This window comes from Streptomyces sp. NBC_00461 (genome assembly GCF_036013935.1).
GTDB lineage: Bacteria > Actinomycetota > Actinomycetes > Streptomycetales > Streptomycetaceae > Streptomyces.
On record NZ_CP107902.1, the window covers coordinates 1,989,104 to 2,046,774 of the forward strand.

Annotated in this window: 44 protein-coding genes, 1 tRNA gene and 1 pseudogene (2 of these 46 running past the window's edge); 15 read left to right on the forward strand and 31 right to left on the reverse strand. The window is 71.5% G+C overall.

The genetic code is table 11. From position 1 onward, the window contains the following. The 4 genes from OG870_RS09570 to OG870_RS09585 all read left to right on the forward strand — a co-directional run. Positions 1–727 carry the 3' portion of an IclR family transcriptional regulator gene (locus OG870_RS09570; protein ID WP_266511197.1) on the forward strand. The gene continues 38 nt to the left of window position 1, outside the view, so 727 of the gene's 765 nt are visible here — the last part of the coding sequence; its start codon lies off the left edge, out of view; its stop codon occupies positions 725–727. Between the two features lie 365 nt (positions 728–1,092). Then, complete coding sequence (locus OG870_RS09575; protein ID WP_266511200.1) at positions 1,093–1,887, forward strand: MIP/aquaporin family protein; 795 nt, start codon at positions 1,093–1,095, stop codon at positions 1,885–1,887. Between the two features lie 79 nt (positions 1,888–1,966). Further along, positions 1,967–3,508 (forward strand): glycerol kinase GlpK, encoded by a 1,542-nt coding sequence (glpK, locus tag OG870_RS09580; protein WP_266511203.1) that lies wholly within the window; start codon positions 1,967–1,969, stop codon positions 3,506–3,508. Between the two features lie 51 nt (positions 3,509–3,559). Further along, entirely contained in the window at positions 3,560–5,176 is a 1,617-nt protein-coding gene (locus OG870_RS09585; protein WP_266511206.1) for a glycerol-3-phosphate dehydrogenase/oxidase, read from the forward strand. Positions 5,177–5,337: 161 nt separating this feature from the next. Here OG870_RS09585 and OG870_RS09590 read toward each other — a convergent pair. Continuing rightward, positions 5,338–5,499: pseudogene (locus OG870_RS09590) on the reverse strand (S-methyl-5-thioribose kinase); the annotation flags it as partial. A 147-nt stretch (positions 5,500–5,646) separates the two neighbouring features. Between OG870_RS09590 and OG870_RS09595 the strand changes: the two are divergent. The 4 genes from OG870_RS09595 to OG870_RS09610 all read left to right on the forward strand — a co-directional run bounded on the left by OG870_RS09595 (position 5,647) and on the right by OG870_RS09610 (position 10,075). Then, positions 5,647–6,318: a FadR/GntR family transcriptional regulator gene (locus OG870_RS09595; protein ID WP_266511209.1), complete on the forward strand. Its 672-nt coding sequence runs from the start codon at positions 5,647–5,649 to the stop codon at positions 6,316–6,318. Positions 6,319–6,480: 162 nt separating this feature from the next. Next, the gene (locus tag OG870_RS09600) at positions 6,481–7,461 is read left to right on the forward strand and encodes a PAC2 family protein (RefSeq protein WP_266511212.1); all 981 of its coding nucleotides are present in this window, start codon (positions 6,481–6,483) and stop codon (positions 7,459–7,461) included. A 273-nt stretch (positions 7,462–7,734) separates the two neighbouring features. Further along, positions 7,735–9,459, forward strand: coding sequence for a S8 family peptidase (locus tag OG870_RS09605; protein WP_266585849.1), 1,725 nt, complete (start codon positions 7,735–7,737; stop codon positions 9,457–9,459). A gap of 34 nt (positions 9,460–9,493) precedes the next feature. Continuing rightward, positions 9,494–10,075: a hypothetical protein gene (locus OG870_RS09610; RefSeq protein ID WP_266511218.1), complete on the forward strand. Its 582-nt coding sequence runs from the start codon at positions 9,494–9,496 to the stop codon at positions 10,073–10,075. 101 nt (positions 10,076–10,176) lie between these two features. On the opposite strand, the gene mshC is transcribed toward OG870_RS09610, so the two are convergent. The 4 genes from mshC to OG870_RS09630 all read right to left on the reverse strand — a co-directional run bounded on the left by mshC (position 10,177) and on the right by OG870_RS09630 (position 13,677). Next, positions 10,177–11,406 (reverse strand): cysteine--1-D-myo-inosityl 2-amino-2-deoxy-alpha-D-glucopyranoside ligase, encoded by a 1,230-nt coding sequence (mshC, locus tag OG870_RS09615; RefSeq protein WP_266511221.1) that lies wholly within the window; start codon positions 11,404–11,406, stop codon positions 10,177–10,179. 133 nt (positions 11,407–11,539) lie between these two features. Beyond that, complete coding sequence (locus tag OG870_RS09620) at positions 11,540–12,367, reverse strand: SCO1664 family protein (protein WP_266585847.1); 828 nt, start codon at positions 12,365–12,367, stop codon at positions 11,540–11,542. After that, on the reverse strand, positions 12,331–12,921 hold the full coding sequence (locus tag OG870_RS09625) for a DUF3090 domain-containing protein (RefSeq protein ID WP_266511226.1): 591 nt from the start codon (positions 12,919–12,921) through the stop codon (positions 12,331–12,333). Before OG870_RS09625 ends, OG870_RS09620 begins: the two co-directional genes overlap by 37 nt. Positions 12,922–12,990: 69 nt before the next feature. Next, entirely contained in the window at positions 12,991–13,677 is a 687-nt protein-coding gene (locus OG870_RS09630; RefSeq protein WP_266511229.1) for a histidine phosphatase family protein, read from the reverse strand. Between the two features lie 62 nt (positions 13,678–13,739). On the opposite strand from OG870_RS09630, the gene corA reads away from it, so the two are divergent. Continuing rightward, positions 13,740–14,738: a magnesium/cobalt transporter CorA gene (corA, locus tag OG870_RS09635; protein ID WP_266511232.1), complete on the forward strand. Its 999-nt coding sequence runs from the start codon at positions 13,740–13,742 to the stop codon at positions 14,736–14,738. A 1-nt stretch (position 14,739) separates the two neighbouring features. On the opposite strand, the gene OG870_RS09640 is transcribed toward corA, so the two are convergent. Together OG870_RS09640 and OG870_RS09645 are read right to left on the reverse strand one after the other, a co-directional pair. Then, positions 14,740–15,528, reverse strand: a complete 789-nt coding sequence (locus OG870_RS09640; protein WP_266585845.1) for a ferritin-like domain-containing protein — start codon at positions 15,526–15,528, stop codon at positions 14,740–14,742. Between the two features lie 256 nt (positions 15,529–15,784). Then, complete coding sequence (locus OG870_RS09645; protein ID WP_266585843.1) at positions 15,785–16,840, reverse strand: LLM class F420-dependent oxidoreductase; 1,056 nt, start codon at positions 16,838–16,840, stop codon at positions 15,785–15,787. A gap of 112 nt (positions 16,841–16,952) precedes the next feature. Here OG870_RS09645 and OG870_RS09650 point away from each other — a divergent pair, with 112 nt between their 5' ends. Together OG870_RS09650 and OG870_RS09655 are read left to right on the forward strand one after the other, a co-directional pair. Continuing rightward, positions 16,953–17,939, forward strand: a complete 987-nt coding sequence (locus tag OG870_RS09650) for an aldo/keto reductase (RefSeq protein WP_266511238.1) — start codon at positions 16,953–16,955, stop codon at positions 17,937–17,939. Further along, complete coding sequence (locus tag OG870_RS09655; RefSeq protein WP_266585841.1) at positions 17,936–20,134, forward strand: helix-hairpin-helix domain-containing protein; 2,199 nt, start codon at positions 17,936–17,938, stop codon at positions 20,132–20,134. Before OG870_RS09650 ends, OG870_RS09655 begins: the two co-directional genes overlap by 4 nt. Positions 20,135–20,255: 121 nt before the next feature. Here OG870_RS09655 and OG870_RS09660 read toward each other — a convergent pair whose 3' ends face one another. After that, positions 20,256–20,969, reverse strand: a complete 714-nt coding sequence (locus tag OG870_RS09660; RefSeq protein WP_266511244.1) for a hypothetical protein — start codon at positions 20,967–20,969, stop codon at positions 20,256–20,258. Between the two features lie 47 nt (positions 20,970–21,016). Between OG870_RS09660 and OG870_RS09665 the strand changes: the two genes are divergently transcribed. After that, positions 21,017–21,205, forward strand: a complete 189-nt coding sequence (locus OG870_RS09665) for a DUF5703 family protein (RefSeq protein WP_007380901.1) — start codon at positions 21,017–21,019, stop codon at positions 21,203–21,205. A gap of 114 nt (positions 21,206–21,319) precedes the next feature. Here the strand turns inward: OG870_RS09665 and OG870_RS09670 are convergent, their stop codons facing one another. The 3 genes from OG870_RS09670 to OG870_RS09680 all read right to left on the reverse strand — a co-directional run bounded on the left by OG870_RS09670 (position 21,320) and on the right by OG870_RS09680 (position 23,999). Beyond that, complete coding sequence (locus tag OG870_RS09670) at positions 21,320–22,123, reverse strand: chaplin (protein WP_266511247.1); 804 nt, start codon at positions 22,121–22,123, stop codon at positions 21,320–21,322. A 142-nt stretch (positions 22,124–22,265) separates the two neighbouring features. After that, positions 22,266–22,499 (reverse strand): chaplin ChpH, encoded by a 234-nt coding sequence (gene chpH / locus OG870_RS09675; RefSeq protein ID WP_061921333.1) that lies wholly within the window; start codon positions 22,497–22,499, stop codon positions 22,266–22,268. 174 nt (positions 22,500–22,673) lie between these two features. Continuing rightward, positions 22,674–23,999, reverse strand: a complete 1,326-nt coding sequence (locus tag OG870_RS09680) for a M20/M25/M40 family metallo-hydrolase (protein ID WP_266923522.1) — start codon at positions 23,997–23,999, stop codon at positions 22,674–22,676. Between the two features lie 186 nt (positions 24,000–24,185). On the opposite strand from OG870_RS09680, the gene OG870_RS09685 reads away from it, so the two are divergent. From OG870_RS09685 to OG870_RS09695, 3 genes are all read left to right on the forward strand, one after another. Further along, a tRNA-Leu gene (locus OG870_RS09685) sits at positions 24,186–24,273 on the forward strand. A gap of 318 nt (positions 24,274–24,591) precedes the next feature. Next, positions 24,592–28,458: a Pls/PosA family non-ribosomal peptide synthetase gene (locus OG870_RS09690; protein WP_266841316.1), complete on the forward strand. Its 3,867-nt coding sequence runs from the start codon at positions 24,592–24,594 to the stop codon at positions 28,456–28,458. 77 nt (positions 28,459–28,535) lie between these two features. After that, the gene (locus tag OG870_RS09695; protein ID WP_266511258.1) at positions 28,536–29,906 is read left to right on the forward strand and encodes a M1 family metallopeptidase; all 1,371 of its coding nucleotides are present in this window, start codon (positions 28,536–28,538) and stop codon (positions 29,904–29,906) included. 21 nt (positions 29,907–29,927) lie between these two features. On the opposite strand, the gene OG870_RS09700 is transcribed toward OG870_RS09695, so the two are convergent. The 20 genes in view from OG870_RS09700 to OG870_RS09795 are tightly spaced (at most 56 nt apart) and all read right to left on the reverse strand, a layout consistent with a single transcriptional unit that may run on beyond the window. Next, on the reverse strand, positions 29,928–30,821 hold the full coding sequence (locus tag OG870_RS09700; protein ID WP_266511261.1) for a peptidoglycan-binding protein: 894 nt from the start codon (positions 30,819–30,821) through the stop codon (positions 29,928–29,930). After that, the gene (locus tag OG870_RS09705; protein WP_266585835.1) at positions 30,821–32,374 is read right to left on the reverse strand and encodes a DUF6519 domain-containing protein; all 1,554 of its coding nucleotides are present in this window, start codon (positions 32,372–32,374) and stop codon (positions 30,821–30,823) included. The genes OG870_RS09700 and OG870_RS09705 overlap by 1 nt, the downstream gene beginning before the upstream one ends. A gap of 56 nt (positions 32,375–32,430) precedes the next feature. Next, positions 32,431–34,593 carry a hypothetical protein gene (locus OG870_RS09710; RefSeq protein ID WP_266585833.1) on the reverse strand — a complete coding sequence of 721 codons (2,163 nt, stop codon included), beginning with the start codon at positions 34,591–34,593 and terminating at the stop codon, positions 32,431–32,433. Then, positions 34,593–38,459: a putative baseplate assembly protein gene (locus tag OG870_RS09715; RefSeq protein WP_266585832.1), complete on the reverse strand. Its 3,867-nt coding sequence runs from the start codon at positions 38,457–38,459 to the stop codon at positions 34,593–34,595. The genes OG870_RS09710 and OG870_RS09715 overlap by 1 nt, the downstream gene beginning before the upstream one ends. Then, positions 38,456–41,569: a putative baseplate assembly protein gene (locus OG870_RS09720; RefSeq protein ID WP_266585830.1), complete on the reverse strand. Its 3,114-nt coding sequence runs from the start codon at positions 41,567–41,569 to the stop codon at positions 38,456–38,458. Before OG870_RS09720 ends, OG870_RS09715 begins: the two co-directional genes overlap by 4 nt. Continuing rightward, positions 41,566–41,955: a GPW/gp25 family protein gene (locus tag OG870_RS09725; RefSeq protein ID WP_266585828.1), complete on the reverse strand. Its 390-nt coding sequence runs from the start codon at positions 41,953–41,955 to the stop codon at positions 41,566–41,568. Before OG870_RS09725 ends, OG870_RS09720 begins: the two co-directional genes overlap by 4 nt. Then, a complete protein-coding gene (locus OG870_RS09730; protein WP_266585826.1) occupies positions 41,952–42,287 on the reverse strand; it encodes a hypothetical protein in 336 nt (111 codons plus the stop codon). Before OG870_RS09730 ends, OG870_RS09725 begins: the two co-directional genes overlap by 4 nt. A 20-nt stretch (positions 42,288–42,307) precedes the next feature. Beyond that, positions 42,308–42,847, reverse strand: a complete 540-nt coding sequence (locus OG870_RS09735) for a phage baseplate assembly protein V (RefSeq protein WP_266511280.1) — start codon at positions 42,845–42,847, stop codon at positions 42,308–42,310. A 44-nt stretch (positions 42,848–42,891) separates the two neighbouring features. Further along, a complete protein-coding gene (locus OG870_RS09740) occupies positions 42,892–44,031 on the reverse strand; it encodes a hypothetical protein (RefSeq protein WP_266511283.1) in 1,140 nt (379 codons plus the stop codon). Beyond that, a complete protein-coding gene (locus OG870_RS09745) occupies positions 44,024–44,377 on the reverse strand; it encodes a hypothetical protein (protein WP_266585824.1) in 354 nt (117 codons plus the stop codon). The genes OG870_RS09740 and OG870_RS09745 overlap by 8 nt, the downstream gene beginning before the upstream one ends. Before the next feature lie 10 nt (positions 44,378–44,387). Continuing rightward, a complete protein-coding gene (locus tag OG870_RS09750) occupies positions 44,388–45,074 on the reverse strand; it encodes a hypothetical protein (RefSeq protein WP_266585822.1) in 687 nt (228 codons plus the stop codon). Further along, positions 45,071–45,670, reverse strand: a complete 600-nt coding sequence (locus tag OG870_RS09755) for a hypothetical protein (RefSeq protein ID WP_266585820.1) — start codon at positions 45,668–45,670, stop codon at positions 45,071–45,073. The genes OG870_RS09750 and OG870_RS09755 overlap by 4 nt, the downstream gene beginning before the upstream one ends. 45 nt (positions 45,671–45,715) lie before the next feature. Continuing rightward, positions 45,716–52,393 carry an eCIS core domain-containing protein gene (locus OG870_RS09760; protein WP_327690814.1) on the reverse strand — a complete coding sequence of 2,226 codons (6,678 nt, stop codon included), beginning with the start codon at positions 52,391–52,393 and terminating at the stop codon, positions 45,716–45,718. Then, positions 52,390–52,686 carry a hypothetical protein gene (locus OG870_RS09765; RefSeq protein WP_266585816.1) on the reverse strand — a complete coding sequence of 99 codons (297 nt, stop codon included), beginning with the start codon at positions 52,684–52,686 and terminating at the stop codon, positions 52,390–52,392. The genes OG870_RS09760 and OG870_RS09765 overlap by 4 nt, the downstream gene beginning before the upstream one ends. Continuing rightward, a complete protein-coding gene (locus OG870_RS09770) occupies positions 52,677–54,629 on the reverse strand; it encodes an ATP-binding protein (protein WP_266588506.1) in 1,953 nt (650 codons plus the stop codon). Before OG870_RS09770 ends, OG870_RS09765 begins: the two co-directional genes overlap by 10 nt. Positions 54,630–54,662: 33 nt before the next feature. Then, positions 54,663–55,547 carry a DUF4255 domain-containing protein gene (locus tag OG870_RS09775; protein WP_266585814.1) on the reverse strand — a complete coding sequence of 295 codons (885 nt, stop codon included), beginning with the start codon at positions 55,545–55,547 and terminating at the stop codon, positions 54,663–54,665. 46 nt (positions 55,548–55,593) lie between these two features. Continuing rightward, positions 55,594–56,325 (reverse strand): hypothetical protein, encoded by a 732-nt coding sequence (locus OG870_RS09780; protein WP_266923532.1) that lies wholly within the window; start codon positions 56,323–56,325, stop codon positions 55,594–55,596. Next, the gene (locus OG870_RS09785; RefSeq protein WP_266511316.1) at positions 56,318–57,046 is read right to left on the reverse strand and encodes a T4 family baseplate hub assembly chaperone; all 729 of its coding nucleotides are present in this window, start codon (positions 57,044–57,046) and stop codon (positions 56,318–56,320) included. The genes OG870_RS09780 and OG870_RS09785 overlap by 8 nt, the downstream gene beginning before the upstream one ends. Before the next feature lie 32 nt (positions 57,047–57,078). Beyond that, complete coding sequence (locus OG870_RS09790) at positions 57,079–57,603, reverse strand: phage tail protein (RefSeq protein WP_004003113.1); 525 nt, start codon at positions 57,601–57,603, stop codon at positions 57,079–57,081. 33 nt (positions 57,604–57,636) lie between these two features. After that, positions 57,637–57,671: the final stretch of a phage tail sheath subtilisin-like domain-containing protein gene (locus tag OG870_RS09795; RefSeq protein ID WP_266511349.1), read on the reverse strand. Its footprint extends 1,831 nt past the window's final position; the window shows 35 of its 1,866 coding nt (coding positions 1,832–1,866); its start codon lies off the right edge, out of view — the gene reads right to left on this strand; the stop codon is at positions 57,637–57,639.

Sequence of the window (57,671 nt, forward strand, 5' to 3'; positions counted from 1 at the left end):
GATGCTGCGGCTGCTCGCGGGCGGCGAGCGACGGCTCGGCCTCTCGGACATCGCCTCGTCACTGGGCCTCGCCAAGGGCACCGCCCACGGGATCCTGCGCACCCTCCAGCAGGAGGGGTTCGTCGAGCAGGACGACGCCTCCGGGCGCTATCAGCTGGGCGCCGAACTGCTGCGCCTGGGCACCACCTACCTCGACGTGCACGAGCTGCGGGCGCGGGCCCTGGTATGGACGGACGACCTGGCCAGGTCGAGCGGGGAGAGCGTGTATCTCGGCGTCCTGCACCAGCAGGGTGTGCTGATCGTGCACCACGTCTTCCGGCCCGACGACAGCCGTCAGGTGCTGGAGATCGGGGCCATGCAGCCCCTGCACTCCACGGCCCTGGGCAAGGTCCTGTCGGCCTACGACCCGGTCGCGCACAGCGAGGCCGTCGAGGCCGACCGCAAGCCCTTCACCGACAGGACCGTGTGCGGGCTGGAGGACTTCGAGCACATCCTCGACATGTCGCGCGCGCGTGGTTACGCGGCCGACGTCGAGGAGACCTGGGAGGGCGTCGCGTCCGTCGCCGCGCCCATCCACGACCGGCGGCGGATGCCGGTGGGCGCGGTGGGCATCACCGGCGCCGTGGAGCGGCTGTGCCGGGACGGCGAGCTGCAGCCCGAGCTGATCGCCGCGGTGCGGGACTGTGCCCGTGCGGTGTCGCGGGATCTGGGTGCCGGGCGGTTCTGAGAGGCGTGGACGGAGGCCGGAACGCCGAACGGCGTTCCGGCCTCCGTCGTACCTGGACGCAGCACGGCGAACCGTCCAGTTGGTACGCACCGTGCTTGTTACGCCGCCGTACGCAGCTGACCTGCAAGATCGACAGCTCACGGCTTTCAGTAACGATCGCGCTTTCGACTACAGGGCTCTTGACTCGCATGCGAAGCCGGAGCAAGACTCCCGTCCATCGGTCGGCATTGTCGAACACCTACCGGCAATACGCGCTAGAGTGTGACAACGCCAAGGGCCGGCATCGCTCTCACCCCCGAGGGCAGCTCGAACTCCCGGAGGGACCCGGGGTTCGGTCCCCTGGACGAAGGACAAAGGAGTCGCGGGTGTCCAGCTCCGACATCTTCATCGGCGAGACCATCGGTACCGCCATACTCATCCTGCTCGGCGGCGGCGTCTGCGCCGCCGTGACGCTGAAGGCCTCCAAGGCCCGTAACGCCGGCTGGCTGGCCATCACCTTCGGGTGGGGCTTCGCGGTACTGACGGCGGTCTACACGTCGGCGCCGCTCTCCGGCGCCCACCTGAACCCGGCCGTGACGCTCGCACTCGCGATCAAGAACGGCGACTGGAGCAACGTCCCGGTGTACTGGGCCGGACAGCTCCTCGGCGCCGCGATCGGCGCGAGCCTGGTCTGGGTCGCCTACTACGGGCAGTTCCACGCGCACCTCACCGACAAGGAGATCGTCGGCGGTCCGGGTGCGCAGGCCACGAAGGTCAAGGCCGTCGAGGCCCAGGAGGCGGGCGCAGGCCCGGTGCTGGGCATCTTCTCCACCGGCCCGGAGATCCGTGTCGTGTGGCAGAACCTCGCCACGGAGATCATCGGCACCATCGTGCTGGTGCTCGCCGTCCTCACGCAGGGCCTGAACGACAGCGGCAAGGGCCTCGGCACGCTGGGTGCCCTGATCACCGCACTCGTGGTCGTCTCGATCGGTCTGTCCCTCGGCGGCCCGACCGGCTACGCGATCAACCCGGCCCGTGACCTCGGCCCGCGCATCGTGCACGCCCTGCTCCCCCTGCCCAACAAGGGCAGGTCCGACTGGAGCTACGCCTGGATCCCGGTGGTCGGTCCGCTGATCGGCGGCGCCATCGCTGCAGGCATCTACAACGTCGCTTTTGCTTAAGAGCACTGGGCTTCACCGCACTTAACCAGCACCGCGCCGTACAGACAGCCCCACATCCACGGAACTCCAGGAGCACACAGTGACCGACGCGCACACCGCCGGCCCCTTCATCGCCGCTATCGACCAGGGCACCACCTCCAGCCGCTGCATCGTCTTCGACCGGGACGGCCGTATCGTCTCCGTCGACCAGAAGGAGCACGAGCAGATCTTCCCGAAGCCGGGCTGGGTCGAGCACAACGCCAACGAGATCTGGACGAACGTCCAGGAGGTCGTCGCCGGAGCCGTCCAGAAGGCCGGCATCACCCGTGACGACATCAAGGCCATCGGCATCACCAACCAGCGTGAGACCACGCTGCTGTGGGACAAGAACACCGGTGAGCCCGTCCACAACGCCATCGTCTGGCAGGACACCCGCACCGACGCCCTGTGCAAGGAACTCGGCCGCAACGTCGGCCAGGACCGCTTCCGCCGCGAGACCGGCCTCCCGCTGGCCTCGTACTTCGCGGGCCCCAAGGCCCGCTGGCTGCTCGACAACGTCGAGGGGCTGCGCGAGCGCGCCGAGGCGGGCGACATCCTCTTCGGCACCATGGACAGCTGGGTCATCTGGAACCTGACGGGCGGTGTCAACGGCGGCCGGCACGTCACCGACGTCACCAACGCCTCCCGCACCATGCTGATGAACCTGCACACCATGGAGTGGGACGACAAGATCGCCGAGTCCATCGGCGTCCCGCTCGCGATGCTCCCGGAGATCCGCTCCTCCGCCGAGGTGTACGGCGAGATCACCGGCGGCAAGCTGGGCGACCTGCTCGGCGGCATCCCCGTCGCCTCCGCGCTCGGCGACCAGCAGGCGGCCCTGTTCGGCCAGACCTGTTTCGCGGAGGGCGAGGCCAAGTCGACGTACGGCACCGGCACCTTCCTGCTGATGAACACCGGCGAGAAGCCCGTCAACTCCTACAACGGCCTGCTGACCACGGTCGGCTACCGCATCGGTGACGAGAAGGCGGTCTACGCCCTGGAGGGCTCGATCGCCGTCACCGGTTCGCTGGTGCAGTGGATGCGCGACCAGATGGGCCTGATCTCCACCGCCGCCGAGATCGAGACCCTCGCGCTCACGGTCGAGGACAACGGCGGCGCCTACTTCGTGCCGGCCTTCTCCGGTCTGTTCGCCCCGTACTGGCGCTCCGACGCCCGCGGTGTGATCGCCGGCCTCACCCGGTACGTCACCAAGGCGCACCTCGCGCGCGCCGTCCTGGAGGCCACGGCCTGGCAGACCCGTGAGATCACCGACGCCATGACGAAGGACTCCGGCGTCGAGCTCGCGGCGATCAAGGTCGACGGCGGTATGACCTCCAACAACCTGCTGATGCAGACGCTCTCGGACTTCGTCGACGCACCCGTGGTGCGCCCGATGGTCGCCGAGACCACCTGCCTCGGTGCCGCTTACGCCGCCGGTCTCGCCGTCGGCTTCTGGACCAGCACCGACGACCTGCGTGCCAACTGGCGCCGGGCCGCCGAGTGGACCCCCAACATGGCCGCGGAGAAGCGCGACCGTGAGTACAAGAGCTGGCTCAAGGCCGTCGAGCGGACCATGGGCTGGCTCGAGGACGACGAGAGCTGACGAGAGCTCCTGACGGCTCTCGCACGCTCTGATGAGGAGTAAGAACCCGAAATGACCAGTCAGTCCACCCTGCAGTCCGTGCCTGCCCTGGGTACGCACCCGGCCTCCGCCTCGAACCCGAGCCGAGCCGAGACCCGGGAACAGCTCTCCAAGGCGTCGTTCGACCTTCTCGTGATCGGCGGCGGCATCCTGGGCATCTCCACCGCCTGGCACGCCGCGCAGTCCGGCCTCAGGGTGGCTCTGGTCGACGCCGGCGACTTCGCCGGCGCCACCTCTTCCGCCTCCTCCAAGCTGCTCCACGGCGGTCTGCGCTACCTGCAGACCGGCGCGGTGAAGCTGGTGGCGGAGAACCACTTCGAGCGCCGTGCGGTGTCTCGTCAGGTGGCCCCCCACCTGGCGAACCCGCTCACGTTCTACCTCCCCGTGTACAAGGGCGGGCCGCACGGCGCTGCGAAGCTCGGGGCGGGCGTCTTCGCCTACTCCGCGCTCTCCGCGTTCGGTGACGGCGTCGGCCACCTCCTCTCCCCCGCCAAGGCGGCGCAGGACGTGCCCGAGCTGCGCACCGACAACCTCAAGGCCGTCGCCGTCTACGGCGACGACCAGATGAACGACGCGCGCATGGCGCTGATGACGGTCCGTGCGGCCGTCGAGTCGGGCGCGGTCGTCCTCAACCACGCCGAGGTGACCGGCCTGAGGTTCACCAAGGGCCGGGTGACCGGTGCCGACCTGCGCGACCGCACCAGTGGCGACGAGTTCGGCGTCAACGCCCGTCTGGTGCTCAACGCGACCGGCCCGTGGGTCGACCACCTGCGCCGCATGGAGGACCCGAACGCCGCCCCGTCGATCCGGCTGTCGAAGGGCGCGCATCTGGTCCTGAAGCGGACGTCCCCGTGGAAGGCCGCGCTCGCGACCCCGATCGACAAGTACCGCATCACCTTCGCCCTCCCCTGGGAGGACATGCTGCTGCTCGGCACGACCGACGAGGAGTTCGAGGGCGACCCGGCGGACGTCGCGGTCACCGAGAAGGACATATCCCAGATCCTGGACGAGGCCGCGTTCTCGGTCCGCGACCAGCAGCTGTCGCGTGACCTCATCACGTACTCCTTCGCGGGTCTGCGCGTGCTGCCGGGCGGCCCCGGCGACACGGCGAAGGCCAAGCGCGAGACCGTGGTGACGGAGGGCCGTGCCGGGATGCTGTCCGTCGCGGGCGGCAAGTGGACGACCTTCCGGCACATCGGCCGTACGGTGATGCAGAAGCTGGAGGCGCTGCCGGGCGCTCCGCTGGGTGACGACTTCGAGCCGATCTCGTCGCTGCCGAAGAAGCTGCCGCTTCCCGGCGTCGCCAACCCGCGCGCGGTCGCCCACCGGCTGCTGGTCGACCACCCCGCGCCGGGTCCGCGCATGGCCGCCGACACCGCCAAGCACCTTGCCACGCACTACGGCTCGCTGGCCTTCGACATCGCCCGTCTGGCCAACGACAACCCGGAGCTGGCCCAGCGCGTCCACCCCGACGCCCCGGAGATCTGGGCGCAGGTCGTCTACGCGCGGGACAACGAGTGGGCCGAGACTCCGGACGACGTGCTGCGGCGCCGTACGACGCTGACGATCCGGGGTCTGGCGACGGACGACGTCCGCGCGAAGGTCCAGGACCTGCTCGACAAGAAGTAGACCTCGTGCCGGCCCTTCCCGACCAGGGCCGGCACGACCGGGGAACGGCCCCTCTCCCCTAGGGGGCCGGTTCCGCGGAAAGGGGCGACTCCATGCCGACGGAGCCGCCCCTTTCCGCGTGCTGGGGTATCGGGGCGATGGGGGTAACAGCCCAGTGCCCCTCAGGCCGTCTGCTGCACAACCGCCCTTACAGCGTGCGGGTCCGCCAACTCGCTGCGGCGCAGGATCAGTTCGCGCCCGAGCAGCAGCGCTCGCCGGGACGCCGGGGCCGGGTCCGGCAGGGTTGTCAGGTCCGTCAGGTGGGCGAAGCCGATGATGCGACGAGGCCACCGTATTCTCCGACCTGGAGATTCTCACTCCGAGCTGAGCATTCGGTGCCCCGTTCAGCCCACTGAACCCGTGGGAAGCCCCATAATGGCCTGAGACATCGGATGTCTGAACGACAGGTCTGAACGACAGGGAGGCCGGCCATGGCAGTCACCGACGAGGCGATCGAGAAAATCAAGGGGATGATCGTCTCCGGCGCGCTGCGACCCGGCGACCGGCTGCCCAAGGAGAGCGAGCTGGCCGCCGAGCTCGGCCTCTCCCGCAACTCCCTGCGGGAGGCGGTGCGCGCCCTGTCGCTGATCCGGATCCTGGACGTACGGCAGGGCGACGGCACGTATGTGACCAGCCTCGACCCGCAGCTGCTGCTGGAGGCGATGAGCTTCGTCGTGGACTTCCACCGCGACGACACGGTCCTTGAGTTCCTGGCGGTGCGGCGCATCCTGGAGCCGGCCGCCACGGCGATGGCGGCCTCCCGGATCAGCGAGCAGCAACTGAGCGCGCTCTCGGCCCAGTTGGACAAACTCGGGGACGCGCCGTCGGTGGAGGAACTCGTCGCCTGCGACCTCGACTTCCACCGGGGCATCGTGCAGAGCTCCGGCAACTCGGTGCTCTGCTCGCTCATGGACGGCCTGTCGGGGCCGACCACCCGGGCCCGTATCTGGCGCGGCCTGACCCAGGAGGACGCGGTCAGCCGCACCCTGCACGAGCACCGGGCGATCCTGGCCGCCCTGCGCGACCGGGACGCGGAGGCCGCGCGGTCCTGGGCGACGGTGCACATCGCGAGCGTGGAGCAGTGGCTTCGCTCCACGCTCTGAGGGCCCGGGCACCCGGGGTACGGCTCGGACGGCCAAGGGTGTTCAGAGGTGGCGAACGGGGCAGTGATGCGTTCACTCCCCCGTGCAAGGGGGCTGCGGGCGCCCCCGCCGCACGCCGTAAGGTTGGGTGGTCAAGCGAGGGCACGTCGGAAGGAGGCCTGGGTGATCGAGCTCGAGGGGGTTCCCGAGCTGATCGACCCGGTCATGGTGGCCGCGTTCGAGGGCTGGAACGATGCCGGCGACGCCGCCTCCACCGCGGTCGCGCACCTGGACAGGGAGTGGAAGGGCGAGGTGTTCGCGGCGCTGGACGCCGAGGACTACTACGACTTCCAGGTGAACCGCCCCACGGTGTGGATGGACAGCGGCGTGCGCAAGATCACGTGGCCGACGACAAGGTTGTCGGTGGTCCGGGTCGGCGGTGAGAAGCCGCGCGATCTCGTCCTCGTCCGGGGTATCGAGCCGTCGATGCGGTGGCGCTCGTTCTGCAACGAGCTGCTGGGCTTCGCGCACGAGCTGGGCGTGGAGCTGGTGGTGGTGCTGGGCGCCCTGCTGGGCGACACCCCGCACACGCGTCCGGTCCCGATCAGCGGCACCACGTCCGACGCGGACCTGGCGCAGCGCATGGACCTGGAGGAGACCAAGTACGAGGGCCCGACGGGCATCGTCGGCGTCCTTCAGGAGGCCTGCACGCACGCGGGCGTCCCGGCCGTCTCGCTGTGGGCAGCGGTGCCGCACTACGTGTCGCAGCCGCCGAACCCGAAGGCGACGCTGGCCCTGCTCAACCGCCTGGAGGACCTGATCGACGTGCGCATCCCGCTGGGCGAGCTGCCCGAGGACGCGCGCGCCTGGCAGGTCGGCGTGGACCAGCTGGCCGCCGAGGACAGCGAGGTCGCCGAGTACGTCCAGACGCTGGAGGAGGCCCGGGACACCGCGGAGCTGCCGGAGGCGACGGGCGAGGCGATCGCCCGCGAGTTCGAGCGGTATCTGCGGCGCCGGGACGGGTCGGGTCCGTCGAGCGGCGGTCACGCGACCGCTGACGGCGGTGACGGCACGTCGTACCGGCGGGACAGCCCCGGCGGTCGTACGAAACCGCCGAAACCGCCAAAACCGGATCCGGAGGACGACGAGTCCCCGGAGGAGTGAACGAGTGAAGGGCGGTGCGCCGGGCGCACCGCCCTTCTTGCTGCCCGGACGGCCGAGCACGTGCTGCCCGACGGCCGCGCCGACGTGCTCGAAGATCGGCACATTTGGCCGGATTGAGGCGTGACATCTACTTCCGGTCGGATTGCACACGTTACCCAATTCAACTTATATCAAACGGAGTTGGTGAAAAGACTCTGGACGCCTCGGCGCGCTCGTGCTTGGTTGTGCAGCGACGGCGCACCCGCACGGACCGAACCGAAGGGAGCGGTACCGATGAGCGACCAGGTACAGCCGGCACAGGGCCCCGGGGCCGGTGGTCCCGGACCCGACGGAGCGGGATTCACCTATCGAGGAGCCGAGCAGGAACTGATCGTCGTCGCCAGTGCCGAGACCCGGCTGCGCGCCCGGAGCGAGGGCGTCCGTTCGGCGGCCGGTGCCGATGTCTCCGCGCTCAACATGTTCCTCAGCGACGAACAGCTCGTACTGCAGCCGCTGTTCGGCAGCGAGGACCGGCTCCAGCAGTCCTCCGCCACGCCGGGCGACCAGAACATGCCCGACCTCGCGCTGTTCTACCGGGTGCGGGGCGGGGAGAGCCGCGCCCAGGAGCTGCGGTCGCGGATCGCCGCCCTGCCGGGGATCGACACGGCGTACGTGAAACCGGGCGCCGTTCCCGCGACGGTGGCCGACGGCGACCGCCGCCTGAAGGAAGGCACCCCGGTCACCCCCGACTTCAGCGGCCGCCAGGGCTATCTGGGCCCGGCGCCCGAGGGGATCGACGCGCACTGGGCGTGGCAGCGGCCGGGCGGGTCCGGTCAGGGGGTGACGGTCATCGACGTCGAGGGCGCCTGGCAGTTGGGCCATGAGGACCTGGCCGCCAAGCTCGCCGGCGTCGTGGTCGGCACCCCGCTGACCGACCTCGCCTGGCGCAACCACGGCACCGCCGTGATCGGCGTGATCGGCGGCGACCTGGGCGAGTACGGCGTGAACGGCATCGTGCCGGAGGCGGCGACCGCGGCCGCGTCCTTCCAGGGCATCGGCACGGCGGCCGCGATCCACGCGGCGGCCGACCGGCTCGGCCCCGGTGACGTCGTACTGATCGAACTGCACCGTCCCGGACCGCGGTTCGAGTACGCCGAGCGCGACGACCAGCGCGGCTATGTCGCGGTCGAGTGGTGGCCGGACGACTTCGCGGCCATCCGGTACGCCACCGCCAGGGGCGTCCTCGTCGTCGAGGCGGCCGGCAACGGCGGCGAATCGCTGGACGACGCGGCCTACGAGCGCCGCCCCGACGAATTCCCCGAGTCGTGGCGCAACCCGTTCAATCCCTCCAACCAGTCCTCCGGAGCCGTCCTGGTCGGCGCGGGCGCACCGCCGCCCGGCACGCACGGCCGCGACCACGGCCCGGACCGGTCGAGGCTGGCGTTCTCCAACTACGGTTCCCGCGTGGACGCGCAGGGCTGGGGACGCGAGGTCACGACCACCGGCGGCTTCTGGGACAAGCCCGGCGATCTGCAGGGCGGACCCGAGGAGATCGCCTGGTACACGGACACGTTCTCCGGGACCTCCGCCGCCTCCCCCGTGGTGGTCGGCGCGGTGGCCGCGCTGCAGGGCATGCTCAAGGCGGCAGCGCAGGAACCGATGTCCCCGGAGCGTGCCCGCGCGGTGCTGCGGGCCACGGGTTCCCCGCAGCAGGACGCGCCGGGCCGGCCCGCCTCGCAGCGGATCGGCAACCGGCCCGACATCAAGGCGGCGGTCACCCATCTGCTGCCAGAGTCGGTCGGCTCGGGCCAGGCCGAACGGTACTGGGACGAGCTGTTGCCGTATCCGCGCGAACTCCCGCCGAGGCTCAGGCTGTTCGTGGCCGGCGCCTGGCGGAACCTGAACCATCCGTCCCCCGAGATCCGCCAGGCGGTGCACTCCGCCTTCGCGGGGGGACGGCCCGACGTCCGAGTGTGGTTCTCGGACGACGAGATCGTCGGCCTGGTCGTCACGGGCTGACGCATCCCACCCATCAAGGGAAGGTGACACACGCATGAGCACCACCCCGCAGATGAGCCAACTGGGACAGCAGCAAGGCCAGCAGTTCCCGAGCACGTCGCCCTACCAGCAGTACCAGCAGCAGCCTCTCGGGCAGCAGCAGGGCTTCGGCCAGCAGCAGCCCATGGGGATGGGCGGTTCGATGGAGCAGCTGCAGCAGCTCGGTCAGCAGCAGCCGTTCCAGCAGCTGCTGCAGCAGCTCGGCCAGGGCCAGCAGCAACAGCCTCACGGTCAGCAACAGCAGCAGGACCTGCAGGCGCAGCAGCAGGAGCAGCAGACCCAGCAGCAGCTTCAGCAGCTCGCGCAGGCCGTGATCCAGCAGGTCGTCCAGCAGGTCCAGCAGCAGGCGCTCGCGGCCGGTGTGGCGAACGGCTTCGTGGACATCGTCCAGCCGCTCCCGGGCCAGCCGCAGCAGATCTTCCTGCGGATCAACAACCAGTTCCGGATCCTCAACAACCCGACCCCGCAGATCCACCAGCAGATCCAGGAGGCCTTCGCCTTCGGCCACCAGGTGATCGGCGTCTGGGACTCCAACTCGCCGAACGTCCTGCGCAGCGTCCGCATCCAGCGGGTCTGACCGCTGCCTGAATGACGGCGCGCACCACGAAGGGGCGCTTCCTCCGCAAAGGAAGCGCCCCTTTCCGTGCCCAGGTGGCGGTAGCGGTGGCGTGGCGGTGGCTACAGGGCCACGCCCAACAGCGCGTCCACAGCCCGCGATACGACACCGGGTGCGCCGATGTCGCTGCCGCCCTCGGCGTCCTGCCGCGCGACCCAGCGGTCGACCGCGGCGAGCGCGGCCGGGGCGTCCAGGTCGTCGGCGAGGGCCTCGCGGATCTCCTCGACGAGGGCCTCGGCGGGCGGCCCGTCGGGCCGGGACACGGCGGCGCGCCAGCGGCCGAGGCGGGCCACGGCGTCCTGGAGGACCTGGTCCGTCCACTCCCAGTCGGACCGGTAGTGGTGAGCGAGCAGTGCCAGCCGGATCGCGGCCGGGTCCACGCCGTCGCGCCGCAGCTTCGACACGAAGACCAGGTTGCCCTTGGACTTGGACATCTTCTCGCCGTCGAGGGCGACCATGCCGGCGTGGACGTACGCCTTGGCCATGGGGAACTCTCCGGTCAGCACCTGGGCGTGCGAAGCGCCCATCTCGTGGTGCGGGAAGACGAGGTCGGAGCCGCCGCCCTGCACGTCGAAGCCCATGCCGAGGTGGTCCAGGGCAATGGCGACGCACTCGATGTGCCAGCCGGGCCGGCCGCGGCCGAGCGAGCCGCCGTCCCAGCTGGGCTCGCCCTCACGGGCGGCCATCCACAGCATCGGGTCGAGCGGGTTCTTCTTGCCCGGACGGTCCGGGTCGCCGCCGCGCTCGGCGGACAGCAGCCGCATCGCGGCCGCGTCGAGGCCCGAGACCTTGCCGAAGTCGGGGTCGGACTCGACGGAGAAGTAGATGTCGCCCTCGAGTTCGTAGGCGGCACCGGCGTCCCGCAGCCGTTCGACGAGCGGCACGATGCCGGGTATCGCCTCGACCGCGCCGATGTACTGCTGCGGGGGCAGCATCCGCAGGGCGGTCATGTCCTCGCGGAACAGGGCCGTCTGCTGCTCGGCGAGGGCGACCCAGTCGATGCCGTCACGGTGCGCCCGCTCCAGCAGCGGATCGTCGACGTCGGTCACGTTCTGGACGTAGTGAACCTGCCGCTTGGTGTCGAGCCACACGCGCTGAACGAGGTCGAACGCGTTGTAGGTCGCCGCGTGACCGATGTGGGTCGCGTCGTACGGCGTGATGCCGCAGACGTAGATACGGGCGACGGGACCGGGGTCCAGGGGGACCGAACCGCCGGTCGCGGTGTCGTGGATCCTCAGGTCGCGGCCCTGACCAGGCAGGGCGGGGACCTCGGAAGCGGGCCAGGCATGCATGTCATGAGCCTAACCGGACGGATGTTCCGTATACGAACCGGACCGGTCCGGATGGCCGGTAAGGCGGTCTTGCGCCGGACGCTTCGCTGTGAGAACGGCGCCCCTTCAGAGCGCGTCACCCGCACCGGCGTTCTCAGACGGGCGGCCACGGAATGGCCGGCCACTCCCCGCTCGGCTCCGGGTGCTTGCCGGTCTCAAGGAGTACGGCGACACGTGCGCGCGTGGCGTCGAGTTCGGCGTCGGTGATCAGCGCGGACAGCCGGTCGGCCAGCGCTCCCTGATCCCCCAGGGCTTCCTGGAGGCCCTTGAGGACGTCGACCGCCTCGGGCGTCAGCGGCTCCCCCGCCCACCCCCACAGCAGCGTCCTGAGCTTGTTCTCGGTGTTGAAGGTCACCCCGTGGTCGATCGCGTAGAGCCGGCCGTCGGCCGTCGGCAGCAGGTGGCCGCCCTTGCGGTCCGCGTTGTTGATCACGGCGTCGAGCACGGCGAGCCGGCGCAGCCGCTCGTCGTCGGCGTGCACCAGCAGCGCCGTCCGCCCCTCACCGACCTCCGCGACGCCGATCGCCTTCCAGCCCGGCTCGGGCTCCTCACCGTCCACCAGGGCGAGCAGCTCCGGCGCGTCCCCTTCGGCGGACACCTCGATCCACAGCTGGACCATCCCCTCGCCGTACGGCCCCTCCCGCAGCACGGTGGGCGGCACGAGCCCCCAGCCGGTCGCCTCGGAGACCTCGTGGGCGGCCACCTCGCGCCGGGCGAGGTTGCCGTCGGGGAAGTCCCACAGGGGCCGCTCTCCGGCGACGGGCTTGTAGATGCAGGCCGCCTCCCGGCCCTCATGGGAGATCGTGCAGTACAGCGCGGCGTTGGACGCCTCGCGGATACGGCCGCGAACGGTGAGCTCGCCGCTGGTCAGCAGTTCGACGGACGTCACGCTCCGCGGCGGTATCCGTTCTGGCGCGGACATACGTGTCCTTCCGGGTCGAGCGGGAGGCTGCACAGCGGGCACGGCGGCCGCCCGGCGTTGACGACGTCGAGGGCGCGCTTGGCGAAGGCTCTCGCCTGCACGCCGGTCAGCCGGACCCGCAGCATCGGGGGCCCGTTCTCCTCGTCCTGGAGGAGGCGTTCCTCGGCCTCGGCGAGGTCCTCCTCGGAGTCGGCCTCCAGCTCCACGAGGGCCTGCGCCTCGACGATCATGCGCTGTTCCTCACCGTCCCAGGCGAGGGCCATGGTGCCGACCCGGAACTCCTCCTCGACGGGGGTGTCCAGCGGGTCCGTGTCGGAGATCTCGACGGAGGCCACGGCCGGGACGGCGGCGCTGCCGCCACTGCGCCGTACGACCTCGTCGAGCAACTCGTCCATGCGCTCGGCAAGGGCGGCGACCTGTGTCTTCTCCAGGGCCACGCTGGTCACACGGGGGCCTGCGATGGCCTGGAGGAAGAACGTACGGCGTCCGGGCATACCGACCGTACCGGCCACGAAGCGGTCCGGGGGGTCGAAGAGGAACACCTGACGGGACACGTCCTGTCTCCTGGATTCGTGGATGGGTGCGGCGCTACTGCGACCGCTTCACCCTACTGCGCCCGACGATCACGGTGCGCCCGCACCGCCCCCGACCGTGGCGTCCCCGGCCGGGGGCTCCTCGCGCGGCACCAGGGACGTGAAATCGCCGGTGTCACCGAGACGCACGAGGAACGGCCTCAGGCGTGTGTAACGGATGGCGGTGATGGAACACGGTTCAACGGAAATCCTCTGGAAGAGGTCGAGATGAAGTCCGAGTGCGTCCGCGACAAGAGACTTGATGACGTCGCCGTGCGAGCACATGAGGTACACGGCGTCGGCGCCGTGATCGCGCTCCACGCGCGCGTTCCACTCACGTACGGCTTCGGCGGCGCGGGTCTGCATGGCGCGCATCGACTCGCCGCCGGGGAACGCGGCGGCGGAGGGGTGCGCCTGCACGACCTGCATCAGCGGTTCGTCGGCCAGCTCGGCGAGTTTGCGGCCGGACCAGTCGCCGTAGTGGGCCTCCCCGATCCGTTCGTCGGCGTGGGCGGTCAACTCAGGACGGGCGTCCAGGAGCGGTCGTACCGTCTCCTGGCAGCGCTGCAGCGGGCTGCTGACGACCTCGCGGATCGGCAGCTCGGCGAGCCGTCCGGGCAGCGCGGCGGCCTGTGCGGCGCCGCGCTCGTCGAGTGCGACACCGGGCGTCCAGCCGGCGAGCACGCCCTCGGTGTTGGCGGTGGAACGTCCGTGCCGGACCAGGATCAGCGTGGGCATGCGGCCAAGGGTAGGCGCACGCCCGGGTGCGTCCACGGGCGGACGGCGGGAGAATGCGCTCCGTGATCGTCGACTGCGCCATCTACCGGAACGGGCGCCGCACGGAGGGGCCCGAGGACGTCTCCGACGCCCTGGATCAGTGCCGTCGGGCACGGGACGCCTTCGTCTGGATCGGCCTGTACGAGCCGACGGAGAAGGAGTTCGAGCGGGTCACCGAGGAGTTCGGGCTGCACCCGCTGGCCGTCGAGGACGCCCTCACCGCGCATCAGCGCCCCAAGCTGGAGGTGTACGACGACTCGCTGTTCATGGTCCTCAAGCCGGTCGGGTACGAGAAGGAGAGCGACATCGTCACCTCCGGCGAGGTCATGGTCTTCATCGGCGACTCGTTCGTGGTGACCGTGCGGCACGGGGAGGAGGCGCCGCTCGCGGCCGTGCGGCAACGGCTCGAGGAGGAACCCGAGATGCTCCGGTACGGGCCGACGGCGGTGCTGTACTCGATCGCCGACGCCGTGGTCGACCACTACCTGGACGTGGCGAGCGAGCTGAGCACCGACCTGGAGGAACTGGAGGCGGAGGTGTTCTCGCCGACCGGCGGGGGCTCGCGGCACACGGCGTCCCGCATCTACTCCTTCAAGCGGCAGATCCTGGAGTTCCGCAGGGCCACCGGCCCGCTGGCACAGCCGCTGGACCGCCTCGGGGGCGGCGGCCTCTTCGGCGTACGCGTGTCCTTCGTGCACGAGAAGGCACGGCCCTTCTTCCGGGACGTCAGCGACCACCTCACACGCGTGAACGAGTCCGTGGAGGGCCTGGACCGGCTGGTCTCGGACGTGCTGTCGGCGCATCTCGCGCAGATGAGCGTCCGGCAGAACGACGACATGCGGAAGATCTCCGCGTGGGCGGCCATGGCCGCGGTGCCCACGATGATCGCGGGGATCTACGGCATGAACTTCGACCACATGCCGGAGCTGCACTGGACCGTGTCCTACCCGGCGGTGATCCTGGTGATGGCCGTTCTCGAAGTGCTGCTCTTCAGGCTGCTCAAGCGCCGGGGATGGCTGTAGGTCAGGCGAACTCGGGCGCCGCCGTGGCGGATCCGCCGAGTGCGTCGCGGCGCTCGGGCATCCGCAGGGTCACCATCCGCCGCCAGCCCGCGGCCCGCTCGTACGCGTAGACGGCGTGGATACCGGCGGCGAGGAGCGCCGACTTGGTCCTCGGCCAGCCGAGGATGCGTCCCATGTGGTCCATGACGGCGAGGCTGACGTCCCGGTAGACGCGGATCTCGGCGAGCGCGCACTCGCGCAGCGTCCGATGGATCGCCCGGCCGTGTCCTGCGTACGCGAGGCGCAGCAACTCCTCGTGGCAGTAGGCCAGGTGGTTGTCCTCGTCGTTCGAGATCATCTTCACCGCACGCCCGATGTCGGGGTGGTCGGCGAAGTACCTGCGCAGGAGTTCCATCTGCTCGGAGGCGCGCTGTTCGGTGACCCGGCTGTGTGCGAGGTAGGTGACGATGTCCTGCACGGTGAGCGCCTCTTCGCTCCTGAGCTTCTCGTGGGCGAGACCGATGCCGTGCTTCTCCAGGAGCATCGTGTAGTCGGTCTCGGGCGGCACGGGAACCGGGTCGAGGCCACGCTTCCTCATCAGGGCGTTGAAGATCCGCCCGTGTTTGTCCTCGTCCGCGCCGTGCCGGGTGATCTTGGGGGCGAGCGCGCGTTCGCCCTCCGGTACGAGCGTGGCGATGCGGGCGTTCTCCCAGCCGCCCTGTGACTCCCCGCTGGCCGCGATGGAGCAGAACAGCGCGAAGGAGTCGTCGTCGTCGAGGATCTCCTGGAACAGGCTCTTTGCCGAAATCATCGTGAGCACCTCTCTGCAGGACTCGCAGAATTCCACCGGATTCCGCCGGATCCGCAAAGAACGAGTCAAATGCGGCTTTGGAGGTGTTGCAACAGCTGTGTCCGGCAACTGCGCCAAAAGGAGGACCCACGGGGTCACCTCGGGGGCGTAACCGCGCGGCCCCGGGCGCGTTGTTCCCCGTGACGGCCGTGGCGGGGAAGACCCCCGAGCCCCCACCACGGCCGCAGACAATCCACAGCCCCCGTGCGTGACCCTGTCAGGCCAGTCCGGCGCGCTCCAGGGCCTCGGTTCCGGCGCGGAGCGAGGCGATCCGCTCGTCGAGCGTGAATCCGGCGGGGTTGAGGCTCAGGGTGGTGACTCCGGCCGCCGCGTACTCCTTCATCCGGTCCGCGATGCGGTCCACCGAGCCGAGCAGCGTCGTCTTGTCGATCAGGTCGTGCGGAACGGCCGCAGCGGCGCCCTGCTTGTCGCCGGACAGGTACTTCTCCTGGACCTCGGCGGCCGCGGCCTCGAACCCCATGCGCTGGGCGAGCTGGTTGTAGAAGTTCTGCTTGGCGCTGCCCATGCCGCCGACGTACAGCGCGGTGTAGGGGCGGAAGGCGTCGGCGAGCGTGGGTACGTCCTTGTCCTCACCCAGGGCCAGCGGGAGCGTCGGGCAGACGTCGAAGCCGTCGAGGGTCTTGCCCGCCTTCTCGCGCCCGGCGCGCAGGTACTTGATCGTGGTGTCCTCCAGGTGCTCGGCGGAGGGGAAGATCAGCAGGGCGCCGTCGGCGATCTCACCGGTCTGTTCGAGGTTCTTCGGGCCGATCGCGGCGATGTACAGCGGGATGTGCTCGCGCTGCGGGTGCACGGTCAGCTTGATCGGCTTGCCGGGGCCGCCGGGCAGCGGCAGCGTCCAGTGCTCGCCGTCGTACGACAGCCGCTCGCGCGTCATCGCCCTGCGCACGATCTCGACGTACTCACGCGTGCGGGCCAGCGGCTTGTCGAACTTGACGCCGTACCAGCCCTCGGAGACCTGGGGCCCGGAGACGCCGAGGCCGAGGCGGAAGCGGCCGCCGGAGAGCGAGTCGAGAGTGGCGGCCGTCATCGCGGTCATCGCCGGCTGGCGGGCCGGGATCTGGAAGATGGCGGAGCCGACGTCGATGCGTTCGGTCTGGGCGGCGACCCAGCTGAGCACGGTGGCCGCGTCCGATCCGTAGGCCTCGGCGGCCCAGCACACGGCGTACCCGAGCCGGTCGGCCTCCTTGGCGACCACGAGGTTGTCCCCGTCCATTCCGGCACCCCAGTAGCCGAGGTTGATCCCGAGCTGCATGCCGATTCCCCTTACCGATCAGTAACGTCCCTGTTCGGGAGACCCTAGCGCGTGGAAACTGGTTGTCCACAGGCCCCCACGCCACTGGTGCAGGCCAGTAGTGTCGGCGTTCATGGAGCAGAGGTATCTCGGCCGCACCGGCCTTCGCGTGTCCCGTATCGGACTCGGCACCCTCACCTGGGGCAGGGACACCGACGAGCACGACGCCGCGGACCTCTTGAAGACGTTCTGGGAGGCCGGGGGCAGCCTCGTCGACACCGCTGACGTGTACGGCGACGGAGAGGCCGAGTATCTGCTGGGACGCCTCATAGAAGGCCTGGTCCCGCGCCGGGACCTGGTGATCTCGACCAAGGCCGGCAGCGTCCCGGACCCGGACCGCCGCGTCGACGGCTCGCGCGGGCACCTGCTCTCCGCGCTGGACGCCTCGCTCACCCGGCTGGGCACGGACTACGTCGACATCTGGCACATCCACGCCTTCGACCCGTACACCCCGCTGGAGGAGACCCTCCAAGCCCTCGACATGGCGGTCAGCAGCGGTCGCGCCCGCTATGCCGGCGTCTCCAACTTCTGTGGCTGGCAACTCGCCAAGGCGGCGACCTGGCAGCTCGCGGCACCCGGCACCCGGACCCGGCTGGCGGGCACGCAGATCGAGTACTCGCTGCTGCAGCGCGGCGTGGAGCGCGAGGTGCTGCCGGCCGCACTGGACCTCGGCATCGGCCTGCTGCCGTCCTCGCCGCTGGGCCGAGGGGTCCTGACGGGCAAGTACCGTGCCGACGCGATGCCTCCCGACTCGCGCGGCGCCTCGGACCATCTGGCGCCCTTCGTCGAGCCGTACCTCGACGAGACGGCCGGCCACATCGTGGAGGCGGTGCAGACCGCGGCGGACGGGCTCGCGGTGACGCCGCTCCAGGTCGCCCTCGCCTGGATCCGTGACCGGCCGGGTGTGGCCGCCCCGATCGTCGGCGCGCGCAACTCGCAGCAGCTCACGGCGGCATTGTCAGTGGAGGCCCTTAGTCTTCCTGACGAGATCTGCCGGGCTCTCGACGACGTGTCGGCGCCCGTGCACCGCTATCCCGATCACGACTGGAGCACGCTGTGAGCACGGACCCCGAGACCACGGAGAGCGGCGAACCGGACGACACTGCCCACCCGGCCGCGGCGGAGACCGGCACCGGGGACACGGGAGACGCTGTCGGCGGCGAGGGGGAGGCCGGGGCTGCCGTCGCGGGCGGTGACGGCGAGTCCGGCGGTCAGTTGTCCGAGGCCGAGGCCGAGTTGGCCGCGCAGCGGTTGGAGCGGGAGCGGATCGAGCGGCGGAAGTCCGAGAAGGCGGGGCCGATCGACGCCGGGACGAAGCTCAGTGGGAAGGCCGCCGACCTGCTCGCCGCCGTGCGTGCCGTGGAGAGCGGCGAGAAGCCCGTGGCCACCGTCTTCAGCGATCCCGAGCCCACTCGTCGGCGCGCCGCGCCCGAGCCGGCGCGGCGGGCGCAGACACCACAGACACCGCTGACGGCCGCGACAGCCGGGGCGCCCGCGCCGGAGGCGGTCGACGCGGTGCGGCGGGCGCTGGCCGACGGCGGCGCACCGGACACGCTGGCCCCCCAGGTCGCCGCCGCGCTCGGCGAAGGTGCGGACGACGTCCTGCGGGCGGATCCCTGGTCGTTGCTGCGGGTCGGCGGCGTACGGCCCGAGCAGGCCGACGGCTTCGCGCGGGCGCTGCTCGGTGCGGAGTGCGGGCCGGACGACGAACGGCGGGGACGGGCGCTGACGGGGTGGCTGCTGGAGCAGGCGGCCCTCGCCGGACACACGGCCCTGGAGATGCCGGCTCTCACCGCGGCGCTGGTCCAGCGCGGTGTGCCCGATGCCGACGCGGCCGTGCAGAGTGCCGTCGCCGAGGGCGAGGCGCTGGTCTTCCAGGACGCCCTCGACCCGACCGCGCCGGCACCCGAGGCCAACGAGCAGGCCCATGAGGGCGAGGAGGCCGAGGAACTCCCGGTGCGGGTCCTGGTCGGCCTGGAGCGGTATGCACTCGCCGAGGAGAGCCTGGCGGACGGCCTGGCCCGCCTGGTCAACTCGGTGCCGAAGGACGACGGTTCGGCCGAGGACTGGGAGCGCGCAGCCGCCTCCGCACAGGGCTCCACCGCCGAACTCGTCCGCGCGGTCGAGAGCCACGGCCTGGTGCTGCACACCGGGGGCGAGGCCTCCCGGGCCGAACCGGCGGCACTGCTACGGGCGGCGGCCGCCCTCGGCCTGCGCACCTGGGCCGCCACGCACACCCCCACCGGCCGGGACCGGTTCGCGGCGTCGGGGGCCGGACCGGACACCGAGGCGAGTGCCCTGTCGGTCGTCACCGTCGCCGGTCTGCTCTCGGGCGCCGAGGGCCCTGGGCGGGATGTCGACGGTGCGCTGGATCTCGACCTGCTCGTCGTGCTCGACGCACCGCAGCTGGACGTCGAGACGGGCGCACTGCTCATCGAGTCGCTCCCCGACGGGGCCCGGCTGGTGCTGGCCGGTGACCCGGCGGTGCTTTGGTCGGCCGGGCCGGGCCGGGTGTTCGCCGATCTGCTGGGGGCGCAGGTCTGCCCCCGGGTCGCTTCCCGTCGGCCGGACCCCGGTCCACTGGGCGAGCTGGTGTCCGGTATCGGGATCGGAGAGCTCACCCAGGTCGAGGCTCCCGGCAAGGAAGTCGTCATCGTCCCCGTGCGGGACGCGGGCGAGGCCGTGCACCGGACCGTGCAGCTCGTCGCGGACTCGGTGCCACGGGCGATCGGCATCCCGCCCGAGCAGACCGTGGTGATCACCCCGGGCCACGGCGGCGCTGCGGGCACGCGCGCGCTCAACGCGGCGCTCAAGGAACGCCTCAATCCCGGCCCCGGCCGCTTCGGCGGCTTCGACCCCGGCGACCGGATCGCCTACTCCCCCGCTCCGGGCCGCACGGTGCCGGGCAGCGTGGTGAAGGCCGACGCGGACGGACTGCACCTGTCGTGCTCGGGCGCCCCCGTCGTCGTAGCGAAGGAGCGGGTGGAGCAGTCCGTGCGGCACGGGTGGGCGCTGACCGCGCACCAGGCGGTGGGCGGCCGGTGGCCCGCGGTGGTCGTGGTGCTGCCCGGGGACGCGGCGCAGTCCCTGAGCCGGCCGTGGATCTACACCTCGTTCGGCCGGGCGGACCGCCATCTGTCCGTGGTCCACGGCGTGGAACAGGCACTCCCCCGGGCCGTGGCCGAGGTCCCGGCGAAGCCGCGCACCACCCGCCTGCCGCTCCTGCTGGCGACCCAGGTGCCCGCCGCCGGCTGACGACAGCACCGAACGGCGACGGCGGCGGCCCCGGGCTTCTCGCCCCGGGCCGCCGCCGTCTCGGCCGTACGTCTCGGCCGTATGTACGTCCTGGCCTGTCTCGGCCGCCGTACGTCGACGCTCAGCGTCTGCGGTCGGCGTCCAACGGCTCCAGGTCCTCCTCGCCGTCCAGGTCCGGGTCCAGGTCGTCCTCCAGCTCGTCGTCCAGGCCGGAAAGACGGACGTCGTCGATGTCGTCGTCGAAGACCGCGCTGACGTCGAAGCGGCAGACCACCCGCTGCGGATCGATCTGGTCGAACGGCGTCTCCAGCCACTCGCCGGGCTCGGCCGGTTCGTCCGTGGCCGTCACCCAGAGCGTGGAGTCGCCCTCCTCCAGCCCGAACTCCTTGTGCCGTGAGGCGATCTCGTCCGGTTCGAACTCGCCGAACAGGATGCCCAGCGCCCCGTGCACCGTCGCGGAGGCCTCCGCCCCGCGCCCGTCGTCGTCCACCGCCTCCACCCGCTGGGCCTGCGCCAGCAGCCGGTGCGGCTCCGCCACGGCGTAGTCGCGGCGGATGAGCACGCTCAGCGCGTTCGGTTCCTCGGGGCCCGTGTACGGCGGGAGCGCGTCTTCCGCACCGGGGATCTCGAAGGGCGTGACCTCGTCGTAGCGGTCGTAGAGCAGCTCGTCGTAGGTCTCGGCGGCCGCGGCCAGCTCGTTGAACGCTTCGTAGACGGCCGGGTCGTCCTCCCCGGACCTGCGTTCGACCGCGGCCAGGTGGCGGTCGAGCGCGGTCTTGACCGCCTCGGCGGCGGCTCGTACCTCGGCAGCGGTGGGCTGCGCAGCATCAGACATAGTGCAGACGCTATCCGTACCGGGCCCCAGCCCGCACAATAGATGCGATGCCGGAATACGAATTTGTCGACGTGTACGTGCCGCGCGGGGTCTCCCGCAAGGACGCCACTCGTCTGCTGACGGACCATGCAGAGTACGGACACTGGGAGTTGGACCGTCTGAGCCTGATGCGCGACGGCAGCCGCAGGGTGCGGCTGCGTCGACGGATCATCCGCCAGGTACGCGCCACGTGGTGAGCTGAGGCGAGGGCGGAAACGACCGAAACGGAGCGGGCCCCACCAGGGCGGGGCCCGCTCCGTTCTGCACACCGGCGCAGAAGTACGCGGTGCCTTGCATGGGAATGCGCCGGTTCAGACCGAAGCGCGCGCCTTGCGGTACATGACTGCTCCCGCGAGCAGCGCACCCGCGCCCACCGGGAGCACGAGGCCCAGCGGCATGTCACTGCCGGTGTGCGCGAGCTGTGCGGTGCCCTGGGGCTGAGTGACCGCCGACTGGGCGCCCGGGTGGTTGGCGTGCGAGGAGCCGCCCGGGGTCGTGCCGCCCGTGCTGGGCGGCGTGCTCGGGGTGCCGGGGTGACCGGGCTCCGTGGGGTTGCCCGGGTTGCCCGGGTGGCTCGGATTGCCCGGGTGCCCGGGGTTGCCAGGGTTGCCGGGCGGTGTCGTCTCGTGACCGCCGCCCGGAGGCGTGGTGTGCCCGCCGCCCGAACCGCCGCCGTTGGCGCAGTCGTTGCCCTTGGCCGCGTTGCCGATGCCCACGACGTCGACGCTGTTGCCGCAGACGTTCACCGGTACGTCGACCGGCACCTGGACGTGGTTGCCCGAGCCGACACCGGGTGAGTCGCTTGCGTGCCCGCCGGCCTGGGACCCGCCGGAACCGCCATGGCCCGAGCCGTGTCCGCCGGACGCGCCTCCGCCCTTGTTGGCGCAGTCGTTGCCGATCGCCGGGTTGAGGATCCCGATGACGTTGACCGTGTTGCCGCAGACGTTCACCGGCACGTCCACCGGAGCCTGCACGGTGTTGCCGGACAGCACGCCGGGCGAGCCCGAACTGGAACCGCTCGCGCCCGAGTCGGCGTGGGCGTAGCCGCCCGCTGCGGCGAGCACGCCGGTCGCGGCCGCCACGGTCATCAGGCCCTTGCGGGTGACCTGTCGCATTACTGAATTCTCCCTGCCTTCAATCCTGACCTGGAATACCGCGAATCTCGCGAAGAAATCCGCGACAAAGGCCGGTCGGCCCCGGAGCGCATGGGACGCGCTCCGGAGCCGACGGGCGTGAACGACCCTCAGCGGGTCGACGTCACTTGTTGATGCAGGTGTTGCCGAAGGCGGGGTTCAGCAGCCCGATCACGGAGACCGTGTTGCCGCAGACGTTCACCGGGACGTGAACCGGCACCTGAACGACGTTGCCGGAAACGATGCCCGGGGAGTGCACCGCGGCACCCTGAGCACCCGAGTCGGCGACGGCCAGGCCCGCACCCGCGAGAACCAGACCACCAGTGGCAGCCGCAGCGGCGACGACCTTCTTGATCATTATTCCTCCTTGTTGGCAAATGCGATCCCAAGTAGCGGATCACATGAGCTGTAACGAGGAGGGAGTAATCGAGCTACGAGCTTATGGTCGCATTCACTCTTTTCAGTCAATACCGCACGGGCGCCCGATTATTGAAGTTTCGTTTCACTGGCGAAAACCGGACGCCAAAAGCGGTCAGGAGCCGTCGATGAAGCGGTCGAGCACGCGCACGCCGAACTTCAGGCCGTCGACCGGCACCCGCTCGTCGACGCCGTGGAACATCCCGGCGAAGTCCAGCTCCGGGGGCAGCTTGAGCGGGGCGAAGCCGAAGCCGCGGATGCCCAGGTCGTCGAAGGACTTGGCGTCCGTGCCGCCGGAGAGCATGTACGGGATCGCCTTGGCGGCCGGGTCCTCGGCCACCAGCGCGGACTGCATCGCGTCCACCAGCGCCCCGTCGAAGGTCGTCTCCACGGCCTTGTCGGAGTGCACGTCCTCGCGCCTGACCTTGGGGCCGAGGATCTTGTCCAGGTCGGCGAGGAACTCCTCCTCGAACCCGGGCAGGAAGCGCCCGTCGACGTGCGCCGTGGCTTCGCCGGGGATGACGTTGACCTTGTAGCCGGCGCCCAGCTGCGTCGGGTTGGCCGTGTTGCTCAGGGTCGCGCCGATGAGCTTGGCGATGCCGCCGAGCCTGGCCAGCGTCCCCTCCATGTCCTCCGGGTCCAGCTCGGTGCCGAGCGCGTCGCCGAGTTCGTCGAGGAAGGCCCGGGTGGTCTTGGTCACCCGTACCGGGAACCTGTGCCGTCCGAGCCGCGCGACGGCCTCCGACAGCTCGGTGATCGCGTTGTCGCGGTGGATCATCGACCCGTGCCCGGCCGTGCCGGCCACGGTCAGCTTCATCCAGTGCATGCCCTTCTCGGCCGTCTGGATCAGATACAGCCGCCGCTGCTCGCTGACCGTGAACGAGAACCCGCCGACCTCGCTGATCGCCTCGGTGACGCCCTCGAAGAGACCGGGGTGCTTGTCGACCAGGTGCCGGGCGCCGTACGTACCGCCGGCCTCCTCGTCGGCGAGGAAGGCGAGGACGATGTCGCGCGGGGGCCTGCGCCCGCTGCGCAGCCGGTCGCGTACGACCGCGAGGGTCATCGCGTCCATGTCCTTCATGTCGACGGCCCCGCGCCCCCACACGCACCCGTCGGCGACCTCGCCGGAGAAGGGGTGGTGGGTCCAGTCGTCGGCGTTGGCCGGTACGACGTCGAGGTGGCCGTGGATGAGAAGCGCGGGCCGCGACGGGTCCTCGCCCTCGATCCGGGCCACCGTGGAGGCCCGGCCCGGGTGCGACTCGAAGATCCGCGGTTCGAGACCCACCTCGGCGAGCTTCCCGGCGACGTACTCGGCCGCCGCCCGCTCACCCGGACCCGAGTGGTCGCCGTAGTTGCTGGTGTCGATCTGGATCAGCTCGCGGCAGAGGTCCACGACCTCGTCCTCGCCGGTGACGCCCCTGGCCGTGTCCGTCTCGCTCACGCTGCTTCCTCCCGCTGTCACTGCTGGTGGTTCCCCTCATCCTCCCTCCGACCCCGGCCGCACCCCAAGACCGGACCCGGCCCGTCACACGCCGTTCACGCCGGACAGGGGGTGACCAGGGCGCCCTCGAAAGCCTGGTAATGTTTCCCTCGTCGCCGCGGGGCAACCCCGCACGACAGACACCTTGTCCGGGTGGCGGAATGGCAGACGCGCTAGCTTGAGGTGCTAGTGCCCTTTATCGGGCGTGGGGGTTCAAGTCCCCCCTCGGACACCAGCCGAAGTCCCCGGCCGCTCAGCGGCCGGGGACTTCGTCGTTTCCGCCCCACCAGCCCTTTTCCGCCCCAGGAAGGCACTCCTCACCCACCGTGTGGGCCATCTCTCCCCCGAGTGAAAGCCCCAGGTCAAAGGCGGTTAGCCGGTGCTTGATCCACCCCGGACAGCCCTCCCGAGTGGCCGTTCAGCCGTCCGGAACCTAGCTTCGTACTAAAATTTCCGGCTTGTTACGGAACGGAGCTGGAGGAGGACAACCCCAGGCAGACCTGCGGGCCCGCCAGCGCCCCGGAGTCTTCCGGGATCGAGACGCGAGGACCGGATGGCAGCGATAGACGAGAGCAGTGCTCTCGGCCTGCTCGACGAAGAGTTCAGCGCAGAGATCCACCAGCAGTTCGGCGACACCGCGCGCTTCTCCGGAGGCCAGGCGGCCTCCCCGCGCACGCTCGTCGACATCTTCGACGCATCCGTCAGGTCGTACCCGGACGAGCTCGCCCTCGATGACGGTACGACGCGGCTCACCTACCGTGCGCTGGCCGGCGAGGTCGAGCGGCTGCGGCGCGAGCTCGCCGCCGCCGGGGTCGGCCTGGGCGACCGGGTGGGGGTCCGGGTCCCGTCCGGCACCAACGACCTCTACGTCGCCATCCTCGCCGTGCTGGCCGCCGGTGCCGCCTATGTTCCCGTGGACGCCGAGGACCCGGACGAGCGGGCCGAGCTGGTCTTCGGCGAGGCGGACGTCCGCGCCGTCGTCGGCGCGGGGCACGCGCTCACGGTCAACGGGCGCAGCGACGTTCCCGCCGCCCGGCCCGGCGCCGAGCAGGACGCGTGGATCATCTTCACGTCCGGCTCCACCGGGAAGCCCAAGGGCGTCGCCGTCAGCCACTGCAGCGCCGCCGCGTTCGTGGATGCCGAGGCCGCTCTGTTCCTGACCGAGGACCCCATCGGTCCCGCTGACAGGGTCATGGCGGGTCTGTCGGTCGCCTTCGACGCGTCCTGCGAGGAGATGTGGCTGGCCTGGCGCAACGGGGCCTGTCTGGTGCCCGTGCCGCGGTCGCAGGTCCGCAGCGGGGCCGACCTCGGTCCCTGGCTGGTCGAGCAGGACATCACCGTCGTCTCGACGGTGCCCACGCTGGCGGCCCTGTGGGAGCCGGAGACCCTCAACGACGTACGCCTGCTGATCTTCGGCGGCGAGGCCTGCCCGCCCGAGCTGGTGCAGCGGCTGGTGACGGAGGGGCGCGAGGTCTGGAACACGTACGGGCCGACGGAGGCGACCGTCGTGGCCTGTGCCTCGCTCATGTCCGGCGAGGAGCCCATTCGGATCGGGCTGCCGCTCGACGGCTACGAGCTGGCCGTCGTCGACGAGGCCGGGGAGCCCGTGCCGATGGGCGAGAGCGGCCAGCTGGTGATCGGCGGGGTCGGGCTCGCCCGGTACCTCGACGCCGAGAAGGACGCGGAGAAGTACGCGCCGCTGGAGTCCCTGGGCTGGGAGCGGGCGTACCGCAGCGGTGACCTCGTGAAGGCCGAGCCGGAGGGGCTGGTGTTCCTCGGACGGGCCGATGAGCAGATCAAGCTCGGCGGGCGCCGGATCGAGCTCGGTGAGGTGGACGCGGCCCTGCAGGCGCTGCCCGGCGTCCAGGGCGCCGCTGCCGCCGTGCGCACCGCCCGCAGCGGCAACCAGCTCCTCGTCGGCTACGTCGTCACCCAGGAGGGCTGGGACCACGCCGCCGCGGTCGAGAAGCTGCGCGCCGAGCTGCCCGCCGCCCTCGTCCCGCTGCTCGCGCCGGTCGAGGACCTCCCGACACGCACGTCCGGCAAGGTCGACCGCAACGCTCTGCCCTGGCCCCTGGAGGGCCTGGAGACCGGCGGTCCCGCCGAGCGGCTCTACGGCACCGAGGCCTGGCTGGCCGAGCAGTGGACAGAAGTCCTCGGCATCCCGGTCTCCAGTGCCCGTGACGACTTCTTCGCGATCGGCGGCAGCAGCCTGGCCGCCGCCCAGCTGACGACGAGGCTGCGCACCCGCTACCCGAGTGCCGCCGTCGTCGACATCTACCAGAAGCCCACCCTGCGCAAGCTGGCCCGCCATCTGGAGGAGTCGGCGCAGGACGACGGTGCGCGGCGCACGATCGCCCCGGTGCCGACCCGTGCCAAGGTGATCCAGACGCTGCTGCTGGTGCCGCTGTTCACGCTGCTGGGCCTGCGCTGGACGGTCGCGCTGGCCGCGGCCGGCAATCTGCTGCCCGCATACTCCTGGCTGCCGACGGCCTCCTGGTGGCTGCTCGCGGTCGGTGCTCTCGTGCTCCTCACCCCGCCCGGTCGCCTCGCGATCGCGGCGGGCGGTGCGCGGCTGCTGCTGCGAGGGGTCGAGCCCGGCCGCTATCCGCGCGGTGGGAGCGTGCACCTGCGGCTGTGGACCGCCGAGCGGCTGGCCGAGTTCACCGGGGCGACCTCGCTGACCGGCTCGTGGCTGGAGCGGTACGCGCGGGCGCTGGGCGCCAAGATCGGCCAGGACGTCGACCTGCACTCGCTGCCGCCGGTCACCGGGCTGCTGAAGCTCGGCCGGGGCGCCGCCGTGGAGTCCGAGGTCGACCTGTCCGGCTGGTGGCTGGACGGCGACCGGCTGGAGATCGGCGCGGTCAAGGTCGGTGCGCACGCCACCGTCGGCACCCGCAGCATGCTCTTCCCGGGCGCCCGCGTGGGCAAGCGGGCCGAGGTGGCGCCGGGTTCGGCGGTCACCGGTCAGATCCCGACCGGTCAGCGCTGGGCCGGTGCGCCCGCGGTCAAGCTCGGCAAGGCCAAGCGCAACTGGCCCAAGGAGCGTCCGCAGCGCGGCACGTACTGGCGTGTGATGTACGGCCTGACGGGCCTCGCGCTGACCGCGCTGCCGCTGCTGGCGGGCGGGGCCGCGTTCCTCGTGGCGTACGTCTTCATCGACGCGCACGCGCCCCTGCGGGGTGCCGCGCTCGCCCTCGTCCCGGCCACGCTGGCGTTCGGGGCGGTGTACGCGCTGCTGATCCTCGTCGCCGTACGACTGCTGAGTCTCGGCCTGCGTGAGGGCACGCATCCCACGCACAGCCGGATCGGCTGGCAGGCCTGGACGGTCACGCAGCTGATGGACCGCTCGCGCGAGACCCTGTTCCCGCTGTACGCCGGGCTGGTCACGCCGGTGTGGCTGCGGCTGCTCGGCATGCGGATCGGGCGGGGCGCCGAGGTGTCCACGGTGCTCGCGCTGCCGAGTCTGACCACGGTCGGCGAGGGCGCGTTCCTGGCCGACGACACGCTGACCGCGCCGTACGAGCTCGGTGGCGGCTGGATGCGGATCGGGCGCGCGGAGATCGGGCGGCGGGCGTTCCTCGGGAACTCGGGGATGACCGCGCCGGGGCGCAGCGTGCCGGACGGCGGGCTCGTCGGCGTGCTGTCGGCGACGCCGAAGAAGGCGAAGAAGGGCAGCTCGTACCTGGGGCTGCCGCCGGTGAAGCTGCCGCGCAGCGCCGAGAGGGGCGACCAGAGCCTGACGTACGACCCGCCGGCGCGACTGCTGTGGGCGCGCGGGCTGGTGGAGCTGTTCCGGATCGTGCCGGTGTTCTGCTCGGCCGGCCTCGCGGTGCTGACGGTGGCGGCACTGTGCCTGCTGGGCCCCTGGGCTCCCCTGCTGTCCGGTCTGGTGCTGCTGGGCACCGGCGCGGCGGCCGCTGTCGTCTCGTTCGTCGCCAAGTGGCTGCTCGTCGGGCGGCACCGTACCGGTGAGCACCCGCTGTGGAGCGGCTTCGTGTGGCGCAACGAACTCGCGGACACCTTCGTCGAGGTCGTGGCCGTGCCGTGGCTTGCGGGTTCGGTGCCCGGGACGCCGGTGATGACCGCGTGGCTGCGCGGTCTGGGCGCCAAGATCGGCAAGGGCGTGTGGGTGGAGAGCTACTGGCTGCCCGAGACGGACCTGGTGACCCTGGAGGACGCGGCCACCGTGAACCGTGGCTGCGTGCTGCAGACCCACCTCTTCCACGACCGGATCTTGCGGACGGATACTGTTGTTCTCCGTGAGGGCGCCACGCTGGGCCCTGGCGGGATCGTGCTGCCCGGCAGCACGATCGGGGCCCGCACCACACTGGGTCCCGCGTCGCTCGTCATGGCAGCGGAGTCCGTCCCGGACGACACCCGCTGGCTCGGCAACCCGATCGAGGCATGGCGGCCCTGAACGCGGGCCACTCGGAGTCGGTGGGCGTCGCATCGGCGACGAAGAGTGGCAGCGCAGCGCAGGGAGCAGAAGCACCAGTGGCAGTTCAGACGTCGGCGGGTTCGGACCCGTACTTCCCGGATCACGGTGACGCCGGTTACCGGGTGCACCGGTACGAGCTCGCGCTCGATTACCGGCCGGGCCCCAACCGGCTGGCCGGGACGGCCCGGATCAACGCGATCGCGGGCCGTTCACCGCTGGGCGAATTCACCCTGAACCTCTCCGACTTCAAGATCGGGCGGGTCCGGGTCGACGGCCGGCAGCCGCACTACACGCATCGCGGCGGCCGGCTGCGCATCCGCCCCGCCAAGGCCGTCCGGCCCGGTGCCGCCTTCACCGTGGAGGTGCACTGGGCGGGCAACCCCAAGCCGGTCACCAGTCCCTGGGGCGGGCTCGGCTGGGAGGAGCTGGAGGACGGGGCGCTGGTGGCGAGCCAGCCGATCGGGGCGCCGTCCTGGTACCCGTGCAACGACCGGCCCGCCGACAAGGCGGCGTACCAGATCTCGATCACCACGCCGTCCGCGTACGCGGTGGTGGCGGGCGGCAGGCTGCTGACCCGTACGACGCGCGCGTCGACGACGACCTGGGTGTACGAGCAGTCGGCGCCCACGTCGAGCTATCTGGTGGGCCTGGCGATCGGCAAGTACGAGACGGTGCTGCTGGGGGACCCGGGGCCGGGCGGGGTGCCGCAGCACGGGCACATCCCGGCTCAGCTGCTGCCGGAGTTCTCACGGGACTTCGCCCGGCAGCCGAAGATGATGGACCTGTTCCAGGAGCTGTTCGGCCCCTATCCGTTCGGCGAGTACGCGGTCGTGGTGACCGAGGAGGAACTCGATGTCCCCGTGGAGGCCCAGGGGTTGTCGCTGTTCGGCGCCAACCACGTGGACGGGGCGCGGGGTTCGGAGCGGCTGGTGGCGCATGAGCTGGCGCACCAGTGGTTCGGCAACAGCGTGTCCATCGCGGACTGGCGGCACATATGGCTGAACGAGGGATTCGCCAAGTACGCCGAGTGGCTGTGGTCGGAGCGCTCGGGCGGCCGTAGCGCGCAACAACTCGCGGCGGCTGCGCACCGGTTGCTGTCCACGCAGCCGCAGGATCTGCGGCTGGCCGATCCGGGGCGCAAGTCGATGTTCGACGACCGTCTCTACGAGCGCGGCGGGCTGACCGTGCACGCGGTGCGCTGCGCGATGGGCGACGACGCCTTCTTCCGCATGCTGCGTGCCTGGGCGGGGCTGCACCGCGGCGGCGCGGTGACGACCACGACGTTCACGGCGCACGCGGCCCGGTTCGCGGACGAGCCGCTGGAGGGCCTGTTCAAGGCCTGGGTGTACGGCGCGGCGCTGCCTTCGATGCCCACGCAGATCCCGGCACGTCCCGCGCACCCGCCCACCAACGCCGAGTCGGCGTAGGCGGGCGGGCGCCGCCCGGCATCAGCTCGCGGGCACCTTCAGCCTGTCCCAGGTGACCTTGCCCGGGATGCCGTCGGCGTCCTTGCCCTTGAAGCCGAGCTTGTGCTGCCAGGCCTGGTAGGACTTGCGGTCGGCCTCGGTCCACTCGGGGCTCGGCCCCTCCTCGTAGTGGCCGCAGCCCTCGGCGACCAGGCGCTTGCCCATGGCGGTGACGAGCGCCGACTTCTGTCCGACGTGGAAGAAGCCGGAGCCCGGGAACGGCGCGTACGAGGGCTTGGACGGCGTGGGCCTGGGATCGGGGTCCTTTCCGCCGCCGGAGCCCTTGCCGGCCAGCCGGTCGGCGATGCGTTTGCGCATGCCGTCCATCGTGAAGCCGCGCGGGTCCTGCTTGCCGGGCTGCCACTCCTTGTGGCCGATGACCGACCGCTCGCTCCAGCCGTGGTGGCGGCAGATCGCGGCGGACACCTTCTCGATGGCCTCCTTCTGGGCCTCGGGCCACGGGTCCCTGCCGTCGCCGAGGTTGATGCACTCGAAGCCGTAGAAGTGCCGGTTGCCGTCGGTGTCCGCCTCGTTGTCGTGCGGCAGTCTCGACTCGTTGACGACGGCGCGCAGTACGTCGCTGTCGCCCAGCCCGGCATGGTTCGCACGGCCGTTGCCGACGAGGTGGATGTGGCCCTTCTTGTCGATGACGCCGTGGCACAGCGGCCCCGGCAGGCCCGAGTAGCCGTTGTAGCAGATGTTCACGGAGGCGTCCGTGCCCGAGGTGACGGTGTGGTGGATCATCACTCCGTTCACCGGGCCCCACGGACCCTTCGTATTGCGGTTGTGGGTACGCCAGTTGCGCACCTCCACAACCGTCAGGCCCTCCGCTCGCAGGATCTCCACCAGCTTGGACGCGCTCAGGGGTGTGGCCATCAGTTGTCTCCTTCCACCGCGGCCTCCGCTTCCACCGTCGTCTGCGACCTCCCGTGGGAGGGATCCTCGGCCGCCAGCTCCTCACGGCGTGCCTGCTCCTCCGCCGCGAGCGTCGCCGCGTCCGCGGCCGGGATGCTGCCGGCCAGCGGGCCGAAGGCGAGGCGCAGGTCGACGGCGCTCTCCTCGCCCTTGACCAGGGCGAGCGGTGCGAGGTGGCGGGCGATGCCGGCGGGGCCCTGCAGCAGCGGGCGGCGTGCCGGGTCGGCCGGCCATTCGACGCCGCCGGTGGCGGTGCGGGCCGGGATCAGCCAGTGGTCGCCGGTGCGGTAGCCGCCGCCCTTGGCGAAGTAGACCTCGACGCCGTCCTCCAGGGGCAGCCACTCGCCCTCCGTGACGGGGACGGCGCCGCCCTTCAGGGCTGCCGTACGGCCCTTGCGCCGGGGGCCCTCGTGGTGGTCCCAGCGGCGCAGGAACGGGTTGAGGTGCGGCAGCCGGCCGACGCCCGGCTCGGGCTCGGCGGACAGCCGTACGCGACGGCCCGGCAGGTCCAGCTCCTCGACTCGCAGCAGAGGGAGGGCCTCCAGCCGGGAGGCGTACGCGGTGTCGGTGAACTCCACGTGGTCGCCGACGTCCAGGTCCAGCTTGTCGTCGTGGCCGAGCGACGCCAACTGCACCCAGGTTCCGTCGAGTTCGTCGACGGCGAAGACGACGGAGCCGTTCTCGCGGGACCACTTGAAGGTGGCGTCCTTCGCCTCGCCGCCGGCGTGCACCTCGACCCGGTACAGCTGGTTCTCCGGTCCGCGGTAGCGGGCGTCGGGCCTGACCAGGCACGGGTCCTCGTCGGCGTGGTCGGGCCGCTCGCTGCGGGCGGCCAGCCGGCCGGTGGCCGCCGCCTGCCGCTGCGCCCACTTGTCGAAGGCGGCGCGGACGACCTCCTTCGACGGGTCGGCGTCCTCGATCGCCAGCTCCGTGAGGGAGAGCGGCAGGACCTGCCAGACCACCTTCACGCGGGCGGCGGTGTCGGGCATCGTCGCGCCCAGGGCGACCTCCCGCAGCGCCGGGTCCTCGGCCGCGTTCACGGAGCGTTCCCACACGTTCAGGTAGACGACGAAGGGCGCCCCGGCGGGAGAGGGCAGCCGGTCGCCGGGCTTCTCCGGGTCGCGGTAGGCGTCGGGCTGGTCCCAGTAGGTCCAGTACGACGGCGGCGCCGCGGTGTCCTGCTCGGCGTCCTCGGCGTCCTCGTCCGGTACGGGCGCACCGGGCACCGGGCGGTCCGCGTCGACCAGGATGCCGTCGACGTAGTAGCGGCCGCCGTGGATGTAGAGGGTGTCGATGTCGTGCCTGCCGCCCACGTACTCGATGCGGAAGCCGGCCGCGTCTCGCGGGCCGCCGTAGCGGCCGATCAGGTCGGCGGTGAGGGTGCGGGACTGGTGGAGCTGGATGGCGGTCTGCTCGTTGGCGTCGGCGTCGAGCTGGACGCGGCCCTGCTGGGCGACGACCGCGGAGTAGTGCCGCTCCGGCCGGAAGGTGAGACGGGAGAGGTCAGCGTGCATGAAGGGGGTCCCCCTGGTTCAGGAAAGTGCGGGTACGCGAAGTCGGTGGATGCGGCTCACGTCACGAAGAAGATCCCGGCGTCGGCGCCCGCGGGCGTGTACTCGGCGAGCCGCGCCCGCAGACCGTCCTCGCGCTGCGGCCGGTAGAGGTCGTGGAAGGCGCCCGTCTCGGCGCCGTCGTCCGCGCCGCGCCGGATCACTTCGGGGCAACCGTCGGCCAACTGCCCGTACCAGGGCGTCCCGTAGCGCACGGCGGCGAACAACGGCCGTACGCCAGGCGTGAGATCGGGCTGGCAGCGGTGCCGTCGTGGCGTGCGCGAGCCGGCGGGGACGTACGAGTACCGCAGGCAGCCGATGCCACGCCGGGCCACGTGCAGTTTCCCTGTGAAGACCGAGTTCTCGGCGATCTCCACGGCGTGCGTGTGGATCTCGCCGATGACGGTCGTGCGGTGCACGTGGAGCACTGCGTGGGCGTGGCGGCAGTCCGGGGCGGACAGGGCCTCGCGGTCGTGGCCGGTGGCGTCCAGGACGCTGTCGCGCAGGTGGATGTCGAGGGGGTCCTCGCTCACCTCGTCGCCGATGACCTCGATGGTGCCGAGGATGCTGTGCTCGACCTGGAGGCAGGCGGTGGTGCGGTCCAGGACGATGCTGGGTTCGTCGGGCGAGTGCGGCTCGCCCTCCGGTTCCAGGGACCAGCCGGGTACGAGGGTGGTGTGCCGTACGACGACGGCGCCCATCGGTCCGGTGACGTTGATGCCGCGTCCGGCGACCAGCAGCCCGTCGAGGACGATGCGGGGCCGCTCGTGCGGGGCGCAGTCGTCGTGCACGGCACGGATGTTGAGGGCGTCGGGGCGGTTGCTGTACCAGTCGAGCAGGCGGATCACCGGGCGGGTGCCCTCGGCCGCGCGCAGTTCCAGGCGGTCGCCGGGGTCGAGGTCGAAGTCCAGCTGCTCCTGGTAGGCGCCGCTGTGGGTGATCTCGATGATGCCGTCGGGGCCCGTGCGGCCGGCCCGGCGGTCGTGCTGCCAGGCCCGGTAGGCGTCCATGATCTGGCGGTGGGGCTGACCGGGGCCGACCCGGTAGAAGGCGGCGTCGGGCCGGTCCACGCGGTCGGGGCGCTCGTACTCGCCGCCGCCCATGTCCGCGCCGAACGCGTAGTGGTGGTCCACCCACACGCCCTGCCGGGGAGCCGACCGGGCGCCGAACGCGATCCGCCCCAGCTCGGGGTCGACGGCGACCTGACCGCGCCCCGGCCGGTAGCGCCAGTCGGACAGGTCGGCGACCACGATGTCGGACGGCGGTACGGGCCTGTCCTCGCCGTCGCGCCGGATGACGAAGCTCTTGCCGGGGCCGTAGTAGTCGAGGAGCCGGTCGTGGAGCAGGCGGCGAGTGATGAGGGCCGGGACGTTGTCGACGGTGGCGATGTGGGTGGGCGACGGCTCCGGGACCGGTTTGGTGACCAGGGGGCTGTCGTTGCCGAGGATCGAGAACGTGTAGAGGTTGCGGGCCCGGTCGATGCAGTACGCCGGTGAGGACGTCAGCGGGTACGCCTTGAGCCGCCAGACGAAGAGGGCGACTCCGGCGGGGGTCCGGCCGCCCTGCCTCCGGCCGGAGCCGGCGCGGCGGACGTCGACCGTGCGGGCCGTGGTGTCGAAGGGGCCGCCCGCGAGCGCGAGAGCCGAGCCGTCACGGAGGTCGACGAGGCGGCCCCTGCCGGTGTCCCGGTACAGCTTCACCGGCTGGGTGTGGCCGACCAGCCGGGACAGCTCGACGGCCCGCGCGGGATAGCCGGCGACCTGCTCGGAGATCTCCTCCAGGAGGTGCAGCGTGCCCTTGCGGCGGCGGCTCGCGACCGTCGCCGCCACGTCCGCGCGTGGCGCGATCGCCTCCGCGAGGGCGGCGCGTCCGCCCTCGTGCAGGCCGGTGGTCAGGACGCGCTCGTAGCCGGGGAGCGTGCGGTAGCCGACCAGGTCGCCGAGGTAGGGCAGCACCCACGGCGCCGCCGTCTCCACGAACAGGTCCTCATACCCCTGCTCGACGCCGTCGCGGACGCGGTCGAGCTGCTCGGCGATGACGGCGAGCAGCGCGCGCAGCGGCTCGCCCTCCTCGGCGTCGCGCAGGAGGTGCCAGCGGGGCAGCAGCGCGGCGAGGCCGTCGGGTTCCCGGGACGTCGCCGGGGTTTCGGTGTCCAACCGGACATCCGCAGGGTGCGCAGACATCACTTGACCTCCGTGAGAATGAGGGTGTCCGCGGCCCGCGGGGACAGCAGGGCCAGCTGGGCGGGCCGGATGCCGCGGAAGACGAACACCGAACGGCCCTTCGCCAGGCGCCGGGTGTCGGTGATGTCGGGGTTGAGGCGCAGGAGTTCGGCGAGCGGGATGCCCTGGCTCGCGCAGATCTCCGACAGCGTCTCGCCGTTCGCGGCCCGGACGGTGTGGATCTTCTCGTCGTACGTCGCCCGGCGGGCCGGTACCGAGGCCTTCGGGGCGCCGGGATCGGTGAGCAGGGCGGCGAGTTCCTCCGCGGTGGCGGAGGCGGGTACGCCGGTGAAGACGTCGACGTCGACGTAGTCGACCCCGGGCACGGTGTGCGCCGCGGCGAGGAGGTCGGAGAGGCGGGCGGGCTGCCCCAACTCCCTTCCCTCGTAGCCGAGTCGGGCGAGCAGAGCCTGTCGCAGCCTCGGCTCGACGAACTCCCAGGCGTGGTCGGGTGCGACCTTCACCCGGGCGGCGACCAGCAGCAGGACGGGTTCCCGCACGTCCACGCGGACGGTGAGGCTGCCGTCGCCGTACTCGGTGAGCGCGCCGCGCAGGGCCCGCAGGGTGTCTGATTCCCGACCGTCCCCGTCGAGGGGGACGTCGTCGGTGCCGGCGACCGTCACGTGCAGCACGCGCCGGCGTCCGTCGAAGAGTTCGCGGGCGTCGGCCCGGCCGATGCCGGCCCGGGAGCGGGCGAAGTCCTCGTAGTCGGCCGGTGAGACGAGCCGGTCGAGGGCCGAGACGGCCAGCGGGATCGTACGGCGGGTCAGGCCCGGACCGTCCGCGTCGGAGCCGCCCCTCGCCGGGCGGGGGTTGGTGACGGCGGTGACGCCGAGCGGGCGGGTGAGGGGCTGGGTGAGACGGTCGGCGGGCACGTTGGCGGCCTTGCCGGTGCCGAAGCGGTAACGGGCGTGGACGTTCTCGTGACCGGTGGGCAGGCGGGCGCCGTGCACGCCGTCGCCGAAGGTGACCGTCGTGCGGCCGTCGGAGGCGGTGCCGGAGATGTAGACGCGTTCGCGCGGGCCGCGTCCCGCGAGGCTGTCGACCTCGTGCCAGAGCACGCCGTCGACGCGGATCTCCAGCACGGGTGTGGCGCCGAGGGGGTTGTCGTCGGCGAGCCAGGTCAGCGGGGACTGCCAGAGCGCGAAGGTCTGGTTCGTGCGGTCCGAGTCGCCGCTGCCGATGGCCTCCTGCCGGCTCTCGCCGTGGGTGGCCTCGACGACGTTGCCCAGGATGCGGACCGTCTCGCGCCGGTAGCGGTGGGCTAGACCGGTGGTCAGGGTCAGGCTGGTGTGGACGCGGTCGCCGGGCAGCTGCGGGTCCACGGTCGCGTCGGCGGCGGCGATCGTGACGACCTCGGTGGCCGGGACGCCGGTCGTGCCGGGGATGTCGCTGCGCTCGCCGGTGACGACGAGGAGTCGGCCCGCGCCCAACCCGTCGTACAGCTCGGCGAGTTCGATCTCGTTGCCGTGCACGTCCTCGCCGAGCGGTTCGTCGGCCAGGCGCAGCGGCTCGCCGGCCGCGTACACGGTGGTGTCGCGGATGTGCGACAGCAGTACGTCGAACTCGTCCAGCCAGGGGTCGGCGAGGGTGAGTTCGGTGCCGCGGCCGGTGATGCCGTAGTTGGTGTACGCCGCCGTGCGCGCCGACACGACCTGGGTGGTGACGAACGCGAGCCCGGGGTCGCCGGGGATGCCGCCCTGGGCGCCCTTGGCGGGGCGCTGGATCGCGACCCAGCTGCCGACCGTGATGCCGGTGTGCACGCTGTCGAGTTGCAGCACACGGCGGTTGAGGGGCGCGGGCTTGCTGGCGATGACGACCTCGACGTTGGGCTCGGTGCTGCCCACCGTGTAGCGCAGGCTCACCTCGTACTCGCCGTGGGTGAACTGCTCGGTGGCGCCCGGCCGCAGGGAGATCTGGTGTGCCGTGCCGTTGTTGATGCCGACGTGGATCAGGCCGTCGTCGTCGGGACGGGACACGAACAGGGTGCGCTCGGGCAGGCCGTCGCGGAGGCGGACGGTGACGCCCGGCTCCTGGGCGCCGGCCGGGACGGCGGTCCCCCCGCCGGAGGCCGTCCGGGAGTGCGGGAGGGTGAGCCAGCTGAGGTCGTGGTCCTGGGCGGTGCGGGTCGACAGGTCGACCTGACCGGGTCCGAGAGCGAAGCTGACCTGCTGGGTGAGGGGCAGGGTCACGGCCCGCTGGTCGGAGCTGTTCCCCTCCACGTACTGGAACTCCGCCCGGACCGGCGCCTTGCCCGCGGTGTCGTAGACGACTCGCATACCGGTCAGCACGGCTCCGGTGAGCGGCCAGTCCGCGCTGCGGATGACCCGGCCCTTGTCGTCCTGGACGGGCTTGAGCGGGGCGGTGGCGCCGAAGGGGGCGGCGGTGACCCGCATGGCGAGCAGCGCGCGCAGCAGCGGCGCGGTGGTGGGGGCGGCCGCCTTGCGCCAGGCGGGATAGAGGGCGCCGAGGCCGGGGTTGAGGGCCGCGAGCAGACGGACCGTGTCCGTGCCGGGAAGCTGGGCGCCGGTGGCGGCGGAGGGCACGGGAGGCCGGGCACGCAAGGCGGGAAGGACGGCGGCCAGGGCCTGGAAAGCAGCGGTACGCGCATCCCCCTCAAGGGGCGCGGGCCGTTTCGATGTGCGGCTGGGCCGCGTGGGCGCGACGAGCCCCAACGGCGCAGCGGACAACGGACCGCCCGCCGCGGCACTCTCGTCGGAGCTCTGCGCAGGCGCCAACTCCAGTGTGCGCTCGGCCAGTTCGGCGAGAACGGCCTGCAGCTGCTCGAACCAGGCCGCCACGTCCTCCCACGGCTCGGCCAGCACCTGCGCCTCGCCGAGGCGTGCGACGGGCTCCGCGAGGCAGGACGCGAGCTGCTCCGGGGTCCTCGCCCCGTCCAGGGCGGCCCGCAGCGGCGCGAGCACCTGGTCCTCGAAGTCCTCGATCAGCCGGCTCACCGGCCGCGGGTTCGGGACCTGAGGGGTCGGCGGCTCGTCACCCGGCTCGCCCGGCGCCGCGGGCTCCGCGGTCCACCGCCGCACCTCGTCTACCAGTTCCTTCACCGTCGGTGGCGCCGACTGCGGCAGGGTGATCGCCGTGATGTCGTCGTCCCGGTCGATGCGGACGTTCCCGACGGGCAGCAACGTCCTCTTCCCGCCCGCCTGTTCGCCGAAGACGAAGAGCAACTGGTCGCCGGTCCGGAGCGAGTTGGTGGTGCCCTCGACGAAGAGTTCGGAACGGCGCTCCAGGTCCTGTGGGGTCACCAGGGACGGCCGGCGCCTGCGCACCGTCAGCTCGTTCCAGTCCCAGCGGGCCGTGAGGTCCCGGCTGGTCTCGAAGGTCACGGACTCCTCGTCGGCGGAGGCGGGCACGCTGTGGGTGCGCGCGCCGCGCGGGATCACGACGGGCAGCGTCTCCGCCCGCGGATCGCGCTCCAGGGTGTACGCGAGATGGGTGGCGGCCGCGACGCCGGGCCGTGGGCGGTGGCCGACGAGACGGCCCAGCAGAACCAGCGACCGGTGCTCGTCGGCCGTACGGATGTAGGCCTCGTCCGCGATCCGCTCCGAGTGGAAGGTGAGCAGGTCGCCGAGGACCGCGGCGGCGTCGAGGAGACCGATCGCCGGATCGTCGGGGGTGCGGACGGTCAGCCCGCCGAGTGCCGGATACGCCGGTGAGGCGAGCCGGTCGAGCAGGGCGGTGAGGAAGGAGCCGTACTCGCCGACGCGGTACGCGAGGGCGGTGCGGCCGGGCGGGTTGTGCGGCGGGGCGGGCGCGAGGCGCTCGTCGTGGCCGCCGCATGCGCCGGCGCAGGAGCACACGTGGCTCATCGGGCACCTCCCAGGGATATCGCCAGCAGGCCGTTCTCCGGCCTGTCGGGGTCGTTGTCGCAGGTGGCGATCTCCAGCGGGCCGAGCCGCAGCACGCCGTCCTCCCTCTCTCCTCGGTCCTGCTCAAACAGCCGCCGCAGCCTGGTGACTTCGACGCTCCGCACGCCCGGTACGGCGGCGGCGACGGCGACCAGACGGCTGAGCCGTACGGGTTCGCCGAAGGTCAGCGCGTCCGGGTGGAAGAATCCGAGCCGCCCGTCTCCGAGGCGGCCGTTGCCGAGGACGCGGTACAGCTCGGCCAGGATCTGCCCGTGCTGGTGGCCGGGCGCGGCGCACACGCTCAGCGCGATGTCGAGCGGTGTCGCGCGGGCGGGGCCGACCACGAGGTCGTGGCCGATGCGCCGGTACGCCTCCAGGGCCTGCTCGACCCGGGCGAGCAGCTCCGCCGACGGCTGGGCGCTGCCGTAGGCGTCGATCGCGACGTGGGCCTCCTGGACGCTGCCGGTCCAGCGGATCTCGGCGGCGGCGCGCTGCACGCCGGGCAGTTGCGCGGCGAGGGCGGCGTAGTCCTCGGCCGTGATCGCGCGCAGTCGGGTGCGGCGCAGGTCGAGCGGGGCCAACTGGCGTGCCTGCTCGACGGGTTCGGGCTCGACGCCGCCGGTGGCGGGCAGCGGGTTGCGGACCACTGCGGCCGGTGGCCGCTCGCAGTCGCTCTGGATGACGAGGTGGTTGATGGCCTCCGCGCCGACGTTGCCCGCGATGCCGCCGCCGAGCCGGTAGTGCAGGGCGAGCCGGCTGCCCGGCGCCGGCCTGGCGCCGTGCCGGCCGTCGCCGAAGCGCAGGGCGAGCCGGCCGTCGTCCTCCAGCTCACCGACGAAGTGCCGGTCGCGGGGGCCGCTGTGCAGCAGGTCGCGGCGGGGCAGCCAGGTCAGGTCGGCGTCCTCGACGCGTACGGCGGGCAGCGCGCAGCGCGGGTCCTGGCCGAGTGCGGCGGTCGCCGAACCCCGCAGCACCTGCTCCTCCGGGTGCAGCCCGGTCGCGTACACCGGACCCCAACTGTGGGCGATCTCCCAGGCGATGTGCCCGTCGAGGACGGCTCCGGCGCGGGCCCTGGACACGAGGATGTCCACCCGGCGCAGCTTGCCGTCGAGCAACTCGTCGTTCTTGTACAGGAGTTCACGCAGTGCGCGGACGGGATGGGTGCGGAGTTCGAGGCGCTCGACGACCTTCAGGCCGTAGATCACGGTGAGTTCGCCGATCTCCTCGTCGGCGAGGCCGTCGCGGTCGCGGGCGCTGCGCCACAGCTCGACGAGCCGCTGCCGCACCCGGCCGGGAATCGCGGCGATCCGCTCGGCCTGCCCGGCGGCCACGGCCTGCGCGTCCGGGAAGGACACCGCCTGGACGACCGGGGATCGGCCGAGGACGGGGCGGAAGCGGGGTGTGATGCCCGGGTGGACGGACTGTGCGAGCAGGGTGCGCAGGGCGGCCGCCTGGGCGTACGCCGTGCCGGGCACGACGCGCTCATGCCGCTGCCCGGCGCGCTCCAGGCCGAGTCCGGCGCGTACGGTCGCCGCCTCGCCGACGACCTCGAACAGCTCACGGACGTCGTCGGGTACGAGTGCTTCCGCGCTCTCCGCCTTGTCCGTGAGGGAGTTGATGAGCCGGGCGGGTGCGTTGCCCTCCCGGCGGTCGTAGCAACCGAAGGCGGGAGGGTCGCAGGGGGCGACGACGGCCGGCTCGGGCGGCACGGTGGCCGTTTCGGGAAGGCCGGTGAGGGTGCGGCCGTGGTCGACGAGGACGACGTTGCCGCGGGCCACGGTCACGTCCTCGACGGGCAGGCAGTCGCGGCCGCCGCGCGCGGTGAGGCCGAGCGGGAAGCGCAGGGCGTCCTCGGCGGCCCAGGTGACCTCCAGGACCGGCTGGTCCTCGATGCGGTCGACGGCGGGCGTGACGGAGGTGAGGCGTACGGCCTGACGGTGGCTCGGGTCCTGGTCTCCGGGGGTGCCGGTGCGCGGGCCCTTCACCTCCTCCAGGACCAGCAGGTCGCCCGGCTCCAGGTCGAGCCGGCGCTCCCGGCAGGTCTCCGGGTCGTCCCACTCGTCGCGCAGGGTGGCGGACGTGGCGCCCTTGGGCAGGGTGCACACCTCGCCGCCCCAGGTCCACAGGCGGATCGCGTTGTGCGCGGCCTTCAGCTCCAACGGGTCGGCGGCGACGACCGGTTCGAAGACCTCGACCGAGCCGCGCTCGTCCAGGTCGCCGAGGTCGTTCTCGTCGATGACCGTGCCCGGTTCGGGCCGGTCGTGCGGGTCGAGGGCGCGGACGTCGACGGAGGCGAAGCGGAAGGTGCCCGGGGCGAGCGTGGTGTCGCCCGCGGTCCGAACGGTGACGTAGGCGCGCGCCGTGCAGCCGTCGTGCATCGCGTAGTCGATGAGCCGGACGTGCCGCCGCACGGAGACCCGGCGGCGCGCGGTGTCGAGGTAGGCCTCGGTGGCCACCGCGTCCTGCTGGTAGCTGATCTGGTCACCGGTGTACGCGAGCAGTTCGACGAGCGTGACGCCCAGGTCGGCGGGGTTGCGTTCGACCCAGTCGGGGGTGGTGAGGGCGAGCCGGTCCAGGAGCAGCTTGCGGATGGTGTCGTAGTCGCGTGCGGTGTAGTCGACGACGGGCGCGTCCGGGAAGTCCGGCTCGTGCTGCTCTTCCTCCTTGCAGTCGAAGGGGGTCGGGCAGTCGGGCCGGAAGGAGAAGGAGGCGCGGTGGTAACGCTGGTCGAAGCCGCGGAAGGGCTCGGTGCCGGGCCGGCCGTACGGGTCGGTCTCGACGAGGGCGAACACGTAGCGCGAGGTGTCGCCGGCCCGGTCGAGGGTCACGTAGAGCCGGTCGTCGAGCTCCGGGTCCTCCTCGCGCTCGACACTGACGTCGACGGCGGTGATGCCGGTGACGCGGCGGCCGCCGTCGATGCGGACGTTCTCGGGGCCGAGGCCGTGCGGGGCCTTGCCGAGGAAGGTGACGGTGAGCAGCAGCCCGTCGTCACCGACCTCGACCGCGTCAACTCCGTTGAGCTGGGCGGCCCTTACCTTGGCGCGGCGGGACATGGTGGTGCCGGCGGTCATGCGGCGGCCCTCCCCTCGAAGACGTCGTCGGCCCGGGTCCCGGTGGCCCGAAGGACGTACGACAGATAGACACGTACGGCGTTCTCGTCGCTCACCACGTCGAGGGCGATCACGTCGATGAGGTCGCCGAGCCAGCGCTGCAGCGAGGCCTGCACGGAGAGTTCGAGCGTGCTGACGAGTTCGGGGCTGTTCGGGGCGAAGACGAGATCGAGCAGTCCGCAGCCGAAGTCGGGGCGCATGACGCGCTCCCCGGGGCTGGTGAACAGCAGTTGCTCGATCAGGTCGTGGACGTGCGCGGCGTGGGCTGCGTGTGCGGTGCGCCCCCGGCGGTCGGCGCGGAAGGGGAACGCGATGTCGGTGCGCGCGGGGTGGGTGCGTGGGCTCATCGGACGGTCACCTTTCGCGGTGCGGCCTGGACGACGGGTGGCCCCTGCGGCACGAAGGCCGCGGTCAGGCACTGGGCCGCGGAGATGTCGAGCAGCACGGGGGCGCCGTCGACCGTGACGCCGCTGTCGCCCGCGGTCCAGCGGACCGAGACGCAGGGCGTGGGCACACCGCCGACGGTGTGCGGGCAGCCGGTGACGACGTACGCGTGCGAGGCCGTCGCGACGGCGGCTCCCCCGATGCGTACGCCACCGGAGGGTGTGGTGGCGGCGGTGACCCGGCCGCCGTGCGGGCAGCCGATCACGGCGCCGGCGTCGAGCAGACTCCCGGACAACTTGGTGCGTCCCCCGTCTTCTATCGCTTCGAGAGCACGGTCAACTGGCCCTCGTTGATGGTTACTTCTCTGCCGCGGAGCACGATCTCGGCGCCTGCGCCGGTCGCGATGACCACGGCCTCCTTGGTGATGCGGATGTATGCGCCGCCCTGCGCCTGGAGCAGGATCCCCTGCTCGGCACCGGCGGTGTCGTTCATGACGATCTTGTGGGCGCCCGGTGTCTGCACCACGACCGGCTTGCTCGGCGAGTCCGCCTGCAGCGCACGGCGCGCGTCGGGCGGCAGCTCCTCGGCGGCCCCGTACCAACACCCGGTCCACACGGGGAAACTGGGGTCCCCCTGCTCGAACTCCACCCACACGCCGGCGCCCGGCGGCGGTACCACGAACTGTCCCGCCTCGGGCCCGGTGAACGGCAGGCAGGGCAGCGCCCAGGTGGACGGCTCGTCACCGAGGACGTCGGGTACCTCGACGGTGATACGGCCGATGCGCAGCGGGTCGTTGTTGTTCACGACACGGCCGCGGAACTTGCCGAGGTAGCGATTGCTGGGTGCTGCCGCCATGCTGAACTGCTCCTGGTGGGTGGGTCGTTGAGGCGCTTCGGTATTCAGGGCCGGACGTAGTCGCTGCGGGCCTCCAGCCCCTCCCGGGAGAGGGTGAAGTTCTGCTGGAAGGAGCCCGGCCGCAGGTTGTGCGTGACGGACTTGACGTAGTAGTCGCCGTCGTACGCCCGTCCGGAGCCGCGCACGCCGACCAGCTGGCGGGGCTGCAGGATGTATCCGTGCCGGTTGACGTCGAGTGACCCCGACCCCGAGACGACGTCGGCGGAGACGGCAGCACGGGCGAGGAGTTCGGCCTCGGCCTGCTCGCGCTGCTGCTTCGCGGTGCCGGAGAGGGTCCTGCGCTTGAGGGCGGGGGTGGGGCGCCGCCCGAGGGGCGGCCGAAGGGGACTGATCGGCGGCTGGGGCAGGAGCGTGGACACACGGGTCCCCGGGTCCTGCCAGCGGGCCTGCGGCTCTTCCCGCGCCGTCCCGTCGTACGAGAACGTCAGCTGGTCCACGGTCGTGTTGGCGTCCATGTTGACGTTGAGGGCGTGCTGGCGGATGCCGAGGCGGACCTCGGGTCCCCAACGGGCCGAGGACTGGCCGGGGTTGGGACCGGGGTCGAGGTAGAAGGTGTAGCCGTTGGCGCGAGCGAGGTCGGTGACGTACTGGAGATCGGTACCGGTCTGGTAGTGAACGCGAAGATCCTGGTGCGGGGGCTGGGCGATCTTCTCGGCGTAGACGTCGGGCCGGATGCCGTAGTCGGAGTAGCGCCGCAGGATGCTCAGAACCCGTTCGGAAGGCGGGAGGTTGGGGTACCGGGCGGTCCGCTCCTCCAGATCCATCAGCAGGGTCAGATCCTCGCCGGTGACGGTGAGGGTGGAGTGTCCGGGCTGGTTGCTGGCACCCACTTCCTGCCGGACGATCAGGCCGTCGAAGAGGACATCCGGCGTACCGCGGACGCTGACGGTGACGATGATCCGCGTCTTCGGGTCGAAGAACCCCTCGGGCAGGAGCCGCTGGTTGATGATCCCGGTCTTGGTGAGGTCGAAGGCGAGCTGGAACCCGCTGCGTTCGCCGGCGGTGGCGGTGATCTGGGCGGACAGCAGGGCCTCGGTCACCTCGGCCGGGACGGGGCGGGCGAGCTTCGGTCCCATGAGCAGCGTGATGTGGACGGGACCCTGCCCGACGGGCTGTTCAGACACGCCGGTGCCCTCCGGGCTCGGGGATCTCGACGATCCGACCCGCCTCGTCGGTCAACTCCCTTGGATCGACTACGGGGTTGGCGTCGGCGATGCGCCACCACTGGCCGGGGTCGCCGTAGAACCGCTGGGCGAGCAGATCGGCCCGCTCCCCCGCGCCCACGACATGCTCCTGCGTCTCCTGCGCGTCGAGCGGGGGCAGCAGGCGGCGCTTGGCATAGCGCACCTCCGTGCCGTCGGGGAGCCTGTGGATCCCTATCTCGGCATCGTGGTAACGGCTGGTGCGGGGGTACGGGTGGGCACCCGGTATCGCGCCGAGGGCACTCTCGTAGGACTCGATGTCGGCCATGACTGTGGTCTCAGCCCCTTCCGCTCAGCACATCGGCACCCGGCAGTCCGAGCGCCCCGAGACTCCCGCCGCGCGCGGCGGCGGCCAGCCGCTCCTTCTGGGCGAGGTGGGCCATGTAGAGGTCGGCACCTCGGTGTCCGGCGGGCAGATCGCTGACGGTGAGGATCTTCATGCCGATGCTCAGCGAGGCCCGTATCGGATTGAGGTTCACATCGAAGGCGGACTCGTTGACGGACAGCTCGGTCAGCCGCACGGGCATGACCCGCTTGCTCCCCCAGGTGAACAGCGTGAGCGGCATCTCGATCGGGCTGATCTCGATGGTCCCCTTCTGCGACAGCTTGCTCGCGGCGCGCAGTTGGGCGGTGGTCGGCTGCACGAGCATCTCGAGCGTCGCGAGCTGCGGGTGGATCCCGTCGGGCGCCGCGATCTCCAACTGGTCGGTCGCGTCGATCTCCGCGGTGAACTTCCAGGTCTCCTGGGCGGGTCCCTTCAGCCGCAACGCCTCGTTCCGGTCCCCGCTCCCGGTCCCCCCACTCCCACCGTCACCACTGTCCCCGGCCGACTGCGGCGCGATGCTGCGCTCCAGGGTGTCGGGGTTGAACTGCAGGACGATGACGCGTTGGGGGGTGCCGCGGTCGGGGTCGACGACGACCATGCCGGAGCGGATGGGTTTGGGGATGTCTGCGTAGCGGGTCATGGCTCGATCACTCCGCTCTCCGCCAACTGCTCGAGTGCCAACTGCGCTTCGCGGGCGACCTGTGCGTCCGAGTCCGTGCGCGCGAGGCGAACCAATGGCTCTTCGAACTCCGGCCAAGCCGTGTAGACCATTGCCCAAATAGCCGCCCTACGTACGGCCGCGTCATCGTGCTCCGAGGAGAAGACGACGTGTGACACCACCGAATCAACGGCGTGCACCGGGGCGCCGGCACCGAGCCTCAGCAGCGACTTCGCCCACCCTGCCGGGTACACGTGGACATAGCAGTCGTCGAGCATTTCGTCCAACGTCCATACCGCCAGACCGTCTTCAATCCGAGACAGCGTCTCTTCAGCGACATCGGGGGCATCGTTCGAGACCACCATGTAGGGCACATCGGCGAATTCGTCCACGATGTAGTGGACCGAGCCGCCAGTATCTGTGTCCCATTTGGCTTCGTAGAAGACACCTCGATCCGGATCCCTGTCGATGTCGCCGAGGAAGGTCCATCCCGCATTGTCAGTGAAGGCGCGAATGGCTGCAGCATCGACATGATCTCGTAGGATCAGCCGCCGACTTGTCCGATTGAGGTCCGGCAAGGTGAAACTCCCTCTTCATGCTTACGCAAGGCCATTTGATGCAGGTCAGACATTGTAGATGGCGTGGATTTTCCTTCGAATCATCTCGAAGAGAGCCTGTTTGGGGTCTCCCTCGGTCGAGAAGTCCAGATCGAGTGTCGCCGCCCATCCCTGAAGGAACTTGACCTCTCGCTCGGCCATGGCGTTTCCCTTGCGGGAGTGCTCGAGTTCACCGCGCGTCGCGGCTTCCCCCCAGGCGTGCTTCATATATTGGTCGTCCCACTGGCCAAGCTTCCTCTGTGCTTCCTCCCTCGCCTCGTCCGAAGCGTTCTTGTCGTTCTTGACCCTACGTGTCTCTTTTCGCTCCTTGGGGGATACACCCCGTGCGGTGAGGTACTTGGCCTTGCTGATACGCGTCATCTTCTGCAGTTCGTCAGGCTTCAGCCCCTCCTTCTTGCTCAAAGCTGTCAGCATATTTGCCGCAGCCGTGGGGTTACCCTTCGCCGCCTTCTTCTGCAACTCCTTGAACGCGTAGTTCATATTGAGCTGCCGGGCATCTCCCTGGGCTCCCTTCGGAGCCAAGGGAAGCTTGTTCACCACTCCGTGCAATGTGGTCATGCCGGACTTCTTCTGGTCCTCGGTGAACTTGCTCGGATCGGTGGCCGCAAGATCATAGGCAAGAGCCCGGTAGACCAGGTCGCTCTGCGAACGGTTCTCTTCGACCGCACCAAGGGTGTGCAAGAACACCCGCTGACTCTGCGGCACTGTCCGGCCACCCGAATTCTGCCCGCGAAGGTCGTCGAGCATGGCTTGCGCCACACCCTGCTGCTGGCCTTCCGGCATGTCCTTGAACATGTTCTCGTAGTCGGGCGGAAGCCTCTCCCCCTCCGGCACACCCGGCTGAGACACCCGCTGGTTCCGTGGGCTGTTGAAGCCCTGCTTGAGACCAGCCGTGGCACCGTCGGACGTACTCACCTTGATGGCGCTTCCGTCGGCGATCACCTTGTCCCGGAGCTTGGCGGCGATGCTGTTGGACTGGGCCGTCTGTCCGAGGTCGAGCTTCTTCCCCTCCTCGTCGAATCCGAGACCGCTTGCCCGCTCCGCGGTGGAGGAGGACGTCTGGACTTCATCCGCGACCCTACGGATGAAGTTCAGCAACTCGTCGCGGTCCAGCGTGACGCCGGCTACGGCGACCTGGCTGGGGTTGAGAGCGGCCAGGATGTTGAAGCGATGGCCGCCCTGAACAGACAGCTGGGTCAGGCGGTTCCACATACGCAGACCCGCGAGTGCGGCACTGAGGATGGGACGGCGCACGCCCTTGGAAAGGAGTCGCTGAAGTTGCGGGCGGATGCGCGCCACGATCTTCTGGAGCCGCGCCTCCTTGGACTCCTTCGACTTCTCGTCCTTCTTGCGCCGGTCCTGTTCCCGCCTCTTCTGCTCGTGCTGCCGCCTCTTGTGGTCCCGCAGCCGGTCCTTCTTCTTCTTGAAGAAGTTCCGCACCTTCGACGCGCCGTTCTTGAGCGCCTTGCCGAGTTTCGACTTCTTCAGCTTCCGGCCCAGCGTCTTCGCCGCGTTGCCGACCTTCTTCAGAGCGGACTTGACCGCGCCCTTGGCCTTCGAGAGGGCCTTGCCCACCGGGGACTTGGGCTTCTTCGGCCTGGCCGGCTTCGGGCCCTCGATCTCCTTCTTCTTCGGCGCGGCGCCGGGCGTCTTGTCCTTGCCCGGCCCCTGCTCCCGCTCCCGTGCCCGCTCCTTCTCCGGCGCCCTCTCCCCCGGCTTCGCCTCCGCCCCCTCCGGCTTCTTCGCCGGCCCCTTCGGCGTGGCGTGATCCTTGGGCTTCACCGGGGACTTCGGGTCCGGTGAGGTGTGGCCCTTCGGGCGGTGTTCCGTGCCCGGGCGGCCCAGGGCCTGGCGGGCCTTGCGCATGGCGCCCCGGGCGGAGTTGACCGCCGCCCCCGCCGCCTTCTTCGCCCCGCCCCCCACCTTCTTCAGGCCGTCCATGATCTTCTGCGCCATGCCCTTGAGCCGCTTGCCGACGCCCTTGGTCGCCGAAGCCAGCTTCTGCAGAAGGAAGTTGGTGATGAAGTCGAGGAGGGCTACGACGCCGGCCGCGACCGCCTCCGCGAACAGGCAGGCCGCCGGGCCCGCCTTGACCGCCTTCAGGTACGCCCAGAATTTGCCGAACGCCGACAGGATCGAGCTGACGGTCGACCACGCCGCCATCAGGCCCTGGATGATCGTGAGGATCGCGCCGGCGGCCGGCACGATCATCGAGACGACCTTCTCGATGACCAGCGTCGCGATCATCATCGGGAGGGAGGCGATGATCGCGTCCCAGGCCATCTTGCCGATCTGTTTGATCGACACGCAGCCCTTGACCAGGACGTCGATGACGGCCTTGCCGAGGCCGAGGATGCCCTCGACCTTCGTGTCGAACCAGCCCTTCACCGCCACCTTGATGGCGCCCCAGAGGTGGTCCGTGATGCCCGTCTTGGCCGCGCTGCCCGCCTTCGAGATCCAGCCGCCCGGGTCCGGCGCGATGTCCGCCACCAGCGCCGCGAACTTCCCCAGCGCCTCGATCGCCGCCTGCGCGAACTTGATCGCGCCCACGATGATCGCCTGGTAGGCCTTGATCACCGCCTTCAGGCCGGCTTCAAGGACGTCCAGCAACTTGTTCAGGCCCGCCGCCAGTGCGTCCAGCAGCGTGTTGACCGCCTTTTTCAGGCCGTCCGCCAGCTTGTTGACCGTCGCTATCGCCGCGTCCCGCAAGCCCTCGATCGCCTTGCGGAACCTGTCCCTCAACTCCGGGAAGGCCGCCAGGAGTGTGTCCCCGATGGCGATCAGGACATCGGCCAGCGCGTTGATCGCCTTGACCGCCAGGTCCCGTACGAAGTCGATCGCACGGTTGGCCCAGTCCTTGAACGTGTCGATGATCCCGTTGACCGCCTTGCGGGCGGCGTCGAAGACCGCGGTGACGGCGGCGAGCAGGCCCTTGAAGAAGTCGGCGACCTTGTCGGCGATCCAGCCGAACAGGCCCCCGGAGGGCTTCTTCTCCTCCTTCTTCTTCCGGGCCTCCTTCTCGGCGTTCTCGCGCTCGGTGTCGATCTGCGCGTTGTCCTTGTCCTTGCGCTCGCCGACTTCCTTGTCCTTGTCGTCGCGCGCCTTGACGATCTCCTTGTTCTTCTTGCCGTGCTCGTCCTCGGACTTCTTGTCCGCGTCCTCGACCTTCTTGTCCTGCTCGGTGCGCCAGTCCTCGCGCTGCTTGTGCGTCTCCTCGGCGACCCGCCCGCGTTCGGCGGTCTGCTGTGCGGTGTTGCGCTCGACCTCGCGGTCGATCTCGTTCTGCTTGTCCTGCTTGGCCTGCCGCTCGCTCTGCTGCTGCTCCTTCTCCCTGGCACCTAGGTCGCCCTGCGCCTTGCCGGCGGCACCGGTGATCTCGGTGCCCTTCTCCTGCTTGGCCACGGCGCCGACGCCGGCCTTCGGCGCGGGCGTGGCCGCGAGCTCGCCGCCCTTGCCGCCGCCGGAGCCGCCGGAGGCCTTGCCGGTGAGCTGTTCTGCGGGCGCGTCGGGGAAGACCTGGTCCTCGCCCATCGGCTTGGCCGCGTCCTCGCGGCCGGTGCTCTGCAGATCGGACTGCTTGTCCTTGAGCGCCTTGGCCTGGTCGTCGGTGCGGGTCGGGTCGCTGGGGCCCTCCAGCCGGATCTTCGGCGCCGGGCCGACGGTCCTGTTCTCGAGTGCGGGGTCGGTGGTCGGGACCGCGTCGGCCGCCGCCTCGACGTTCTTCGCCTCGGCCTCGCTGAGTCCCTTGTCGGGTACGGCGGGTGGCGGCGGCGGAGGCACGTCCGAGGCGGGCTGCCTGCCCTCCGCCTTGTCGCCGCCCTTGGCCTTCTGCTTGTCGGCCTGGTCCTCCGGCCCGATCCGCTCCACCTTGCCGGTGACCTGGGCGGCCGCGGGCGCGGCCTGAGGCGGCGCGGACCGTGTCTGCGGCGCCCCGGAGGGACGTTCACGCGTCGGCGGTGCCGCGTCGAGCCGCTTCTGCTCGTCGGCGATCTTCTTGTCCGCGGCCTTGTCGACCCCGGGCATGGCGGCGGCCGCCTGGTCGGGCGCCAGCTTGCTGACGGTCTGTACGGCGGCCTTGGGGTCCTGCCCCGAGACGTCCGGCGGCTCCTGCTGCTTCTCCTCGGGCGCGGCCTCGCCACCGCCGCCTCCGCAACTGCCCTGCCCGCCCTCGTCCTTCTCGGGTGCGGGCGCGGGTGGCGCGCAGCCACCGCCGTCCTTCTCCAGGGAAGCCTCGGGCCGGGGCGCGTCCGTCTGCGCGGTCTGTCCGGGCCCGTCTGTCTGCTCGGCGGCCGGGCTCACCGCCGCCTGGGCGACGGACGGCGCGGCACCCGGGCCCGCGGCGACCGCGGGTCCGGTCCTCTCGGCGGCGCCGACCGGTCCGCGCGGCACGGCACCGGGCCCGGTCTCCTTGGGCACCTGGCTCTTGGCCTGCGGTGCCTCGCGTTCGGAGCGGGGCGGCTCGGCACCGCGGCGGGCGGCCGGCGAGGGGTCGCGGTCCTCGACCGGGGTCCTCGGTGTCTGCGCACCGGCCGGCCGGGACACGGCGGCCGCGACGGGGGCCGCCACCGAGGGCACAGGGCCCGAAGCCGCAGGGGCCGTACGGGACTCGGCAGCCGTACGCTCCCGCTGCCGGTCCTTCTCTTCCTGCTCGTCCTTGGCGTCCGGCCGCTCGTCGTCGCCGTCCGTCCCGTCAGAACCGGCGTCGTCCGCGTCCTTGGTCTGTTCCTTCTCCTGCTGCTGCTCCGGGTCCGGCTTCTCGCTCTCCGGCTCGGGCCGCTCCTTGTCCTGGGTCGCGAGGTCGGGACCGACCTCCTGGTCGAGCGGCTTGTCGGTCTCCTGGAGGTCCTTGGTGGCGCGGTCCCCGGACTGGGCGACAGGCCCGTTCTCGGGCTGCGGTGCCTCGCCCGAGACCGGTCCCTCGTCCTGGCCGGGCGCCTTGGGTTCGGGCCCGGCCTCGTCCTCGTCCTGCTCCCGTTCGTTCTTCTCCCGCTCCTGCTCGGTCCTCTCGGCCTTCGTCGGCGGCGGGGTGGGGAAGGAGGGCAGGGACGGCTGGGCGGCACCCGGTGCGAGCTGGTCCGCGGTGGGCACGGCGGACAGGTCGAGGTCGGCCTCGGGCAGGTAGTCCTCGGGCTTGAGCGCGGGCTCGTCCTGCTCGCCGGGGACCGGCGCCTCGTCCTCGCCGCCCGCGACGTCCTGGTCGGCGCCCGCTTCGAGGCCGAGCGGCCGTTCCTCCTCGCGCGGTTCGGCCTCGGCGCCGCCGGCGCCCCCGTTCTCGTCCTGCTCGTTGAGCCCGTGCTCGGACAGCGCGGAGTCGGGCTGCTCGGCCCGCTCGTCGACCTTTTCGGGCCGTACGGGGCCGGGCTGGGCCCTCTGCTTCGGGTCCGGCTCCTCGCGCTTCGACCCGGCGCCCGGCTGGGTCTGGTCGTCCCGGCGCTTGCGTTTGTCGGCGCCGGGCGCACTGGCCTGCCGCGGGTCGGCCTCCTCGCGGTCGCGCTGCTCCTTGCGCTCGTCCTTGGCCTGTTCGGTGCCCTCCTGCTGCCCCTGGGCACGTTCGCCGGAGGTCTGGTCGGTGCGCTCGCGGTCGGTGGCGGACTGCTCGTCGTCCTGCTGCTGCTCCTCCTTGGCCTGCTGACGGGAGGCGTTTCGGGTGTCCTCCTGCTCGGTGCGCCGGGCGGCGTCCTGGTCCTCGGTGGCCGCGTCCGCACCGGCCCGGCTGCGATCGCTGCTGCTCTTGGCGTCGCGCGCCCTGGCGTCCCGCTGCTCCTCGCGGGTGTCGTCCGCCCGCCGGTCCGCGGAGCCACGGTCGGACTCCTGCTTCTTCTGCCACCGGGTGCGTTCGACACCTAGCTCTTCGAAGAGGTCGATCTCGGGCAACGGCGTCTCGGCGGGCTGGAGTTCGACAGGTCCGGGGCGGGCCTGGTCCGCGATCTCCAGCAGCCGGTCGTACTCGGGAGTGAGCAGCCGGTTCTCCAGGCGCTCGACGACCGCTCCCTCCAACTCCTCCGACATCCGCGCCAGTTGGAGCCGAACCCGCCCGGACGCGTCGGTGGGGTCGCCGCGCAGGGAGCGCTGTACATGGCCCGCGAGACGGTCCACGAGGGTCGCCGGGTCGACGGCCTCGGCGCGCATCCGGTCGGCGTCGACGGTGGCGTAGCGCAGCCAGCCGGGGGTGTCCTGCCCCTCCTCGACCTGCGGGGCAGCCTCCGACGGCTGAAGGGAATCCGGCCCTACGACCGCCTGCGCGGCCTCTTCCGCCTCCCGTTCGATCGCCTGCTGCGGCAGGCTCACCGCGCCGAGTTCGCGGCCGGCCCGCAGCGCGCCGAGGCCGTGCGGGTTCTGCACCGTGTGCTGCAGCTCGTGGGTGAGCAGCCGGCGGCCCTCGTCGGTACCGGGCCGGAAGGCGCCCTCCCGGAAGAAGACGTCCTGGCCGACCGCGACCGCGTCCGCCCCGAGCAGCTCGGTCAGCTGCCCGGCGTCCCGGCCGGTGTGCAGCCGTACACGGCCGAGGTCGTGGCCGAGCTGTTCCTCCAACTCCCTGCGGATATTCGGGTCCAGAGGCTGCCCGGCACCGCTGACGATGTTCTTCGGCTCGGGCGCACGGGACGTGGCGGCGCGTTCCTTGCGCTTGCGGCGGCGCTGTTCGGCGGTCTGCTCCGCCTGGCCGTCCTGGGTACGGGAGCTCACCGGCTCGCCTCCCCGTGACCGCTCAGGCCCTGGTGCACGGCACGCGCCAGCTCCTGGCCGAGGCGGCGCGCGGACAGGCCGGCCGGCAGGGGCGGCAGCCCGGACAGCGCGTCGACGGCGAGGGCGCCCCGCTCGGCCAGCGGCACACCGTGCAGCCGTACGAGACGGGTCAGTTCGGCCTCGAAGGCGGCCGACACCCGGTCCGGGTCGGCCCGGAAGCCGTCGAGGACCAGTTCGCCGATGTCGACGCGGATCGCCGAAGGCTCCTTCCCCGGCCCGGAGTTCACACCCATCCGCGGACCTCCGTGGGCGTCAGCGAGCGCTCCAGCTTCAGGTACTCGGTGCGGGCGGCGGCGAGCATGTGCCGCATCTGCAGCCGGTCGCCCTCCTCCGCGGCGAGGAAGGCACCGGACAGGGCGATGTTGCGGATCGAGCCGCCGGCGACGGTGAGCCGGGCGAGCAGCGCGGGGTCGATGTCCTTCACCGGCGCCTGCGGCGGGAGCACGCGCCGCCAGATCTCGGCGCGTTCGTGTTCGGCCGGGAAGGGGAAGTCGACGACGAAGCGGATGCGGCGCAGGAAGGCCGTGTCGAGGGCGTTCTTCATGTTGGTGGTGAGGATCGCGAGACCCCGGTAGGCCTCCATCCGCATCAGTAGATAGCTGACCTCCAGGTTGGCGTACCGGTCGTGGCTGTCCTTGACCTCGCTGCGCTTGCCGAACAGGGCGTCGGCCTCGTCGAACAGGAGCAGCGCGCCGCCGCGTTCGGCGGCGTCGAAGACCCGGCGGAGGTTCTTCTCCGTCTCGCCGATGTACTTGCTGACGACCTGCGAGAGGTCGATGACGAACAGGTCGAGGCCGAGTTCCTTCGCCATGACCTCGGCGGCCAGCGTCTTTCCGGTGCCGGAGCCGCCCGCGAACATCGCGGTGACGCCGAGGCCTCGGCGCAGAGTGGCACCGAATCCCCATTCCTGGTGGACGGTTGCCCGCTGCCGTACATGCGCCACGATCTCCCGCAGCACGCTCGTCTGCCGTTCGTGCAGCACCAGGTCGCCCCAGCCGGCCTGCGGCGCGATCCGCCGCCCCAGCTCGTCCATGCCGATCCGTGCCTCGTCGAGTCCGGCCCGCCAGGCGAGTTCGACGGCATCCTGCTCGTCCTCGTGCGGCAGCCGGCGGCGTACTGCGGCGGCCGCGGAGCGCACCACGTGCGGCGGCAGCTGGAACTGGGCGACCAGCGACCGCAGTTCGCCGTCGTCGAGTTCGACGACGTCCCGGAACGAATCGCCCCAGAGCCCGAACTGCTCCTCGTCGTCCAGACGCGGCACGCTCACCCGGGCCCCGTACGACCGTTCCGAGCGCAGCGGGTCCTCGCTCGACACCACCACGGGTACGGCCGCCCCGGCGAGGAACGACTCGGTCGCCGCCCGCTGGTCGCGGTCCAGCTCGGCCACCTCGACGAGCAGCGCCGAGGGCAGCAGGATCGCCTCGCGCTGCCACAGCCGGGCGAGCCGGTCGCGTTCGACGGGCTCGGACGGAACGTCCTCGGCGCTCATCGAGTAGAGGCCGAGCCCGGAGCGGGCCGCCGCCGCGGCGGAGATGTCGGCCCTGCTGCGCAGATCCCCGCCGGTCACCTCGACGAGCGGGGCGTCGGACGCCGCTCCCGTCGTCCAGCCCTCGGCGAGCCGGGTCGCCGCCAGGTCGTAGGACGGCGTGAGTGCCTGGGGCACCGGGGTGCGGCGCAACTGGCCGTGCAGTCGCGCGTCCAGATAGGGCGAGCCCAGCAGGAAGTGCAGGATGCGCTCGTCGAGCCGCAGTCGGGAGGCCGTCAGCCGTGACTCGTCGTCCAGTTCGACGATCCGCCAGCGCCTCAGCGGCGCCACGGGCGTCAGCGCACTCCAGTGCGGCTCGGCGAGCGCGGCCAGCGCGAGCGAGAAGGTGGGGTACGCCCGCTCGGGGTCACCGCAGGCTGCGGCACACCGGGCGGCGGCCGTGGGCTCCAGCTCGTGGGCGGCGGCGAGGAGCAGGACGTCCCGCTCGAAGGGCGTGAAGCTGAAGCAGGAGACGAGGGCGTCGAGGGGGGCGGTGCCGGGGCCGGGAACGGGGGCGAGTTCGGCCCCTGGTGCGGTGCCGGCCTTCTCCGTGCCGCGTGCCGCGTGCGCGTCGACGCGGGCCAGGACGCGCCGGATCTCCGCGGTCAGCGTCGTCCCGGTCGTCCGTGCCTCGTGCTCGTGCGTGTCCATGCCCTCACCTGCCCCCGTCGTCTCCATGCCGCCTCAGTCCTCGGTGCCGTCGTCGCCCGACCTGCGGGGAGCGTTCTTACGCGGTTCCGGCTGCGTCGATCCGCCCGTACGGGGAGTGGACCTGCGAGCCCGTGCGGGAGCTTTCGCGGCGGTCTTCGCCACGGCCTTCGCGGGCGTTTTCGCGGCCTTTCTGGCGTTCGCCGGGCCGGTCTGCTCGGCTCCGCCCTGAGTAACTCCCGTGTGTCCGGCCTCAGTTGACGGGACGTCGCCCTTCGGCTCCGCGCCCGGAGGGACCGGCGCTCCCGGCGCTCCGAACGGCAGGACTCGGACCGTGGGCCGCTCCACCGGTTTCCCGGGCACCGGCGTCTGCCGTCCATCGATGAGGACGAGCGTCGCCTGGTAGGCCACCGACAGGGTGTAGGGCGTCTGGTAGAGCATCCCCCAGAGCTTGGACGTCTCGTCGACGTCCATCACCGTGGGCGTGAACCGCACCCGCTGAGCCGCCTCGGCGAGGTCGCTGCCCGCCAGGTAGGGCCGTTCGCCCGCCTGGTCGATGACGTCCTTCGGCAGCACCGGGATCTCGTGCAGCGTGCGGACGACGGAGCCGATCAGCCGCTGGCCGACCAGCTCCCTCTCGTCGCCGTACGCACTGATCAGATAGTGCAGGTCGAGAGCCGCGGCCGGCCGCTTGACCAGGGTGCCGTCGGCCGCCCGGGTCGGCAGGTCGTTGTTCCGCTGCGAGGTGTTGGGCGTGACCTGGTAGAGGAACACCGAGATGGTGGGCTGCTCCAGCTGCGGATCGGCGGGCGGCTTGCGCGGCTCGACCTTGACGGCCTCGCCGAACTCCGGACCCACGTTGTTCTCGATCAGCAGGGCGAGAGCCTGGGTGACATGGGCGATGGCCAGTGCGTTGCTCATGACGCCGGTTCCTCGTTCCTCTCTCGTCCCGCCGGGTGCGTGCCGTTCACTCGCGCCCCCGCTCCAGGTAGTCCGCGAGGCTCAGGGCCGCGCCGGTCCGCTCCTTGGCGGGCGTGCGCTGCCGCCCGCCGCCGGACTGCGCCCCGCCGGCGGTCACTTCGAGCCGCCCGATCTGCACCTGCACCACCTGCTCGGCGGCCCGCGCCGGCCGCCGGGCCGCGGCCTGCCGTACGGCGTCACGTGCTGCCGCCGTGTCGGCGGCACTGGGGCGCAGCGCCGCCGACACGGCTCGGGGAGCGGACTCCGGGCCCGGGGGGATGGGCACGGAGGCCGCGGTCTGTGCCGGGCCCGGCTCCGCACGCCCCCGTCCCGCCGCCCGCCGCCCCGCATCGGGCAGCGGGCGCGGTCCCGGGGCGACCGGCGCGACGGGACGCGGCGACGGCGCCTCGGCGCGCGGCGGCGCGGAGGAAGGCGGGGCCGGGTCGAAGGGGTCGCGTTCGGTGCGTACGACGGTCCGCTCGCGTTCCGTGTGCGTGCGCGTCTGCGCGGCCGCAGGCGGCATCTCGGCCGGGCGAGCGGTCGAGGGAGTGGCGGCGGGCCACAGCAGTGCGTCCTCGTCCGGCGCGGGCGCGGCGGCCCGTACCGCCTCGACCCGTTCGAACGGGCCGGGCAGCCGGGGCCGTACCCGTGCCGCGGCCGGTCGCGGGGCGGTGTGCCGGGCGATCAGCCGGTCCAGGAAGTCCGGCTGTGACCGGCCGCCGAGCGGGGTGTCAGACATCCGCACACAGCTCCAGGTAGTAGCGGCGCCGCGTCGGGCTGAGCGCCAGGATGTCGGGCTCGCTCCAGCCGTAGGCGGTGGCGAGCAGATGGACGTCGAGCAGCACGTCCCGTGCCCAGGCGTCCAGTTCGGTCCACAGGTAGGAGGCGATGTCGAGTTCGGCCCGGGTGGCCGTACCGCACTCGGGGCAGGCGACGTTCAGTGCCAGGTCGGCGCCCGGGTCGGCGGCCTCGACCGCCTCGGCGATCCGGCGCTGCACGGTGGCGGGCAGCGCCGGGCCGGCCACGGCGGTCCCGTCGTGCACCGCCGAGACCAGGCACCGGTCGAGGAGCGCCGTACGCGGGTCGGCCGCCCGGGCCGCCGCCGTCAGGTCGGCGACGCCGGGCAGCCTGAACTCGACGTCCCAGCCGTCCTGTCGGACCCGTACGACCGCGTCGCCGCGTCCGCCGAGCGATCCCGCGACTTCACCGGCGTCCAGGTCGAACTCCATGTCCTGACCGCACGCGGCGCACCCGAGGCGTACCTGCATCCGCTCGCCGAACAGCGCCCGGCGCAGGGCGAACAGGTCCGCCTCGCGCTCGCCGACCGGCAGCTGCGGCAGCCTCCCGGTGTCGACGTCGGGACGCGCCGCCCGGTGCAGCAGCAGAGCCCTCCCGACGGGCGGCTCGCCGAGCCCCGCCTCCCAGGCGGCCAGCAGTTCGGCCGCCCCGGTGATCGCCATGTCCCTCCCCGTTTCCCTGAACTACCGTCCGCTCAGGCCGGGTTGAGGAACGAGGGTTCCTCCGGCTCGGGCACCTCGTAGTCCCGCTCCCAGCCCTCGCACTCGAGCTTCAGCGACTGGATGGCCACCGCGTTGGCGTTGGCGTCCAGCTCGCCGAGGACCTGGTACTCGCTGGGCCAGGTCCGGTAGAGCTTGTGCGAGACGGCCACCTGACCGGCCTCGTTGAGGACCTGGATCACGATGTCCTTGCGGAAGTCCGCGAGGGACACCTCGGAGCCGAGGCCCGCCCCGACCTGCCAGACCTTGTTGGCCCAGCGGTCGAACTCGGGGTCGTGGGTCACCCCGCGTTCGAGGGTGATGCCCTCGAACTCGGAGCGGCCCGGCGACTTGCGCGGGGAGGAGGGGTCGCCGCCGTGACGGTGCTTGACGACCTCCGTGGTCCGCTTCAGCGGACTGATCTTGCTGATGCCGGCGACCGTCCGACCGTCCCACAGCACAAGGAACTTGAAGTTCTTGTAGGGGTCGAAGCGATGCGCGTTGACCGTGAACTCAGCCATCGATTTCCTTCAGCTCTCCCAGATTCCGAGCCACTAGAGCGCGAACTGACCGGACGTCTGCTGGATCT

What these genes read in the sequence shown, in the direction of transcription:
- OG870_RS09780 (WP_266923532.1), bottom strand. Translation starts at nt 56,325, where the DNA reads ATGTCTGACACCCCGCTCGGCGGCCGGTCACAGCCGGACTTCCTGGAC.
- OG870_RS09715 (WP_266585832.1), bottom strand. Translation starts at nt 38,459, where the DNA reads ATGAGCCACGTGTGCTCCTGCGCCGGCGCATGCGGCGGCCACGACGAG.
- OG870_RS09770 (WP_266588506.1), bottom strand. Translation starts at nt 54,629, where the DNA reads ATGGACACGCACGAGCACGAGGCACGGACGACCGGGACGACGCTGACC.
- mshC (WP_266511221.1), bottom strand. Translation starts at nt 11,406, where the DNA reads ATGCATGCCTGGCCCGCTTCCGAGGTCCCCGCCCTGCCTGGTCAGGGC.
- chpH (WP_061921333.1), bottom strand. Translation starts at nt 22,499, where the DNA reads ATGATCAAGAAGGTCGTCGCCGCTGCGGCTGCCACTGGTGGTCTGGTT.
- OG870_RS09790 (WP_004003113.1), bottom strand. Translation starts at nt 57,603, where the DNA reads ATGGCTGAGTTCACGGTCAACGCGCATCGCTTCGACCCCTACAAGAAC.
- OG870_RS09775 (WP_266585814.1), bottom strand. Translation starts at nt 55,547, where the DNA reads ATGAGCAACGCACTGGCCATCGCCCATGTCACCCAGGCTCTCGCCCTG.
- OG870_RS09645 (WP_266585843.1), bottom strand. Translation starts at nt 16,840, where the DNA reads ATGCAGCTCGGGATCAACCTCGGCTACTGGGGTGCCGGAATGGACGGG.
- OG870_RS09665 (WP_007380901.1), top strand. Translation starts at nt 21,017, where the DNA reads ATGCCGGAATACGAATTTGTCGACGTGTACGTGCCGCGCGGGGTCTCC.
- OG870_RS09735 (WP_266511280.1), bottom strand. Translation starts at nt 42,847, where the DNA reads ATGGCGGCAGCACCCAGCAATCGCTACCTCGGCAAGTTCCGCGGCCGT.
- OG870_RS09720 (WP_266585830.1), bottom strand. Translation starts at nt 41,569, where the DNA reads ATGACCGCCGGCACCACCATGTCCCGCCGCGCCAAGGTAAGGGCCGCC.
- OG870_RS09785 (WP_266511316.1), bottom strand. Translation starts at nt 57,046, where the DNA reads ATGGCGATCACCGGGGCGGCCGAACTGCTGGCCGCCTGGGAGGCGGGG.
- OG870_RS09605 (WP_266585849.1), top strand. Translation starts at nt 7,735, where the DNA reads ATGAGCGACCAGGTACAGCCGGCACAGGGCCCCGGGGCCGGTGGTCCC.
- OG870_RS09660 (WP_266511244.1), bottom strand. Translation starts at nt 20,969, where the DNA reads ATGTCTGATGCTGCGCAGCCCACCGCTGCCGAGGTACGAGCCGCCGCC.
- OG870_RS09745 (WP_266585824.1), bottom strand. Translation starts at nt 44,377, where the DNA reads ATGGCCGACATCGAGTCCTACGAGAGTGCCCTCGGCGCGATACCGGGT.
- OG870_RS09690 (WP_266841316.1), top strand. Translation starts at nt 24,592, where the DNA reads ATGGCAGCGATAGACGAGAGCAGTGCTCTCGGCCTGCTCGACGAAGAG.
- OG870_RS09650 (WP_266511238.1), top strand. Translation starts at nt 16,953, where the DNA reads ATGGAGCAGAGGTATCTCGGCCGCACCGGCCTTCGCGTGTCCCGTATC.
- OG870_RS09630 (WP_266511229.1), bottom strand. Translation starts at nt 13,677, where the DNA reads ATGCCCACGCTGATCCTGGTCCGGCACGGACGTTCCACCGCCAACACC.
- OG870_RS09705 (WP_266585835.1), bottom strand. Translation starts at nt 32,374, where the DNA reads ATGCACGCTGACCTCTCCCGTCTCACCTTCCGGCCGGAGCGGCACTAC.
- OG870_RS09765 (WP_266585816.1), bottom strand. Translation starts at nt 52,686, where the DNA reads ATGGGTGTGAACTCCGGGCCGGGGAAGGAGCCTTCGGCGATCCGCGTC.
- OG870_RS09610 (WP_266511218.1), top strand. Translation starts at nt 9,494, where the DNA reads ATGAGCACCACCCCGCAGATGAGCCAACTGGGACAGCAGCAAGGCCAG.
- OG870_RS09595 (WP_266511209.1), top strand. Translation starts at nt 5,647, where the DNA reads ATGGCAGTCACCGACGAGGCGATCGAGAAAATCAAGGGGATGATCGTC.
- OG870_RS09700 (WP_266511261.1), bottom strand. Translation starts at nt 30,821, where the DNA reads ATGGCCACACCCCTGAGCGCGTCCAAGCTGGTGGAGATCCTGCGAGCG.
- OG870_RS09670 (WP_266511247.1), bottom strand. Translation starts at nt 22,123, where the DNA reads ATGCGACAGGTCACCCGCAAGGGCCTGATGACCGTGGCGGCCGCGACC.
- OG870_RS09750 (WP_266585822.1), bottom strand. Translation starts at nt 45,074, where the DNA reads ATGACCCGCTACGCAGACATCCCCAAACCCATCCGCTCCGGCATGGTC.
- OG870_RS09710 (WP_266585833.1), bottom strand. Translation starts at nt 34,593, where the DNA reads ATGTCTGCGCACCCTGCGGATGTCCGGTTGGACACCGAAACCCCGGCG.
- OG870_RS09620 (WP_266585847.1), bottom strand. Translation starts at nt 12,367, where the DNA reads ATGTCCGCGCCAGAACGGATACCGCCGCGGAGCGTGACGTCCGTCGAA.
- OG870_RS09640 (WP_266585845.1), bottom strand. Translation starts at nt 15,528, where the DNA reads ATGATTTCGGCAAAGAGCCTGTTCCAGGAGATCCTCGACGACGACGAC.
- OG870_RS09725 (WP_266585828.1), bottom strand. Translation starts at nt 41,955, where the DNA reads ATGAGCCCACGCACCCACCCCGCGCGCACCGACATCGCGTTCCCCTTC.
- OG870_RS09585 (WP_266511206.1), top strand. Translation starts at nt 3,560, where the DNA reads ATGACCAGTCAGTCCACCCTGCAGTCCGTGCCTGCCCTGGGTACGCAC.